General features: G+C 54.3%; 55 protein-coding genes and 1 other annotated feature (2 of these 56 cut by a window edge). Of the genes, 33 read left to right on the top strand and 22 right to left on the bottom strand.

From position 1 onward, the window contains the following. Positions 1-1,252 carry the 5' portion of an anthranilate synthase component 1 gene (locus KGP25_RS13150; RefSeq protein ID WP_223539073.1) on the bottom strand. The gene continues 311 nt to the left of window position 1, outside the view, so only the first 1,252 of its 1,563 coding nucleotides appear in the window; its start codon is at positions 1,250-1,252; the stop codon falls past the left edge of the window. Positions 1,253-1,277: 25 nt separating this feature from the next. Next, positions 1,278-1,371 (bottom strand) — a sequence feature (Trp leader region). 160 nt (positions 1,372-1,531) lie between these two features. Here KGP25_RS13150 and rnm point away from each other — a divergent pair. The 3 genes from rnm to rluB all read left to right on the top strand — a co-directional run bounded on the left by rnm (position 1,532) and on the right by rluB (position 4,002). After that, positions 1,532-2,413, top strand: a complete 882-nt coding sequence (rnm, locus tag KGP25_RS13140; RefSeq protein ID WP_045908893.1) for an RNase AM — start codon at positions 1,532-1,534, stop codon at positions 2,411-2,413. Beyond that, the gene (locus KGP25_RS13135) at positions 2,410-3,030 is read left to right on the top strand and encodes an L-threonylcarbamoyladenylate synthase (RefSeq protein ID WP_003856793.1); all 621 of its coding nucleotides are present in this window, start codon (positions 2,410-2,412) and stop codon (positions 3,028-3,030) included. Before rnm ends, KGP25_RS13135 begins: the two co-directional genes overlap by 4 nt. Positions 3,031-3,126: 96 nt before the next feature. After that, a complete protein-coding gene (gene rluB, locus KGP25_RS13130; RefSeq protein WP_008502809.1) occupies positions 3,127-4,002 on the top strand; it encodes a 23S rRNA pseudouridine(2605) synthase RluB in 876 nt (291 codons plus the stop codon). A 35-nt stretch (positions 4,003-4,037) separates the two neighbouring features. On the opposite strand, the gene cobO is transcribed toward rluB, so the two are convergent. Next, positions 4,038-4,628, bottom strand: coding sequence for a cob(I)yrinic acid a,c-diamide adenosyltransferase (cobO, locus tag KGP25_RS13125; protein WP_223539072.1), 591 nt, complete (start codon positions 4,626-4,628; stop codon positions 4,038-4,040). Next, positions 4,625-5,386, bottom strand: coding sequence for a YciK family oxidoreductase (locus KGP25_RS13120; protein WP_008502811.1), 762 nt, complete (start codon positions 5,384-5,386; stop codon positions 4,625-4,627). Before KGP25_RS13120 ends, cobO begins: the two co-directional genes overlap by 4 nt. 251 nt (positions 5,387-5,637) lie before the next feature. Between KGP25_RS13120 and sohB the strand changes: the two genes are divergently transcribed. Further along, entirely contained in the window at positions 5,638-6,684 is a 1,047-nt protein-coding gene (gene sohB, locus KGP25_RS13115; protein WP_048223616.1) for a protease SohB, read from the top strand. A 34-nt stretch (positions 6,685-6,718) separates the two neighbouring features. Here the strand turns inward: sohB and KGP25_RS13110 are convergent, their stop codons facing one another. After that, positions 6,719-6,970 (bottom strand): YciN family protein, encoded by a 252-nt coding sequence (locus KGP25_RS13110; RefSeq protein ID WP_003856804.1) that lies wholly within the window; start codon positions 6,968-6,970, stop codon positions 6,719-6,721. Between the two features lie 399 nt (positions 6,971-7,369). Between KGP25_RS13110 and topA the strand changes: the two genes are divergently transcribed. From topA to acnA, 5 genes are all read left to right on the top strand, one after another. Continuing rightward, the gene (gene topA, locus KGP25_RS13105) at positions 7,370-9,967 is read left to right on the top strand and encodes a type I DNA topoisomerase (RefSeq protein ID WP_059365098.1); all 2,598 of its coding nucleotides are present in this window, start codon (positions 7,370-7,372) and stop codon (positions 9,965-9,967) included. Positions 9,968-10,154: 187 nt separating this feature from the next. After that, positions 10,155-11,129: an HTH-type transcriptional regulator CysB gene (gene cysB / locus KGP25_RS13100; RefSeq protein WP_008502814.1), complete on the top strand. Its 975-nt coding sequence runs from the start codon at positions 10,155-10,157 to the stop codon at positions 11,127-11,129. A 338-nt stretch (positions 11,130-11,467) separates the two neighbouring features. Further along, a complete protein-coding gene (locus KGP25_RS13095) occupies positions 11,468-11,608 on the top strand; it encodes a YmiA family putative membrane protein (RefSeq protein WP_213327741.1) in 141 nt (46 codons plus the stop codon). A 310-nt stretch (positions 11,609-11,918) separates the two neighbouring features. Next, positions 11,919-12,017, top strand: a complete 99-nt coding sequence (gene ymiC / locus KGP25_RS13090) for a small membrane protein YmiC (RefSeq protein WP_032623144.1) — start codon at positions 11,919-11,921, stop codon at positions 12,015-12,017. 161 nt (positions 12,018-12,178) lie between these two features. Further along, a complete protein-coding gene (gene acnA / locus KGP25_RS13085) occupies positions 12,179-14,854 on the top strand; it encodes an aconitate hydratase AcnA (protein WP_223539071.1) in 2,676 nt (891 codons plus the stop codon). Between the two features lie 36 nt (positions 14,855-14,890). Here acnA and ribA read toward each other — a convergent pair whose 3' ends face one another. Further along, the gene (gene ribA, locus KGP25_RS13080; RefSeq protein ID WP_008501210.1) at positions 14,891-15,481 is read right to left on the bottom strand and encodes a GTP cyclohydrolase II; all 591 of its coding nucleotides are present in this window, start codon (positions 15,479-15,481) and stop codon (positions 14,891-14,893) included. A 197-nt stretch (positions 15,482-15,678) separates the two neighbouring features. Here ribA and pgpB point away from each other — a divergent pair, with 197 nt between their 5' ends. From pgpB to yciH, 5 genes are all read left to right on the top strand, one after another. After that, the gene (gene pgpB, locus KGP25_RS13075) at positions 15,679-16,446 is read left to right on the top strand and encodes a phosphatidylglycerophosphatase B (protein WP_048223612.1); all 768 of its coding nucleotides are present in this window, start codon (positions 15,679-15,681) and stop codon (positions 16,444-16,446) included. 148 nt (positions 16,447-16,594) lie between these two features. Continuing rightward, positions 16,595-16,903, top strand: a complete 309-nt coding sequence (locus KGP25_RS13070; protein WP_008501212.1) for a LapA family protein — start codon at positions 16,595-16,597, stop codon at positions 16,901-16,903. 6 nt (positions 16,904-16,909) lie between these two features. Then, positions 16,910-18,079, top strand: a complete 1,170-nt coding sequence (lapB, locus tag KGP25_RS13065; RefSeq protein ID WP_063621868.1) for a lipopolysaccharide assembly protein LapB — start codon at positions 16,910-16,912, stop codon at positions 18,077-18,079. Positions 18,080-18,264: 185 nt separating this feature from the next. Then, complete coding sequence (gene pyrF / locus KGP25_RS13060) at positions 18,265-19,002, top strand: orotidine-5'-phosphate decarboxylase (RefSeq protein ID WP_223539070.1); 738 nt, start codon at positions 18,265-18,267, stop codon at positions 19,000-19,002. Further along, on the top strand, positions 19,002-19,328 hold the full coding sequence (gene yciH / locus KGP25_RS13055) for a stress response translation initiation inhibitor YciH (RefSeq protein ID WP_063145056.1): 327 nt from the start codon (positions 19,002-19,004) through the stop codon (positions 19,326-19,328). Before pyrF ends, yciH begins: the two co-directional genes overlap by 1 nt. A gap of 105 nt (positions 19,329-19,433) precedes the next feature. On the opposite strand, the gene osmB is transcribed toward yciH, so the two are convergent. The 3 genes from osmB to KGP25_RS13040 all read right to left on the bottom strand — a co-directional run bounded on the left by osmB (position 19,434) and on the right by KGP25_RS13040 (position 20,892). Next, positions 19,434-19,652 (bottom strand): osmotically-inducible lipoprotein OsmB, encoded by a 219-nt coding sequence (gene osmB, locus KGP25_RS13050; RefSeq protein ID WP_008501216.1) that lies wholly within the window; start codon positions 19,650-19,652, stop codon positions 19,434-19,436. A 260-nt stretch (positions 19,653-19,912) separates the two neighbouring features. Further along, positions 19,913-20,665 (bottom strand): DNA-binding transcriptional regulator YciT, encoded by a 753-nt coding sequence (locus KGP25_RS13045; RefSeq protein WP_223539069.1) that lies wholly within the window; start codon positions 20,663-20,665, stop codon positions 19,913-19,915. 44 nt (positions 20,666-20,709) lie between these two features. Then, positions 20,710-20,892: a hypothetical protein gene (locus KGP25_RS13040; RefSeq protein WP_045908883.1), complete on the bottom strand. Its 183-nt coding sequence runs from the start codon at positions 20,890-20,892 to the stop codon at positions 20,710-20,712. Positions 20,893-21,085: 193 nt separating this feature from the next. Here KGP25_RS13040 and KGP25_RS13035 point away from each other — a divergent pair, with 193 nt between their 5' ends. After that, entirely contained in the window at positions 21,086-21,955 is an 870-nt protein-coding gene (locus KGP25_RS13035) for a crotonase/enoyl-CoA hydratase family protein (protein ID WP_032674921.1), read from the top strand. Here KGP25_RS13035 and pdeR read toward each other — a convergent pair. From pdeR to KGP25_RS13005, 6 genes are all read right to left on the bottom strand, one after another. After that, positions 21,952-23,943 carry a cyclic di-GMP phosphodiesterase gene (gene pdeR, locus KGP25_RS13030; protein ID WP_196352916.1) on the bottom strand — a complete coding sequence of 664 codons (1,992 nt, stop codon included), beginning with the start codon at positions 23,941-23,943 and terminating at the stop codon, positions 21,952-21,954. The genes KGP25_RS13035 and pdeR overlap by 4 nt on opposite strands. A gap of 323 nt (positions 23,944-24,266) precedes the next feature. Beyond that, on the bottom strand, positions 24,267-26,201 hold the full coding sequence (locus tag KGP25_RS13025) for an exoribonuclease II (protein ID WP_032647557.1): 1,935 nt from the start codon (positions 26,199-26,201) through the stop codon (positions 24,267-24,269). Positions 26,202-26,289: 88 nt separating this feature from the next. Next, positions 26,290-27,276, bottom strand: a complete 987-nt coding sequence (locus tag KGP25_RS13020) for a CMD domain-containing protein (protein WP_008501221.1) — start codon at positions 27,274-27,276, stop codon at positions 26,290-26,292. 154 nt (positions 27,277-27,430) lie between these two features. After that, positions 27,431-28,219 carry an enoyl-ACP reductase FabI gene (gene fabI / locus KGP25_RS13015; protein WP_003856831.1) on the bottom strand — a complete coding sequence of 263 codons (789 nt, stop codon included), beginning with the start codon at positions 28,217-28,219 and terminating at the stop codon, positions 27,431-27,433. Positions 28,220-28,489: 270 nt separating this feature from the next. Next, positions 28,490-31,585, bottom strand: a complete 3,096-nt coding sequence (locus tag KGP25_RS13010; RefSeq protein WP_223539068.1) for a multidrug efflux RND transporter permease subunit — start codon at positions 31,583-31,585, stop codon at positions 28,490-28,492. 95 nt (positions 31,586-31,680) lie between these two features. Then, the gene (locus KGP25_RS13005; RefSeq protein WP_084833526.1) at positions 31,681-32,091 is read right to left on the bottom strand and encodes a transporter; all 411 of its coding nucleotides are present in this window, start codon (positions 32,089-32,091) and stop codon (positions 31,681-31,683) included. A 247-nt stretch (positions 32,092-32,338) separates the two neighbouring features. Between KGP25_RS13005 and KGP25_RS13000 the strand changes: the two genes are divergently transcribed. Next, entirely contained in the window at positions 32,339-33,043 is a 705-nt protein-coding gene (locus KGP25_RS13000) for a response regulator (protein ID WP_223539067.1), read from the top strand. Continuing rightward, complete coding sequence (locus tag KGP25_RS12995; protein WP_063621858.1) at positions 33,040-34,104, top strand: ATP-binding protein; 1,065 nt, start codon at positions 33,040-33,042, stop codon at positions 34,102-34,104. Before KGP25_RS13000 ends, KGP25_RS12995 begins: the two co-directional genes overlap by 4 nt. On the opposite strand, the gene KGP25_RS12990 is transcribed toward KGP25_RS12995, so the two are convergent. From KGP25_RS12990 to pspF, 7 genes are all read right to left on the bottom strand, one after another. Continuing rightward, positions 34,085-35,026 (bottom strand): ATP-grasp fold amidoligase family protein, encoded by a 942-nt coding sequence (locus KGP25_RS12990; protein WP_223539066.1) that lies wholly within the window; start codon positions 35,024-35,026, stop codon positions 34,085-34,087. The two genes, KGP25_RS12995 and KGP25_RS12990, sit on opposite strands and share 20 nt — an antisense overlap. A 148-nt stretch (positions 35,027-35,174) precedes the next feature. Beyond that, positions 35,175-35,981, bottom strand: coding sequence for a putrescine export ABC transporter ATP-binding protein SapF (sapF, locus tag KGP25_RS12985; protein ID WP_008501227.1), 807 nt, complete (start codon positions 35,979-35,981; stop codon positions 35,175-35,177). Between the two features lies 1 nt (position 35,982). Beyond that, entirely contained in the window at positions 35,983-36,975 is a 993-nt protein-coding gene (sapD, locus tag KGP25_RS12980; RefSeq protein ID WP_025756605.1) for a putrescine export ABC transporter ATP-binding protein SapD, read from the bottom strand. Then, positions 36,975-37,865 (bottom strand): putrescine export ABC transporter permease SapC, encoded by an 891-nt coding sequence (gene sapC / locus KGP25_RS12975; protein WP_045908876.1) that lies wholly within the window; start codon positions 37,863-37,865, stop codon positions 36,975-36,977. The genes sapD and sapC overlap by 1 nt, the downstream gene beginning before the upstream one ends. Beyond that, on the bottom strand, positions 37,852-38,817 hold the full coding sequence (gene sapB, locus KGP25_RS12970) for a putrescine export ABC transporter permease SapB (protein ID WP_023616846.1): 966 nt from the start codon (positions 38,815-38,817) through the stop codon (positions 37,852-37,854). The genes sapC and sapB overlap by 14 nt, the downstream gene beginning before the upstream one ends. Then, positions 38,814-40,454 carry an ABC transporter substrate-binding protein SapA gene (gene sapA, locus KGP25_RS12965; RefSeq protein ID WP_045908875.1) on the bottom strand — a complete coding sequence of 547 codons (1,641 nt, stop codon included), beginning with the start codon at positions 40,452-40,454 and terminating at the stop codon, positions 38,814-38,816. The genes sapB and sapA overlap by 4 nt, the downstream gene beginning before the upstream one ends. 87 nt (positions 40,455-40,541) lie before the next feature. Continuing rightward, positions 40,542-41,519 (bottom strand): phage shock protein operon transcriptional activator, encoded by a 978-nt coding sequence (gene pspF, locus KGP25_RS12960; RefSeq protein ID WP_163341628.1) that lies wholly within the window; start codon positions 41,517-41,519, stop codon positions 40,542-40,544. A gap of 166 nt (positions 41,520-41,685) precedes the next feature. On the opposite strand from pspF, the gene pspA reads away from it, so the two are divergent. The 15 genes from pspA to KGP25_RS12885 all read left to right on the top strand — a co-directional run bounded on the left by pspA (position 41,686) and on the right by KGP25_RS12885 (position 56,120). Beyond that, a complete protein-coding gene (gene pspA, locus KGP25_RS12955; protein WP_023617933.1) occupies positions 41,686-42,354 on the top strand; it encodes a phage shock protein PspA in 669 nt (222 codons plus the stop codon). Positions 42,355-42,403: 49 nt separating this feature from the next. Beyond that, positions 42,404-42,628, top strand: a complete 225-nt coding sequence (gene pspB, locus KGP25_RS12950; protein ID WP_063621850.1) for an envelope stress response membrane protein PspB — start codon at positions 42,404-42,406, stop codon at positions 42,626-42,628. Next, on the top strand, positions 42,628-42,987 hold the full coding sequence (gene pspC / locus KGP25_RS12945) for an envelope stress response membrane protein PspC (RefSeq protein WP_023617934.1): 360 nt from the start codon (positions 42,628-42,630) through the stop codon (positions 42,985-42,987). Before pspB ends, pspC begins: the two co-directional genes overlap by 1 nt. A gap of 12 nt (positions 42,988-42,999) precedes the next feature. After that, entirely contained in the window at positions 43,000-43,224 is a 225-nt protein-coding gene (pspD, locus tag KGP25_RS12940; RefSeq protein ID WP_023312043.1) for a phage shock protein PspD, read from the top strand. 196 nt (positions 43,225-43,420) lie between these two features. Continuing rightward, complete coding sequence (locus tag KGP25_RS12935; RefSeq protein ID WP_282441148.1) at positions 43,421-45,118, top strand: alpha-amylase family glycosyl hydrolase; 1,698 nt, start codon at positions 43,421-43,423, stop codon at positions 45,116-45,118. A 14-nt stretch (positions 45,119-45,132) separates the two neighbouring features. Beyond that, positions 45,133-46,425 (top strand): ABC transporter substrate-binding protein, encoded by a 1,293-nt coding sequence (locus KGP25_RS12930; RefSeq protein ID WP_063621847.1) that lies wholly within the window; start codon positions 45,133-45,135, stop codon positions 46,423-46,425. A gap of 22 nt (positions 46,426-46,447) precedes the next feature. Then, positions 46,448-47,329, top strand: a complete 882-nt coding sequence (locus KGP25_RS12925) for a sugar ABC transporter permease (protein WP_223539065.1) — start codon at positions 46,448-46,450, stop codon at positions 47,327-47,329. Further along, entirely contained in the window at positions 47,316-48,158 is an 843-nt protein-coding gene (locus tag KGP25_RS12920; RefSeq protein WP_048029782.1) for a carbohydrate ABC transporter permease, read from the top strand. Before KGP25_RS12925 ends, KGP25_RS12920 begins: the two co-directional genes overlap by 14 nt. A 28-nt stretch (positions 48,159-48,186) precedes the next feature. Next, positions 48,187-49,239: a zinc-binding alcohol dehydrogenase gene (locus KGP25_RS12915; RefSeq protein WP_111966570.1), complete on the top strand. Its 1,053-nt coding sequence runs from the start codon at positions 48,187-48,189 to the stop codon at positions 49,237-49,239. A 17-nt stretch (positions 49,240-49,256) separates the two neighbouring features. Continuing rightward, on the top strand, positions 49,257-50,045 hold the full coding sequence (locus KGP25_RS12910) for a sugar phosphate isomerase/epimerase (protein WP_045908869.1): 789 nt from the start codon (positions 49,257-49,259) through the stop codon (positions 50,043-50,045). Positions 50,046-50,056: 11 nt separating this feature from the next. Beyond that, a complete protein-coding gene (locus tag KGP25_RS12905; protein WP_126533752.1) occupies positions 50,057-51,115 on the top strand; it encodes a Gfo/Idh/MocA family oxidoreductase in 1,059 nt (352 codons plus the stop codon). Beyond that, positions 51,109-53,388 carry a glycoside hydrolase family 65 protein gene (locus KGP25_RS12900; protein ID WP_223539064.1) on the top strand — a complete coding sequence of 760 codons (2,280 nt, stop codon included), beginning with the start codon at positions 51,109-51,111 and terminating at the stop codon, positions 53,386-53,388. The genes KGP25_RS12905 and KGP25_RS12900 overlap by 7 nt, the downstream gene beginning before the upstream one ends. Continuing rightward, entirely contained in the window at positions 53,378-54,043 is a 666-nt protein-coding gene (gene pgmB, locus KGP25_RS12895) for a beta-phosphoglucomutase (protein ID WP_223539063.1), read from the top strand. Before KGP25_RS12900 ends, pgmB begins: the two co-directional genes overlap by 11 nt. Before the next feature lie 13 nt (positions 54,044-54,056). Then, positions 54,057-55,139, top strand: a complete 1,083-nt coding sequence (locus KGP25_RS12890) for an ABC transporter ATP-binding protein (protein ID WP_223539062.1) — start codon at positions 54,057-54,059, stop codon at positions 55,137-55,139. 66 nt (positions 55,140-55,205) lie between these two features. After that, entirely contained in the window at positions 55,206-56,120 is a 915-nt protein-coding gene (locus KGP25_RS12885) for an OmpG family monomeric porin (protein ID WP_223539061.1), read from the top strand. 34 nt (positions 56,121-56,154) lie between these two features. Here the strand turns inward: KGP25_RS12885 and KGP25_RS12880 are convergent, their stop codons facing one another. Next, the gene (locus tag KGP25_RS12880) at positions 56,155-57,165 is read right to left on the bottom strand and encodes a LacI family DNA-binding transcriptional regulator (RefSeq protein ID WP_032674909.1); all 1,011 of its coding nucleotides are present in this window, start codon (positions 57,163-57,165) and stop codon (positions 56,155-56,157) included. A 155-nt stretch (positions 57,166-57,320) separates the two neighbouring features. On the opposite strand from KGP25_RS12880, the gene KGP25_RS12875 reads away from it, so the two are divergent. Continuing rightward, on the top strand, positions 57,321-57,671 hold the 5' portion of the coding sequence (locus KGP25_RS12875) for a YcjX family protein (RefSeq protein WP_223539060.1). The gene runs 1,047 nt beyond the window's last position; only the first 351 of its 1,398 coding nucleotides appear in the window; it begins with the start codon at positions 57,321-57,323; the stop codon falls past the right edge of the window.

Raw genomic sequence — 57,671 nt, 5'->3', positions numbered from 1 at the left:
GGTAGGCGTGCAGCACGTCGAGGTCCTGGCGCAGCTCACCGACCACGCGAGAGACCAGGTGCATTACGAACGAATAGCGGTCGACTTTAGTCAGGTCCGCCACGTAGCGGCTGCCCGGGGTGCAAATACGTGCCAGATCGTTACGCGCCAGGTCAACCAGCATCAGGTGCTCGGAGAGCTCTTTATGGTCGGTGCGCATTTCCAGCTCGATGCGGCTGTCGAGATCGCGATCCAGCGAGCCGTCTGCGCGACGTCCACGTGGACGGGTTCCGGCGATCGGGTAGATCTCAATCTGACGGCTGGTGGCGTCATATTTCAGCGAGCTTTCCGGCGAGGCGCCGAGCAGCGTGAAGTCGTTGTCCTGCATAAAGAACATGTACGGGCTGGGGTTGCTCTTTTTCAGCACGTCGTAAGCGGCCAGCGGAGACGGGCAGGGCAGAGAGAAGCGACGGGACGGTACAACCTGGAAAATTTCCCCGGCGCGAATCGCTTTTTGCATCTGGCGAACCACGGCACCGTACTGATCGTCGGTCTGGTTCACATCGCAGGTCATTTTTTCCACGCGCTGTACCGGCAGTGCAGGTGGCGCTTCCGTCATCTGCTGCTGAAGCTGCGCGATACGGTGCTCAAGACGGTTTTTCTCAGCGGTCGAAGGCGTGAACAGGCTGGCCTGGATACGGGTGTACTGTTTCTGATGGTCGATCACCAGCAGGGTTTCGGCCAGATAGAAGCAGTAGTCCGGGCAGCGATTGCCCTGCTCGGTTTCCGGTAAATCTTCAAATCCGGCGACCAGGTCGTAGGCAAACAGCCCGCCAAAGAACATCGCTTCACGCTCATCGTGCGGAACGGTGACCAGGTTCTGCAGCAGGCGGAAGGCATCAAAGACGGAAAGGGAACACAGGCGCGCGTCTTCATCCAGCAACTGGCTAACCGGCGGGAAATGCAGAATACGCATTTCTGGATGACGTTCGTTTTCGATGCCTGAAGGCAGGGCGGCATCCAGCAGTGGCAGCAGCGAGGCGCCGTTGTCTGATAAGGCCTTGATTGTGACAGTGTCACCTAAAGCGGTAATGCGCAGCGCGCTGTCGACCAGCAGCAGGCTCTTGAGATCGTCTTTGCTGTCGATGTCTGCAGATTCCAGCAGCAGCGTTGCCGGACGTGCCCCGCACACCTGATGAAACAGTGCGGTGGGGTTGTGGCGATAGGCCGCCTCGCAGGTCAGCAATTTGAGATGAGGTTTGGCTGTTTGCATGTTGGTGTTCTCATTTATTCTGTTCAAAAAAAAGCCCGCTGGGTAGCGGGCGGGTATCTGTTTGCATTTCGCAGACGCGTGACACTGCCCGATGATCAGGAAGTACGCCACCAACCGTGCAGAGTGAAATGTGCTGTCATTTTCAGATACCTTTCTCGTGTGAACTTTCGTACTAGTTAACTAGTTCGATGGCGTGTTGTCAACCCTTGATTTCAGAATTTCGATATAAGTCGGTATCATGATGGTTTCGGATGTCTCCAACCTGTTATGGGAAGTGCTTTGAGCGATACCACCTACGCTATTATTTATGATTTACATAGCCATACTCAGGCCTCTGATGGCCTGCTGACACCCGAAGCCTTGGTTCATCGTGCCGTTGAAATGCGCGTCGGTACGCTGGCGATAACCGATCACGATACGACGGATGCCATTCCGGCGGCGCGCGCCGAAATCGCCCGCAGCGGGCTGGCGCTTAATCTGGTCTCCGGTGTCGAAATTTCGACCGTCTGGGAAAACCATGAGATTCATATCGTTGGCCTGAACATCGATATAGACCATCCGGCACTGACTGCTTTTTTGCAAGAACAAAAAACGCGCCGCAACCAGCGCGCAGAGATGATCGGTGAGCGTCTGGAAAAGGCGCATATTCCGGGCGCACTGGAAGGTGCCCAAAAGCTGGCGAACGGCGGGGCGGTCACGCGCGGTCATTTCGCCCGTTTTCTGGTAGAGGCGGGTAAGGCCACGACGATGGCGGATGTCTTTAAAAAGTATCTGGCGCGCGGGAAAACCGGATACGTTCCGCCACAGTGGTGTACAATAAAACAAGCTATTGATGTGATTCATCATTCTGGCGGTAAGGCCGTGCTGGCCCATCCGGGGCGGTATAATCTTTCTGCTAAATGGCTGAAAAGGCTGCTGGCGCACTTTGCCGAAAACGGTGGTGAGGCGATGGAAGTCGCCCAGTGTCAGCAGGCGCCCAATGAGCGCGCGCAGCTCGCGACCTATGCCCGACAGTACGGCCTGCTTGGCTCACAGGGTTCTGATTTCCATCAGCCCTGCGCCTGGATCGAACTGGGGCGCAAGCTCTGGCTGCCCGCTGGCGTTGAGCCGGTCTGGCAGCTCTGGGAACAGCCGCAGCAAATTGAAGAGAGGGAAGTATGAGTCAGTTTTTCTATATCCATCCGGACAACCCGCAGCCACGTCTGATTAACCAGGCCGTGGAGATCGTCCGTAAAGGCGGCGTGATTGTCTACCCGACCGATTCCGGCTACGCGCTGGGCTGCAAAATTGAAGATAAAGGAGCGATGGAACGCATTTGCCGCATTCGCCAGCTGCCGGACGGCCATAACTTTACCCTGATGTGCCGCGATCTCTCTGAGCTGTCCACCTATGCTTATGTGGATAACGTGGCGTTTCGCCTGATCAAGAACAACACGCCGGGGAACTACACCTTCATCCTGAAAGGGACGAAAGAGGTGCCGCGCCGCCTGCTGCAGGAAAAGCGTAAGACTATCGGCATGCGCGTGCCGTCGAACCCGATTGCGCAGGCGCTGCTGGAAACCCTCGGCGAGCCGATGCTCTCTACCTCGCTGATGCTGCCGGGCAGCGAGTTTACCGAGTCCGATCCGGAAGAGATCAAAGATCGTCTGGAGAAGGTGGTCGAGCTGATTATTCACGGCGGTTATCTCGGCCAGCAGCCGACCACCGTGGTCGACTTAACCGAAGATGCACCGGAAGTGATTCGAGAAGGCGTGGGTGACGTAAAGCCTTTCTTGTAATGGTATAAGCAGATATACTACGCGGCCATCAAAGCAGGGCTCAGCCCTCTTTTGACCTGATTCGACGCCTGTGAAGGCGACACCTGAGGAAGCTCAATGAGCGAGAAGTTACAGAAAGTGCTGGCGCGTGCCGGCCACGGTTCACGCCGTGAAATCGAAGCCATTATTGAAGCGGGCCGCGTGAGTGTGGACGGTAAAATCGCCACGCTGGGTGACCGCGTAGAAATCGTACCGGGGCTGAAGATCCGTATCGACGGTCATCTTATCTCCGTGAAAGAGTCTGCTGAACAAATCTGCCGCGTGCTGGCTTACTACAAGCCGGAAGGCGAGCTGTGTACCCGCAATGACCCGGAAGGTCGCCCGACGGTGTTTGACCGTCTGCCTAAACTGCGTGGCGCTCGCTGGATTGCCGTTGGTCGTCTGGACGTGAATACCTGCGGTCTGCTGCTGTTTACCACCGATGGTGAACTGGCAAACCGTCTGATGCACCCAAGCCGTGAAGTGGAACGTGAATACGCCGTGCGCGTGTTCGGCCAGGTTGACGAGAATAAACTGCGCGACCTGTCACGTGGCGTTCAGCTGGAAGACGGTCCTGCGGCGTTCAAAACCATCAAATTTACCGGTGGGGAAGGCATCAACCAGTGGTACAACGTGACCCTGACCGAAGGCCGCAACCGCGAGGTGCGTCGTCTCTGGGAAGCGGTAGGCGTGCAGGTTAGCCGCCTGATCCGTGTCCGTTACGGCGACATCCTGCTGCCAAAAGGCCTGCCACGTGGGGGATATACCGAACTGGATCTGACCCAGACCAACTACCTGCGCGAGCTGGTCGGTCTGACGCCGGAAACCACCTCTAAAGTGGCGGTGGAAAAAGATCGTCGCCGCATGAAGGCGAACCAGATTCGCCGTGCGGTGAAGCGTCACAGCCAGGTGAGCAGCAACCGCCGCTCTGGCAGCCGTAATAACAACGGTTAATGTAAAAGCCCGGTGAAGACACCGGGCTTTTTTCTTTAGTAATCAATCCCTATTTGCGCTTTGATGCCCGCATCAAACGCATGTTTAACCGGACGCAGCTCGCTGACGGTATCTGCCAGCTCCAGAATATCCCGATGACACCCGCGGCCCGTGATGATAACCGTCTGATGGGCGGGACGGTTTTTCAGGGCATTAAGCACGTCTTCCAGCGGCAAATAGTCGTAGGCGACCATATACGTGATCTCATCCAGCAGAACCATATTGAGTGAAGGATCGGCCAGCATTCTTTTAGCGTGCTCCCAGACGGCCAGACAGGCTGCGGTATCGGTTTCGCGGTTCTGGGTGTCCCACGTAAATCCGGTCGCCATCACCTGGAACTCAACGCCGTGGGGCTCAAGCAGATTACGCTCGCCGTTAGGCCATTCACCTTTAATAAACTGGATAACGCCGACCTTCTGTCCGTGGCCGACGGCGCGTGTCGCCGTGCCGAATGCGGCCGTGGTTTTCCCTTTGCCGTTGCCGGTAAAGACGATGACGATCCCGCGCTCATCCTGAGCGGCCGCGACGCGCGCATCAACCTGTTCCTTCAGACGCTGTTGGCGCTGCTGGTGACGTTCTTCACTCATTGCGATATTCCTGGTTTACGGCCTGGCTGGGCGTCAAAGGTCATCCCGGTTTTGCGGCGGCTGTCGTCGCCCATTAACCAGAGATAGAGCGGCATAATGTCTGCCGGCGTTTTCAGCTTCTGCGGATCTTCCGTTGGGAAGGCGCTGGCGCGCATTTTGGTGCGCGTACCGCCCGGGTTAATGCAGTTTACGCGCAGATGGCGGCTTTGGTACTCCTCTGCCAGCACCTGCATCATGCCTTCGGTCGCGAATTTTGAAACGGCATAGGCTCCCCAGTTTGCACGCCCCTCACGGCCTACGCTGGAGGAGGTGAATACCAGTGAACCCGAATCCGATTTGAGTAATAAAGGAAGCAGTGCCTGGGTCAGGAAAAACGTCCCGTTGACGTTGACCTGCATGACCTCCTGCCAGATCTCAGGATCCTGTTCATCCATCGGGCGAACTTCGCCAAGCAAGCCGGCATTGTGCAGCACGCCGTCCAGCCGCGGGTAATGGGTGCTGATGCGGTGAGCAAGCTCCTGACATGACGCGGGCGTGCAGGTGAGTAGATCGAGCGTGTACCAGCGAGCGGGAATCCCACCTGCGGCTTCAATCTCCTGCGCCACCCCTTTAAGTTTTTCTTCGTTGCGGCCGGTCAGGATGACGCTCGCGCCATACTCAGCGTAGGTCAGCGCCGCTTCACGGCCAATCCCGTCGCTGGCCCCAGTGACAAGAATGATGCGGTTCTGCAGCAGATTTTTTTGCGGTTGATAATGCAAGGTGACTCCTCGGCGCACGGTGACTCAAAGACGCCTTCTTTTGTGACTTTTCGGCTTTATGCCCGAATTCGCCTGATAATTCAATCAGTCTACAGGACGCATTGCTGTAAAATTAACAATTTGCAAATATTTAAACGCCAGACCGGGGATTCCTGAAGGCGGCTCGCAGAGGTAATGTCACGAGCGAGACGCATGGGCAGGGCTGTTGTACACTGCCGTGAAAGATTCGTGGTTAAATCAAGGTGGAACGCGTGGAATTACTTTCTCAATATGGGTTGTTTTTGGCGAAAATCGCGACGGTGGTGATTGCCATTGCGGTGGTTGCCGTTCTGATTGTCAACCTGACGCAGCGCAAGCGTCAGCGTGGGGAGTTACGCATCACCCGCCTGAGCGAGCAGTATAAAGAGATGCAGGAAGAGATGTCTCTGGCGCTGCTTGACAGTCATCAACAGAAACTGTGGCTCAAAGCGCAGAAGAAAAAGCATAAACAGGAAGCCAAAGCGGCAAAAGCAAAGGCGAAGCTCAATACGCCACAGGATAAGGTCGCGCCCCGCGTCTACGTGCTCGATTTTAAAGGCAGCATGGATGCGCATGAAGTGTCCTCTTTGCGGGAGGAAGTGACGGCCGTTCTGGCCGTGGCGACGCCGCAGGATCAGGTCGTTGTTCGTCTTGAAAGCCCGGGAGGTGTCGTGCATGGCTACGGCCTGGCCGCTTCTCAGCTACAGCGCCTGCGTGAAAAACAGATCCCGCTGACCGTAGCCGTAGATAAAGTGGCGGCGAGCGGTGGCTACATGATGGCCTGCGTGGCGGACAAAATTGTGGCCGCACCGTTTTCTATTATTGGCTCGATCGGCGTGGTCGCGCAGATCCCGAACTTTAACCGCTTCCTGAAAAATAAAGAGATTGATATCGAACTTCACACGGCGGGTCAGTACAAACGCACCCTGACGCTGCTGGGTGAAAACACGGAAGAAGGGCGCCAAAAATTCCGTGAGGATCTCAACGAAACGCATCATCTCTTTAAAGACTTTGTGCACCGTATGCGCCCGACGCTGGACATTGAGCAGGTCGCGACGGGTGAGCACTGGTACGGCGTTCAGGCGCAGGAGAAAGGGCTGGTGGATGAAGTCGGAACCAGTGACGATCTGCTGCTCAACCTGATGGAAGGCCGGGAACTGGTAGGCGTCCGCTTTGCCCAGCGCAAGCGACTCCTTGACCGCTTTACCGACAGTGCCGCAGAAAGCGCGGACCGCCTGCTGCTCCGCTGGCTACAGCGCGGACAAAAACCGCTGCTGTAAACAAAAACGCGAGGCTTATGCCTCGCGTTTTGCGTTAATCGACCAGGTGATATTTCTCGGAAAGCGTGTGCGCCAGGTATTTAAACATGTTAAACACGGCGGTGCTTTTCGGGGTCGGCAAGCCCTGTTCATCAAGGAAGTATTCGCCGCTGAAAACCAGCACGCCATTTCGCTGCTCTACGCCGGTGGCTTCAATGCCTGCCAGCGTATCTTCATGGTCACGAATAAGCTTGTTTGCTTCGATAAGCAGAGAGGCTCGGTCAATAGGTTGGGTCGTATTCTGCATAATCCACTCCTTAAACAGTGACAATAGTCTACGCCGAGGGCGCTTTGGGGGCAAATTTTCCCTGTAATGTGAGGGGATAAGCTGCAGGGGCCTGGCTGGCAGGATTTGCTTTTGCATGCTAATAAAGTTGCGTAACGAATTTTATCAGGTAGAGTGTGCGCTTTCGTCATTCTGGCAACAGAATTGCTTGACATTCAACCGGGAATTCGTCACGAATTACACGAGATGTGAGAAAAATACCCGAGAACTCAATCACCTGGGCGGCTTTTCTTTAACGCCCGGTAAGACAAAGGGGTTGATATCTCCTGACGCAGTCGCAATATCATTGGCTCGTCGTCAGCGGAAGGGAAATCAACGTGCGGCGTATTCCTGGAAGAATTAAATTAGGTAAAGGTGAATATGGGTAAAGCTCTCGTCATCGTTGAGTCCCCGGCAAAAGCCAAAACGATCAATAAGTATCTGGGTAATGACTACGTGGTTAAGTCCAGCGTGGGTCATATCCGCGATTTGCCGACCAGTGGCTCAGCCAGCAAAAAGAGCGCAGACTCTACCTCCACCAAAGGGGCTAAAAAGCCTAAAAAGGATGAACGTAGCGCGCTTGTCAACCGCATGGGTGTTAACCCATGGCATAACTGGGATGCACAATATGAAGTGCTTCCAGGGAAAGAAAAAGTCGTTAACGAGCTGAAGCAGCTGGCTGAAAAAGCAGACCACATCTATCTCGCAACCGACCTTGACCGCGAAGGGGAAGCCATTGCGTGGCACCTGCGGGAAGTGATCGGGGGTGATGACAAACGCTACAGCCGCGTAGTGTTTAACGAAATTACGAAGAATGCGATTCGTCAGGCGTTTGAGAAGCCGGGCGAGCTGAATATCGACCGCGTCAACGCCCAGCAGGCGCGTCGCTTTATGGACCGCGTCGTGGGTTACATGGTTTCTCCACTGCTGTGGAAGAAAATTGCCCGTGGCCTGTCCGCAGGTCGCGTGCAATCCGTCGCCGTGCGTCTGGTCGTTGAGCGTGAGCGCGAAATTAAAGCCTTCGTGCCGGAAGAGTTCTGGGAAGTTGATGCCAATGTGACCACGCCGGGCGGTGACGCTCTGCCGCTGCAGGTAAGCCATCAGAACGATAAGCCTTTCCGTCCGGAAAACCGCGACCAGACCATGGCCGCCGTGGCGCTGCTGGAAAAGGCACGCTATCAGGTACTGGAACGTGAAGACAAACCGACCAGCAGCAAGCCTGGTGCGCCGTTTATCACCTCCACCCTGCAACAGGCGGCAAGCACCCGTCTGGGTTACGGCGTGAAGAAGACCATGATGATGGCCCAGCGCTTGTATGAAGCGGGTTACATCACCTACATGCGTACCGACTCAACCAACCTGAGTCAGGACGCGGTCAACATGGTGCGTGGCTACATCAGCGACAACTTCGGTAAGAAATACCTGCCGGAAAGCGCTAACCAGTTTGCCAGCAAAGAGAATTCTCAGGAAGCGCACGAAGCGATTCGTCCTTCTGATGTCTCTGTACTCGCTGAATCACTGAAAGATATGGAAGCCGACGCGCAGAAGCTGTATCAGCTGATCTGGCGTCAGTTCGTGGCGTGCCAGATGACCCCGGCCCAGTACGACTCCACCACGCTGACCGTCGGCGCGGGTGATTTCCGTCTCAAGGCGCGCGGTCGTATTCTGCGTTTCGACGGCTGGACGAAAGTGATGCCTGCGCTGCGTAAAGGTGATGAAGATCGAACGCTGCCTGCGGTGAACAAAGGTGATGAACTGTCTCTGGTTGAGCTGATCCCGGCTCAGCACTTCACCAAGCCACCTGCACGCTTCAGTGAAGCATCTCTGGTAAAAGAGCTGGAAAAACGCGGTATTGGCCGTCCGTCGACCTACGCGTCAATTATCTCGACGATTCAGGATCGCGGTTACGTCCGTGTTGAAAACCGTCGTTTCTATGCGGAAAAAATGGGTGAGATCGTCACCGATCGTCTGGAAGCCAACTTCCGCGAGCTGATGAACTACGATTTCACCGCGCAAATGGAAGACAGTCTCGACCAGGTTGCCAGCCACCAGGCGGAATGGAAAAAGGTCCTCGACAGCTTCTTCAGCGATTTCACCGACCAGCTTGAAAAAGCGGAGAAAGACCCTGAAGAGGGCGGCATGCTGCCTAACCAGATGGTACTGACCAGCATCGACTGCCCAACCTGTGGCCGCAAGATGGGGATCCGTACTGCCACCACGGGTGTGTTCCTCGGCTGCTCCGGCTATGCGCTGTCGCCAAAAGAGCGCTGCAAAACCACCATCAACCTGGTGCCGGAGAATGAAGTTCTCAACGTGCTGGAAGGTGACGATGCGGAAACTAACGCTCTGCGTGCCAAGCGCCGCTGCAAAAAATGCGGTACGGCAATGGACAGCTACCTGATCGATCCAAAACGTAAGCTGCACGTGTGTGGTAATAACCCAACGTGTGACGGGTATGAGATCGAAGAGGGCGAGTTCCGCATTAAAGGCTATGACGGCCCGATTGTGGAGTGCGAGAAGTGTGGTTCTGAAATGCACCTGAAAATGGGGCGTTTCGGTAAGTACATGGCCTGCACCAACGACGAATGTAAAAACACGCGCAAAATTCTGCGTAACGGTGAAGTGGCTCCGCCGAAGGAAGATCCGGTTCCGCTACCAGAGCTGCCGTGTGAGAAATCCGACGCGTACTTCGTGCTGCGTGACGGCGCGGCAGGTGTCTTCCTGGCCGCCAACACCTTCCCGAAATCGCGTGAAACCCGTGCGCCGCTGGTGGAAGAGCTGCATCGCTTCCGCGATCGTCTGCCGGAGAAACTGCGTTATCTGGCCGATGCGCCACAGCAGGATCCGGAAGGCAACAAAACCGTGGTGCGGTTTAGCCGTAAAACTAAGCAGCAGTACGTTGCGGCAGAGAAAGAGGGTAAAGCGACCGGATGGTCAGCCTTCTTTGTCGATGGCAAATGGGTTGAAGGCAAGAAATAATCTTCCCTAACCGTAACTTACCTGTGAAAGGGCCGGATTTCCGGCCCTTTTTTATTACCTTGTTATTATTTTTTGTTCCGTACTATACAGTCAGGCTATAAATGATATAGTGGTTATAGTTAACCTGTTTCTTATTATTAAATCGTCTTAAGCGATTGACCGCATGCGCTAAATCGGATGGTCTGGCATGAAATTACAGCAGCTTCGTTATATCGTTGAGGTGGTGAATCATAACCTTAACGTCTCTTCTACCGCCGAGGGGTTGTATACCTCGCAACCGGGCATCAGCAAACAAGTTCGTATGCTGGAGGATGAGTTAGGCATTCAGATCTTCGCCCGCAGCGGTAAGCATCTCACCCAGGTGACGCCTGCGGGGCAGGAAATCATCCGCATTGCGCGGGAAGTCCTCTCCAAAGTCGATGCGATTAAGTCTGTGGCGGGGGAGCATACCTGGCCGGATAAAGGCTCGCTGTATATTGCCACCACGCATACGCAGGCGCGCTATGCGCTGCCCGGCGTGATCAAAGGCTTTATCGAGCGTTATCCTCGCGTCTCGTTGCATATGCACCAGGGCTCGCCAACGCAAATCGCTGAAGCCGTCTCCAAGGGGAATGCAGACTTTGCCATCGCCACCGAAGCGCTTCACCTCTATGACGATCTGGTCATGCTCCCGTGCTACCACTGGAACCGTTCTATTGTGGTGACCCCCGATCACCCCCTGGCGGGTAAAGGGTCGGTCACTATCGAAGAGCTGGCCCAGTATCCTCTGGTGACGTATACCTTTGGCTTTACCGGGCGTTCTGAGCTTGATACGGCCTTTAACCGGGCAGGATTAACGCCGCGCATTGTCTTTACCGCGACGGACGCCGACGTGATTAAGACCTATGTCCGGCTTGGATTGGGGGTGGGCGTCATTGCCAGCATGGCGGTGGATCCGGTGTCAGACCCTGACCTGGTGCGTCTTGATGCGCATGATGTTTTCAGCCATAGCACCACAAAAATTGGTTTCCGCCGCAGCACCTTCCTGCGCAGCTATATGTATGATTTTATTCAGCGCTTTGCCCCTCATTTAACGCGTGATGTGGTTGATACCGCCGTGGCATTACGCTCAAATGAAGATATTGAAGAGATGTTTAAAGACATCAAACTTCCCGAAAAATAATCACACCCGGTATCTTTCCCCCAGGGAAAGATACCGAAATAACCTCTCAAAGCTAAATTAGAATTATCATCATCTGCGATTCCCCTGCCATATAATGTCATTATCCATTTAATACGTAAGGTTATAATGTCGTGAATTGGCGACAAAAGTAGAAACTAATTTACGCCTTCGCAAATTTTTCTTTTCAATTATTTATTTCTGGTCAAAAGATTGAATATTTCATACCTCCCGGTGCGTAAATTCACTGGCTTTTCGGCTAAAGTTTCTTTAGGATTTATCTCAACAGATGATTAATTGTACCAATTGTTTGGTCCTAAATGATAAGCGATGTCGATTGTATGAGGTTAGCAATGCCTTCAGGAAGTGAAGAACCGCAAAGGGATCCTGCGCTCAAGCGTAAAGCCTGGCTGGCGGTCTTTCTCGTCTCTACCCTGTTTTGGGTGGTGGTTGCTCTCCTGGCCTGGAAATATTGGGGTTAAATATGTCAGTGACGGTACGTACAGCTTCGGTAAAACAGATGTGTCAGCATCGTGACAGCGGCCACAGAGGGCGTAAAGCACCTGCGACTGTTGTACCCGCGTCCTGGAAACTGACGCCGCAGCAGCAGGCTTTTATTGATGTGTTCGCAGAAGACGAACCCAAAAAACAATAATTTAGTTTATTGCGTAATGATGCAAATAGTCTGAATATCGACTCTGCGCTTTTGTACTCTTTAATAAATACACATCAGCAATATAGCACTGAGGAACGACCTCGGAATTTTTATAAATAATGCCTGGTGTCCCTATGATGAATAACATGACGTCTCACAAATACTGGTCGTGGATCGGCGTTTTTACCGTGTCGATTCTGTTCTGGAGTCAGCTCATCTGGCTGGCGCTCCACTAAATTGTAAAACCTCGCTACGGCGGGGTTTTTTGTTTCCCCGTGCTGGACCAATCCTAAATTTATCAATTTGGGTTGTTATCAAAACGTTACGACATCTTTGTGTTATCTTTAATTACGGCCCTGATGATTGTCAGGGCATCTCTGTGATTAAGGAGGAGCTTATGTCGTTAACCCTACGCGAAGCCAGTAAGGACACATTACAGGCAGAAAATAAAACCTGGCACTACTACAGCCTGCCGCTGGCTGCCAGAACGCTTGGGGACATTTCGCGTTTACCCAAGTCTTTGAAAGTTTTACTGGAAAACCTCTTGCGCTGGCAGGACGGTGATTCTGTCACGCTCGATGATATCCAGGCGCTGGCAGGGTGGCTTGAGAAGGCCCATGCCGACAGAGAAATCGCCTACCGCCCGGCAAGGGTGCTGATGCAGGACTTTACCGGTGTTCCGGCCGTGGTTGATTTGGCCGCGATGCGCGAAGCCGTTAAGCGTCTCGGCGGGGATACGGCAAAAGTTAACCCGCTTTCCCCGGTTGACCTCGTCATTGACCACTCCGTCACCGTTGACCACTTCGGTGATGATGACGCCTTTGGCGAAAACGTGCGTCTGGAAATGGAGCGCAACCACGAGCGCTACGTATTTCTGAAGTGGGGACAGCAGGCGTTCAGCCGGTTTAGCGTGGTCCCGCCAGGCACCGGCATTTGTCACCAGGTGAACCTTGAATATCTGGGTAAAGCCGTCTGGAGCGAATTGCAGGATAAAGAGTGGGTCGCTTATCCAGACACCCTGGTGGGCACGGATTCGCATACCACCATGATCAACGGTCTGGGCGTGCTGGGCTGGGGCGTCGGCGGTATTGAAGCGGAAGCCGCCATGCTCGGTCAGCCGGTATCCATGCTTATTCCGGATGTGGTGGGCTTCAAGCTGACCGGAAAGCTTTCTGAAGGCATCACTGCCACCGATCTGGTACTGACCGTCACCCAGATGCTGCGTAAGCATGGCGTGGTGGGCAAGTTTGTTGAATTCTACGGTGACGGTCTGGATTCGCTGCCGCTGGCCGACCGCGCCACCATTGCCAATATGGCGCCGGAATACGGTGCCACCTGCGGCTTTTTCCCCATTGACGACGTCACGCTGGAGTACATGCGCCTTAGCGGTCGCAGCGAAGAGCAGGTCGCGCTGGTGGAAGCGTATACCAAAGCGCAGGGCATGTGGCGCAATCCGGGCGATGAGCCTGTTTTCACCAGCACGCTTGAACTTGATATGGGAAGCGTCGAAGCGAGCCTCGCAGGGCCGAAACGTCCGCAGGATCGGGTTGCGTTGTCTGACGTGCCGAAAGCGTTTGCCGCCAGCAATGCCCTGGAAGTAAACGTGGCGCAGAAAGACCATCGTCCCGTCGACTATGTTCTGAACGGGCATCAGTATCAGCTTCCGGATGGCGCGGTTGTTATTGCCGCCATTACCTCCTGCACCAACACGTCCAACCCCAGCGTATTGATGGCAGCCGGTCTGCTGGCTAAAAAGGCGGTCGAGCTTGGGTTAAAACCTCAGCCGTGGGTTAAGGCCTCGCTGGCGCCGGGATCCAAAGTGGTGTCGGATTACCTGGCTCAGGCCAAACTGACGCCGTACCTGGACGAGCTGGGCTTTAACCTCGTGGGCTACGGCTGTACGACCTGTATTGGTAACTCCGGGCCACTGCCTGAACCCATCGAAACGGCGATCAAGCAGGGTGACCTGACGGTAGGCGCCGTTCTTTCCGGTAACCGAAACTTTGAAGGGCGCATTCACCCGCTGGTAAAAACCAACTGGCTTGCTTCGCCGCCGCTGGTGGTGGCATACGCTCTCGCAGGGAACATGAATATCAACCTGGTGACCGATCCGATTGGTCACGATCGCAAGAATGACCCTGTCTATCTGAAAGATATCTGGCCATCCTCGCGAGAAATCGCGCTGGCCGTTGAGAAGGTCTCTACCGAAATGTTCCGCAAAGAGTACGCGGAAGTCTTTGAAAGCACGCCGGAATGGAAAGCCATCAATGTTGCAGGTTCGGATACCTATGGCTGGCAGGATGACTCGACCTATATTCGTCTGTCGCCGTTCTTTGATGAGATGCAGGCCGAGCCCGCGCCGCTTAAGGATATCCATGGCGCGCGTATCCTGGCTATGCTGGGGGATTCCGTCACGACGGATCATATCTCTCCGGCGGGGAGCATCAAAGCCGATAGCCCGGCAGGCCGTTACCTGCAAAGCCGGGGTGTCGAACGCCGCGATTTTAACTCTTACGGCTCGCGCCGCGGTAACCATGAAGTCATGATGCGCGGGACCTTTGCCAACATCCGCATTCGTAACGAAATGGTGCCGGGTGTGGAAGGGGGCATGACGCGTCATCTGCCTGGAACGGAAGTTGTTTCGATCTATGATGCGGCCGTTAAATACCAACAGGAAGGGACGCCGCTGGCGGTGATTGCCGGGAAAGAGTACGGTTCCGGCTCCAGCCGCGACTGGGCGGCGAAAGGTCCGCGCCTGCTTGGCGTTCGGGTGGTCATCGCCGAATCGTTCGAACGTATTCACCGTTCGAATCTGATTGGCATGGGGATCCTGCCGCTGGAGTTCCCGCAGGGCGTGACGCGTAAAACGCTGGGCCTGACCGGGGAAGAGCAGATTGACATTAGCGGCCTGCAAAACCTGCAGCCGGGTAAAACGGTGCCGGTAACGTTAACGCGGGCAGACGGGAAAACCGAGGTGCTGGATTGCCGGTGCCGTATTGATACGGCAACCGAGCTGACCTACTACCAGAACGACGGCATTTTACATTACGTGATTCGTAAGATGCTGGATTGATGAAACGAGCCCGGCACGCGTGCCGGGCTTTTTATATCACTCTTTCAGCAGATGGCCCATTTTGGCGGCTTTGGTATCAAGGTAGTGGGCGTTTTTCGGGTTACGGCCGACAATCAGCGGTACGCGTTCAACGATGTTGATCCCGGCTTCGGTCAGGATCTCCACTTTTTTCGGGTTATTGGTCAACAGACGTACTTCGTCCACGCCCAGCAGCTTGAACATATCGGCGCACAAGGTGAAATCACGTTCGTCAGCGGCAAAACCGAGCTGATGGTTCGCTTCAACCGTATCGTAGCCCTGGTCCTGAAGCGCGTAGGCGCGAATTTTATTCAGCAAACCAATATTACGCCCTTCCTGACGGTGATAAAGCAGCACGCCGCGGCCTTCTTCAGCAATATGAGAAAGGGCTGCTTCCAGCTGGAAACCGCAATCACAGCGCAGGCTGAACAACGCATCGCCGGTGAGACACTCTGAATGGACGCGGGACAGCACCGGTGTCTGCCCTGAAATGTCGCCATACACCAGTGCGACATGATCCTGTCCGGTTGCCAGTTCTTCAAAACCCACCATCAGGAAATCGCCCCATGGGGTTGGCAGTTTGGCTTCTGCCACACGTTTAAGCTGCATGTGATTCTCCAGAGTAGGCTGACACGTTTCGTGCCTGTGCCCTGTTTTGCTTTCTGTATCAGTTTATTTTGCCACAAGCTCAGCATGTTCGCCTAATGGGCACCATGCTATATGAACGTTAAACGCACGATCCGACATCTCCACCAGGTGAATAAATTTCAGTTATGATTGTGACGCTTAGCGAAAAAGGAGAAGACATGCATTCAATCGCCAGACGTACGGCAGCAGGTGCGGCCATTTTACTGATTATGCCTTTGGCCGTATGGCTTTCCGGGTGGATGTGGCAGCCCGGGCAGAACGCCACGTGGTTGAAAACGTTATACTGGATTACGGAAACGGTCACCCAGCCCTGGGGAATTATTACCCACGTTCTCCTCTGCGCCTGGTTTCTGTGGTGCCTGCGCTTTCGTCTGCGCGCGGCGCTGATGCTCTTTGCGATCCTCGGTGGCGCTATCCTTATCGGTCAGGGCGTAAAATCCTGGGTGAAAGATCGCGTTCAGGAGCCGCGTCCTTTTGTCGTCTGGCTGGAAAAAACGCACCATGTTCCGGTGGATGAGTTCTACACTTTAAAGCGTAAAGATCGCGGCGCGCTGGTCAAAGAACAGCTTGCGGAACAGCAGGATATCCCGAAATTCTTGCGAAAACACTGGCAGAAAGAGACCGGGTTCGCGTTTCCTTCTGGCCATACCATGTTTGCCGCCAGCTGGGCGCTGCTGGGGGTTGGGCTGCTTTGGCCAAGACGCCGTACGGTCACCATCGTGATTCTGCTGGTCTGGGCGACGGCGGTCATGGGCAGCCGCTTACTGCTTGGGATGCACTGGCCACGGGATCTGGTTGTTGCCACGCTCATCTCGTGGCTGCTGGTAATGCTGGCGACCTGGCTGGCTGAACGATTCTGCGGCCCGCTAACGCCACCGCCGGAAGAGAAAGAAGAAATAGCCGAAAGGGACCAAACGGACGCCTGACGGTTGATATTCCGCATTTTGCCCATAGATCCATGACGTGCGCGTCACTTTTTCCGTTTCGCGCCCGTCACTAAAATGGTAGTTTATAAGGCTGATTGCGTTAAGTTGAACACACTTTATTCGCTTGAACCACATAACGGGAAGTAATGTGAAATATTTACTCATTTTCTTACTGGTATTGGCGATTTTTGTCATTTCAGTCACATTGGGTGCACAAAACGATCAGCAGGTGACGTTTAACTATCTGCTGGCTCAGGGTGAATACCGTGTGTCGAGCCTGCTCGCGGTCTTATTTGCTGCAGGCTTTGCCATTGGCTGGCTGGTTTGCGGTTTGTTCTGGTTAAAAGTCCGTGTTTCGCTTGCGCGCGCAGAACGTAAAATCAAACGACTCGAACATCACATTGCGCCTGCGTCCGACATGCCGGAAAGCTCTGGCGTGCCGGTCGTGAAGGAATAATCGACGATGCTGGAGTTGTTGTTTCTGCTTTTGCCTGTCGCCGCAGCCTATGGCTGGTATATGGGCCGCAGAAGTGCGCAACAAACAAAACAGGATGAGGCCAACCGACTCTCCCGCGACTACGTTGCGGGGGTAAACTTCCTCCTGAGCAATCAGCAGGACAAAGCGGTGGACCTGTTCCTCGACATGCTGAAAGAGGATACGGGGACCGTTGAAGCGCATCTTACCCTGGGTAACCTGTTCCGCTCGCGCGGCGAGGTTGACCGCGCCATTCGTATTCACCAGACCCTGATGGAAAGCGCCTCGCTGACCTACGATCAACGACTCCTGGCCGTACAGCAGCTGGGACGAGATTACATGGCCGCGGGGTTGTACGATCGCGCTGAAGATATGTTTGCTCAACTGGTGGATGAAACAGATTTCCGCATCGGCGCGTTGCAGCAGCTCCTGCAGATATATCAGGCCACCAGCGACTGGCAAAAAGCCATTGATACGGCCGAACGTCTGGTGAAGCTGGGTAAAGATAAGCAGCGCGTTGAGATAGCCCATTTCTACTGTGAACTTGCCCTTCAGCAGATGGGCAACGACGACATGGATAAAGCCATGACGTTGCTGAAGAAAGGTGCCGCCGCGGACCGCAACAGCGCCCGTATCTCTATCATGATGGGGCGCGTCTTTATGGCGAATGGCGACTACGCCAAAGCCGTTGAAAGCCTGCTGCGGGTTATCGACCAGGACAAAGAGCTGGTCAGTGAAACGCTGGAGATGCTGCAAACCTGCTATCAACAGCTGGACAAGCAGGAAGAATGGGTGGCGTTCCTGCGTCGCTGCGTGGAAGAGAATACCGGCGCAACCGCGGAACTGATGCTCGCTGACGTTGTTGAGCAGTATGAGGGGGGCGACACCGCGCAGGTCTATATCACCCGACAGCTTCAGCGTCATCCGACGATGCGGGTCTTCCATAAGCTGATGGATTACCACCTGAACGACGCGGAAGAAGGGCGCGCCAAAGAGAGCCTGATGGTGCTGCGCGACATGGTTGGTGAACAGGTACGCAGCAAGCCGCGCTACCGTTGCCAGAAGTGTGGTTTTACCGCCTATACCCTCTACTGGCATTGTCCTTCATGCCGGGCCTGGTCAACCATCAAGCCAATCCGCGGCCTTGACGGGCAGTGATTTTTTAAAAGCCTTCATTTTAGTTACAACATACTGATAGCTTTTAGCACTTACTCAACACCGTGCGGTTTGCCAGCCTGGCAGGGACATAAATGGCTTCTGTCAATTTGCGGCGGCGGCAGGTAGAATGCTGGCCGTTTATCTGTTCCGCGCCGCTGCGCGCCCATAGACGAAAAGGGCTGGTCATGACGTCTGTTACATCCTCCACTTCCCGCGTAATTACGGATTCTCCTGTTGTTGTTGCGCTTGATTACAATAAGCGTGACGCTGCACTGGCGTTTGTCGAAGGTATCGACCCTCGCGACTGCCGTCTGAAAGTTGGCAAAGAGATGTTCACGCTGTTTGGACCGCAAATCGTTCGCGATCTGCAACAGCGCGGCTTTGACGTTTTCCTCGACCTCAAATTCCATGATATTCCGAATACCACGGCCCACGCCGTTGCTGCAGCCGCAGAGCTGGGTGTATGGATGGTCAACGTCCATGCGTCGGGTGGGGCAAGAATGATGACCGCCGCCCGTGAGGCGCTCCTGCCGTTCGGTAAGGACGCGCCGTTGCTGATCGCCGTCACCGTGCTGACCAGTATGGACGAAAGTGATTTACGCGACCTCGGCGTGACGTTGTCACCTGCGGAACATGCTGAACGTCTCGCGCGTCTGACGCAGCAGTGCGGCCTGGATGGTGTTGTCTGCTCCGCGCAGGAAGCGGTACGTTTCAAATCAGCACTGGGCCAGGATTTTAAACTCGTCACGCCAGGGATTCGCCCTGCGGGCAGCGATGTGGGCGATCAGCGCCGCATTATGACGCCTGAGCAGGCGCTGGCAGCGGGCGTTGACTATATGGTTATCGGGCGTCCGGTGACGCAGTCTGCAAACCCGGCTGAGACGCTTAAGGCTATCAATGCATCGCTGAACAAGGGGGCGTAATGACCGATTCCAACAGCCGTCTGGTCTACTCAACCGATTCCGGGCGGATAGACGAACCGAAAGCCAAAGTGGAGCGTCCAAAGGGAGACGGTATCGTTCGGATTCAGCGTCAAACCAGCGGACGTAAGGGGAAAGGGGTCTGCCTTATCTCCGGCATTGATCTGGATGATGCAGAACTGACTAAGCTGGCTGCCGAGCTGAAAAAGAAATGTGGCTGCGGCGGTGCCGTAAAGGACGGGATTATTGAAATCCAGGGTGATAAACGTGATTTAATAAAATCACTGCTGGAAGCCAAAGGCATGAAAGTTAAACTGGCAGGCGGCTAAAATAAATGAGCCACGGCAAATGCCGTGGCTCGTGTTGTATACGTGCGTATGTCAGACCTGAAATGCGTTTAAATATCGCAATATCGAGGAAGGCTTAGATAATAATTATTTGCCAACCTGGTGACCGATAATACCACCGACAGCAGCGCCACCTAATGTACCCAGCGTACTACCATCCGTTAATACTGCACCACCGAGAGCACCGGCACCGGCACCAATCGCGGTGTTACGGTCACGTTTAGACCAGTTAGAGCATGCGCTCAGGGACATTGCTACAGTGATTGCCAGAACAGCGGCGGCTAATTTTTTGCTGGTTAAGGTCATAATACTTTCTCCTGAATTATCGATTCACGGAAAGATGTACACGTTAAGTATAGACGAATCGAATACTTAATTCTTTTCCCCGTGAAAGCTGGTCGCGCAGGCGTTACTTCATCACGCAGGTGATAGTCACTTCCTGTTATATCGCTAACAGTAATTTTACGACTTTAGGGCAGGTTATACAGGTAAAAACTCTTAAAGCAGGGTTAAGAATCATCTCAGAGAAAGAACATGCGCGCCCGAAATTCGGGCGCGGAGGGAAATCAGGCGCTGGTTTCAATAATATTGACGAGCAGACCGCTCTCTTCGAGTTTATTGCGATGCGCTTCGCTCAAACGGTCATCGGTAATCACGCGGCTAAAGCGTGAAGCGGGACCCATCGTGTAAGGATGAACGGCACCAAATTTAGAGCTGTCGGTGAGCACAATGGCTTCGCACTCTTTTTCCAGTACGGCATTGACCACGTCAGAGCGCATCATATCCCGGCCGGTAAAACCTGTCTCCGGCTGCCAGCCGTCAATCCCGATAAAGGCCTTACTGAAATGAACCTGCTGGACGTACTGACGGGTCAGCGGGCCAACCATGCTTTCGCTTTTTTTCTGATAAATACCGCCCAGCAGAATCACCTCGCAGCGCGTCTCTTTAAGCAGATGCGCGATATAGCTACTGACGGTGATGATGGTAACGTCTTTTTGATCGGCAAGTGTTCGCGCCAGAAGGGCATTACTGCTGCCGTTTTCAATAAAGACGGTCTCACCGTTGTTCACCAGGGAGGCAGCAAATTCCGCCAGTTCACGTTTGAGCGCGTAGTTGTTCATCATGCGCGTCTCAACGTCATCACTGTCCAGCGGGACCGCATAGCCGTGCGCGCGACGCAGGTAGCTCTGTTTTTCCAGCAGATTAAGATCCTGACGGATGGTGACTTCAGAAACGCCAGTGGTTTTCGCGAGATCGACTACGCTTACGCGTCCCTGATCGATGACCATCTGCAAAATGAGTTGTTGTCGGGAATTCATAGCATCCATTTAATAAAGCGAAACGAGGTCGGAAACGGTGGGCGTTAAACTTCCCACGGCGCTTTTGGCTGTCTGTTTTCGGGCGCAGCGTCAGCACCATGCTGAGCAAGAAGTTCAGACTTCAGGATCTCAAGATTACGGATAGCAGAGTGATAATCGCCCGCCACCAGGATATCCAGCACGGTATCAATTCGTTGTGCTACAGCTTGTGCGTCAATCGTAGACATAATCTCACCCCAGGCGCGAAAAGTTAATATTTTCAATGATGCAGAAATTGGGTTCAAAAGAGAAGGGAAAAAATGCAATAACTAAATTACATAAACGGAAGTGATAAAATTATTCCCCCTCATACAGCGGGCTTATTGAGTGGATTAGTCTAAAACTGCGCGCAACGCGCTTTTTTATAGGAGGAAGTAGACTATGACAGTTATCAATCAGCCTACCTGTACACTGTTTACCGATACTGAACGGTTCACCCAGCTGTCAGGGTATTACGAGGCGGAGCGACATACCGTCTGGATGATGTTACGGGCTCAGCCACGGCCTTGCTTCAACCATGCGTTGATAGAGGAGATCATGAATTTTTCATGGCTCGTCCGCCAGTCTGGTTTTGCGGTTGATTTTTGGGTGACCGGATCGCTGGTTCCCGAAATGTATAACGCGGGAGGTGACCTGCAGTTCTTCGTTGAGTGCATTCAACACGGTCGACGTGAAGCATTACGGGCCTATGCGCGCGCCTGCGTTGATTGCGTGCATGCGGCCTCACGGGGATTTGATACGGGGGCCATCTCACTGGCCATGGTCGAAGGCAGCGCGTTAGGAGGTGGGTTTGAGGCCGCTCTTGCGCACCATTTCGTTCTGGCTCAGCGCGATGCCCGTTTAGGTTTCCCCGAAATTGCCTTTAACCTGTTTCCGGGCATGGGGGGATATTCCCTGGTTGCACGCCGTTCAGGCATGAAGCTGGCAGAGGAGCTCATCTACAAAGGGGAATCCCATACGGCGGAATGGTACGAACAGCACGGCCTGGTGGATCTCCTGTTTGAACCCGGACAAAGCTATGTCTCCACCCGAACCTTCATCGACACGCTACGGCCAAAACTGAATGGCGTGAGGGCGATGCTGCGCGCCCGGACGCGCGTTCTGCAATTGCCGCGCAGTGAACTGATGGACATCACGGAGGACTGGGTAGACGCGGCTTTCTGCCTTGAACCGAAAGATATCGCCTATATGGAGCGTCTGGTGATGCTGCAAAACCGCCATCACGCGGCGGGCTTGCGTAAAGCCAGTTAATGCTGTTTTCGCGCCTGATAGCGTTTTAGCCATCGCTCGAATGCGGCAGCGGGCATCGGCTTAGCAAACAGAAAACCCTGCCGTTCGTTGACGCCGTTCTTGGTCAGAAAGGCGTCTTCTTTTGCATTTTCGACCCCTTCGGCAATCACCTGCAGGTTTAACGCCTGCGCCACCGCGACGATGGCGCGCACCAGTGACTGGGAGATGGACTGCTTATGAATATCCCTGACAAACGATTGATCGAGTTTTATGGCGTCAATAGGGAAGCGGGCCAGCTGCGAAAGGGAGGAGTAGCCGGTACCAAAATCGTCGAGATGAATTTGCGCCCCCAGCCTGCTGAACTGCTGGATCACGGAGAGCGCCAGCTCTTCGTTCTCGATAAGACAGCTTTCGGTTAATTCGACGTCCACCGGGCAGTATTCAAAGTTAAGATCCTTCAGCGCCTGCTTTAAGTCACTAAAGATAGTCTGGTCGGCCAGCTGACGCGCAGAGACGTTCACGGCCACGCGCAGGTTTATTCCCTTATCGCGCCATTTTGCCACCTGGCGAACCACATCGAGCATCACCCAGCGGCCCAGCGGCACGATCAACCCCGACTCCTCGGCATAAGAGATAAACTCCAGCGGTGGGATCAAACCGCGTTCGGGTGATTGCCAGCGGACCAGCGCTTCCAGGCTTCTGACCTCGCCGCGCCAGGTGATTTTTGGCTGGTAGTGGATCAGGAGCTGATCGTTATCCAGCGCTTTACGCAGGTTGGTATCCAGCCAGAGATACTCAAACACGCGTTGGTTCATCTCGGGCGAGAAGACGCAGAACTTGCCCCGGCCGTTCTCTTTGGCGGTGTACATGGCGGTATCGGCGTTACGAATGACGCTTTCCCGGTCGTTGCCATGCTGCGGGGCGAGGGCGATGCCCAGGGAACAGCCGGTGTAAATTTCAATCAGACCGATTCGGAACGGCTGGCGCAGGCGGGTTAAAATGCGCGACGCCATCGCTTCCAGAGAGCCCTGAGAGGTATTGGTGGCCATGACGATAAACTCATCACCGCCAAGTCGTGCCAGCACCTGTTGCTCATCCAGACAACTCAAAATGGCGAGCGCGACAGCCTGTAACAGCTGATCGCCAAACATATGCCCGTAAGCGTCGTTGACCTTTTTAAAGTTGTCCAGATCGAGATATACCACGCCAACCTGCGTGTCGCCGCGGTGAGTGATGGCGTCAGAAATCAGGTCATGGATTGCATTGCGGTTTGGCAAGCCAGTGATGGTATCGGTATTGGCCAGCACGCGCAGCCGTTCCTGAGCGCGGCGTTCCTCGGTAATATCGGTACCGGAACAGATAAGGAAAATTTCATTTTTACCGCTGCCGCTGTGAACGAATTTGTTTCTGAACAGAAACAGTCGTTGCCCTTTACGCGTTTTGATCCAGCGCTCGACTTCGTAGGAACTGCCGTTGCGGAAGAAACCGGAAATATTGCGCTTTGAGGCTGCCGCTTCGCTTCGGCTCATAAACAGCTTAAACACGTTCTGGCCAATCACTTCCTGCTCTTTCAGGCCGGTATATTCTTCGCTTAGTCGGTTAAAGCGCTGAATATTGCCGTTCTGATCGAGGATCACAATGACGGAGTTAGCCTCTGAAACGACCTGTTCCGCGAAAGAGAGTCCCTGAGCCAGGTCGCGCGCCACGGAGGGGGTATCATGCCAGGCGGAAGCGGTACCGGCCCACTCGTTACGCGTAATTTTCCGCCCAACAAGGTGAACCGGGAGGTCTTCCCCGAATAACGAGAGCGTCATGGAAATGCTGGAGGTAATCACAGTTAAGTGACGGATAAGGTCGGCCTGATCGTCGTCCAGCGCAATCACCTGAGTGACATCGGCATTTTCACTGGCGGCAAGGTGCAGAGCATTGCTGTCAGCTGACAAACGCCACCATGGGCTGTGAGTCCCCATGTAGCGAAACAGCAAATTCTGCTCCAGATCGTCCATCATGTTTTCTCCCGCAGCTGTTCATTAGCGCACAAATTATTCATTTGCAGTCGACTTTTCCGTTGAGAAACAGCGGTAAAACCGAAGTGAACTTATTGTTTTTCCCTGATTTCTGATAATAAAACGAGTCAGGTTAAAAAGGATACTGGGCGTATAAAAATTCACGTAACCGAATATAACAACACTCTTTTACTGTAGATAATTATGGCGAATTTGGGCGAAGGGAGACTGAAAATAGTAAGAAAAAATAATGCTTTTGTGGCGGAGGTAAAAAGAAAAATTGTCGGCCCTTCCGGAAAGGAAATGACCGACAATTGAACAGGTTATCAGGCGACAGGACGCGCGATAATACTGCGGGTTTCCATACGGACTTCAGCAATGGTGACGTCAATCACGTCGGTGACTTTGTAAACTGTTTCACCTTTAATTTGCACCGTACCGTTTTCCTGACTACAGACCATTTCATCGCGCACAGCATGCAGGAATGGCGCAGGAATAAACGCGACAGCACCGTTATCGACCAGACGGACGCGCATCCCTCCGCGGCTGATATCGATGATTTCTGCGGCGAAACGGGTATCCGTACCGGCTTTATCCTGCAGGAAGCGTGCGTACAGCCAGTCGCCAACATCACGTTCCGCCATGCGGTTCAGACGACGGCGATCGGCCATCTGCAGCGTGGTGTCCTCCTGAGGACGGGCAACGGTTTCGCCTTTGATAATCGCTTTCAGCAAACGGTGGTTAACCATATCGCCATACTTACGGATCGGTGACGTCCAGGTCGCGTAGGCTTCGAGGCCGAGACCAAAGTGCGGGCCAGGCTCGGTGCTAATTTCTGCGAAGGACTGGAAGCGACGAATGCGGCTGTCCAGGAAGCCCGATGGCTGCGCGTCCAGTTCGCGGCGAAGCTTGCAGAAGCCCGGCAGCGTGAGCACTTCTTCCGGATCGACGTGCACGTCGTGATTCTTCAGCAGGGCTGCCAGCGCTTCGGTATTCGCCGGATCAAAGCCGGTATGGACGTTGTAAATGCCAAAGCCCAGCTTGTCGCGCAGCACGCGTGCGGCACAGATGTTGGCGGAGATCATCGCCTCTTCAACGATGCGGTTCGCAATGCGTCGCGGTTCGGCCACGATATCCAGCACTTCGCCTTTCTCACCCAGAACAAAGCGATAATCCGGGCGATCTTTGAACACCAGCGCATGGGTTTGACGCCACTCGCCGCGGTTCAGACAGATGCGATGCAGCAGACGGATCTGCGCGGCAATGGCGTCTGATTCAGGTTTCCAGCTACCGGTATTTTCCAGCCAGTCGGAGACGTTATCGTAGGCCAGCTTGGCTTTCGACTCGATGGTGGCGGCAAAGAACTCGATATCGTCTTCAATCGCGCCATCCGCAGCAATGGTCATGCGGCAGGCAAGGACCGGACGCACTTCATTCGGACGCAGCGAGCAGAGATCGTCTGACAATTCGCGCGGCAGCATTGGGATGTTGAAGCCCGGCAGGTAGTTCGTGAACGCACGGATTTTCGCCGTTTCGTCAAGCTTGCTGCCTTCAACAATCCAGGCGGTGGGATCGGCAATGGCAACGGTCAGGTGCAGTTTACCGTCGGCACTCTCTTCAGCGTACAGCGCATCGTCCATATCTTCGGTGCTGGCGCTGTCGATGGTGACAAACTCCAGCGCGGTAAGATCGCGACGCGTCAGACCTTCGTCCTGCATCTCGGTTGCCACGCCGTTCGGCGCTTCTTTTTCAAGATTGTGGCGTGCCAGCGTGACCCACCATGGCACGAAATGATCGGCGCCAAAGGTAATGAACTGGGTCAGTTCCGCATAGAAACCGCGATCGCCTTTCAGAGGATGACGGCGCATTTCTGCTACGGCCCAGTCACCTTCTTTAAAATCATGCTCAACACCACGGGCGGCGCGGCAGGGAATGGCATCTTTCAGCAGAGGATGATCCGGCACGATAGAAAGGCGATCGTCTTTTCGCTGCACCTTACCTACAAAACGGGTCAGGAACGGTTCGATCAGTTCTTCCGGTTCGGCGGACTCGCGATCCTTCTCGGTATGAATGACGGCCATGACGCGATCGCCATGCATCACTTTCTTCATCTGCGGTGGCGGAATGAAGTAGCTTTTCTGCGCGTCAACTTCAAGGAAGCCAAAGCCCTTTTCCGTGGCTTTTACGACCCCTTCTGCACGCGGCGTCTGGGAATGCAGTTGCTGTTTAAGCTGCGCTAGCAGCGGGTTGTCCTGAAACATAATGTTCTATTTTCGTAGCCATTGAGCGGCTGACAGTTTTACGCGATTCTCACTGTCTCAGCAAGCGGTCTTTGGGTAATGAGTGTGGTTATTCCTCTTTACCAAACGCCACTTTCAGACGATTGAGCCAGCCATCAAACGCACTTTGGGTAAGCAGCGTGATGGCATATTCGCCCTGGAGTCCTTGATCCGTGAGCGGGGTAAACTGCGCGGCGCTGAAGCGGTCCGGAGAGCGGGTCAGCAGTTCGACCGCTGCCGAAAGTGCGGGGGAGGTCTGCGGGATCTCCGCGCGGCTGTTTAACAGGATTTCTCCGGTCAGGTCGAGCAGCGTCGGCTCATGACAAAGCACCGGCGTCAACGCCTCGAGCGCGGGTTCGGCCTGCCAGCGGGACAGGGATTCCAGCTGATGCGCATTCGCGTAGCGCAGCTCGACGACGGGTAAAAGCGGCATCCACGCATCGTGGCTCGCGGGAAGCGTGTGCGGCTGAATATGGTGCCCCGGCAACCAGCGAACAGGATGTCCCAACAGGGCCTGAAAAATCGCGACCACGCGCGCCTGAAAACCGATAAAGCCGATAATCTGGTTAATCACCACGATGTCGTACGTGGACAGGCCCACCTCATCAAGCTGGTTCCGGGCTTTATCATCAATGACATCAGGTGAGCTGGCGAGCTGGCGGGCATACTGGGTGATTTGCGCCAGGCGGCGGTTGCTTTCGCGCGAGGAGTCCGGGCCGGGAAGCGGGGCAAGGAGGGCGGCGTAGTGGTTACAGAGCCGCTGAACGCCGCAGGCCTGCGCGACCGTTAACGCGGTACTGAGCCGATCGTAAGCGCTGAGCGTATGCAGTCGGTTCACGGGAATTGAGAGTGGAAACAGCTGGTGGCATAAGGCTCTGGCAGGAGTAAGCCAGCCAGAACAGGCGGCGACAATCTCATCAGGCAGGGCTAAATCGAGCAAAAAACGATCGTCGACGTTAGCGGCTTCGGGCACCAGGGGCAGAACATCCGTCTGCGCGTGGTTTGACTGGGTTTCATGATACCAGTGGCCTTTGCCGGAAAAACGGCGTTGTTCCATGTGCGTTCCTTGATCTCAAAATGGCGATCAATATCCTGGCGTAAGGCAGATAAAGGGAAAAATATTGTTAGGTGATAACAAATAGCAGAACGGAATAACGAAGGGGGGACGCGGGGGGAAATACTCTCTTCCCGGGCGGGAAGAGAGTCACAGCTTATTTAATTTCCAGCTCGTTCATTGCAGCGATGTTGAAGCCGCCGTCAACGTGAACCACTTCGCCGGAGATACCTGCGGAAAGGTCAGAGCACAGGAATGCTGCAGAGTTACCCACATCTTCAATGGTAACAGTACGACGAATCGGGGTAACCGCTTCGCAGTGCGCCAGCATTTTACGGAAATCTTTAATACCGGAAGCGGCCAGGGTGCGGATAGGACCCGCAGAGATGGCGTTAACACGCACGCCTTCAGGACCCATTGCGTTCGCCATGTAGCGTACGTTGGCTTCCAGAGACGCTTTAGCCAGACCCATAACGTTGTAGTTAGGGATAGCACGTTCAGCGCCCAGGTAGGACAGGGTCAGCAGGGCTGCGCCCGGGTTCAGCATCGCGCGGCAGGATTTCGCCATCGCAACGAAGCTGTAGGAGCTGATGTCGTGCGCGATTTTGAAGCCATCACGGGTTACCGCGTTCACGTAGTCGCCGTCCAGCTGGTCGCCAGGAGCGAAGCCGATGGAGTGAACGAAACCGTCGAATTTCGGCCATGCTTTTGCCAGTTCAGCAAACATGCCGTCGATGCTTTCGTCTTGTGCAACGTCACATTCCAGAACAATGCTGGAACCCAGCTGCGCGGCAAACTCTTCAACACGGCCTTTCAGCTTGTCGTTCTGGTAGGTGAACGCCAGCTCAGCGCCTTCGCGATGCATTGCCTGTGCGATGCCGTATGCGATGGACAGTTTGCTGGCAACGCCAGTCACCAGAATGCGCTTACCGGAAAGAAAACCCATAGCTTTAATCCTTATATTCATTGCTTATTTTGCCTTGTAATTCATAGCGTTACAGGCAGTATTTCAAAATCATTCGAAATTAGCTCGAAATTATAGCCCACTCACAGCCCCTTGTGTCACGATATTTCTCGCACTTCTCCGAAGTCGCATGTCCCGAAGAATGCGTCGCTGACACGCGGGGGCGCGAAATTTCAGCATTCGTCCAGTATATCACCCGGCAACAGCTTCGCCTCATCCAACCAGCGAGGAGGCGCGATCCCGCAAGGGTGTTCACGCTTTCCTGATGTTGCCGATGAATCGCGCAATAACGATAAAGAAAACCGGTACGAAGAAGATCGCGAGAAGCGTACCGCTAATCATGCCGCCAAATACGCCGGTACCGATGGCATGCTGCGTACTGTCGCTTGCACCACTGGCCAGCATCAGAGGAACAACCCCTAAGGTAAAGGCTAACGACGTCATCATAATGGGGCGCAGGCGCTGACTGGCGGCATGAATGGTCGCCGCCAGCAGGGGTTGCCCTTCGCGATGCAGCTGCCTGGCAAACTCCACAATCAGAATGGCGTTCTTGGCCGACAGGCCGATAAGCGTAATCAGACCGACCTTAAAGAACACGTCATTGGTCATACCGGCAACAAACACCGCTATCACCGCGCCGATAAGGCCAAGTGGAACAACCAGCATGACCGCAAAAGGAATAGACCAGCTCTCATACAGGGCGGCGAGCACCATAAACACGACCAGTATCGACAGGGCGATCAGGCCCGGAAGCTGCGATTCCGATTTTTTCTCCTGCAACGAACTCCCGGCCCACTCACCCGCCATGCCCTGAGGCAGGCTCCTGGACAAACCCTCCATGATCTTCATTGCGGTGCCGCTGGATACGCCTGACGCCGCACTTCCGGTAATCCGTATAGCAGAATAACCCTGGTAGCGCGTCAACTGCTGCGGCGCAACGTTCCAGGAGATCGTCGCAAACGTTGATACCGGCACCATCTCACCCATCCGGTTTTTCACTGATAGTTTCAGTATCTGTTCAGGCTGCATTCGGTAGGGGGCATCGGCCTGCATAATCACCTGTTGAACGCGGCCGTTATTCGTATAGTCGTTGACGTAATTTGAGCCCAGGGTGACGGAAAGCGTCTGGTTGATTTCATCGAATGAGACGCCCATCGCTTCCGCCTTTTCCCGGTCAACCAGGAGCGCAAGGCTGGTTCCTTCCGGCAGACCGTCTATATAGACATCACTGAGTTCAGGGCGTTGATTAGCCTGAAGAACCAGCGCGTCGGCGGCCCTCTTTAGAGCCTCATAGCCCGCTCCCGCTCTGTCCTGAACGTACCAGGTGAAGCCCGAGGAGGTGCCCATATCCGAAATGGCCGGCGGGAGCAGGCTCATTGTGACGGCATCAGTGACGTTCGTCATGCTGGCCTGTATGTGGTCGGCTTCATCCTGAGCCGTCGAGCCCTGCCGATTTTTCCAGTCCTTCAGCGTGGTGAAGGCCATGGCCGAATTCGGTCCTGAACCTGAAAAGCCAAACCCCAGGATCGTAATGTTGCTTTCTATGTCCGGCCGGGCCGCAATTTCCGCTTCAAATTTTTTAACCACGTTGAGGGTGCGCTGCATCGTGGCATCAGAAGGCAGCTGAATAGAGGACATAAAGTAGCCCTGATCTTCATCCGGCAGAAAGGACGACGGTAGCGAAGACAATCCAACAAACAGCGCCGTGCAAAGCGCAACGTACAGGAGCAGCATACGTCCGCTTCGCTTCAGAACGGCACTCAGCCCGGCTTCGTAACAGACGGTGAGCAAACGGAAGCGCGCGTTAAACCTGGCCGCGAACCTTCCACTTCCGCTCTTTCCTGCCTTGTGCGGCTTGAGCAACGTTGCGCACAGGGCAGGCGTTAGCGTCAGGGCCAGAAACGCGGACAGCAGTATGGAGACCGCCATAGAAATACAAAATTGTCGATAGATAATCCCGACCGAACCCTCAGCAAACCCCATGGGGATAAAGACGGCAGTGAGCACCAGCGTGATCCCGATAATCGCCGGGGTGATCTCCTGCATGGCCTGCCGGGTAGCGTCCCGTGGCGAGAGGCTTTTTTCCGCCATCAGTCGTTCGACGTTCTCCACAACCACAATGGCATCATCAACGATAATCCCTATCGCCAGCACCATGCCGAACATCGTCAGAATATTGATGGAGTATCCGCTCAATAACATCACCGTGAAGGTGCCAAGAAGTGCGACGGGAGCAACAATCGCCGGGATAAGCGTACAGCGTATCTTATGCAGAAACAGAAACATCACCAGGAAGACCAGGACCATCGCTTCTACAAAGGTCTGAACCACCTTCATGATAGACAGTTTCACAAACGGCGCGGTATCGAAGGGAACCGTAAACGCCATTCCTTCCGGTAATACCCGGGAAAGCTCGTCGATGCGCGCGCGTACGCCTGAAGCCGTACTCATTGCGTTGGCACCCGGCGAGAGCTGGATTGCCGCAGCCGTTGCGGGCACGCCATTTTCGCGGATACCGAAAGCGTAACTTTGCAGGCCGGACTCAACGCGCGCGACGTCGGACAGTTTCAGCCTCGCGCCCGATGCATCTGATTTCAGGGTAATGTTTCTGAACGCCTCTACCGAAGTGAGTTGCCCCTTCACGGTGATGGGATATGTTACGCCTTGTCCCGCAGATGCTGGCTCATCTCCCGTTTTGCCGGGCGAAACCAGGGCATTTTGCTGGCCAACAGCAGTAAGCACATCGCTCACCGAAAGGCCGTAGCTGTGGAGCTTCATCGGATCCAGCCAGATACGCAGCGCTTTTTCGCCGCCAAACAGCTGAACTTTCCCTACGCCGGGCACGCGACGAAGCTCGTCACTGACGTTTCGGGCAAAATAGTCGCTTAAGTCGGCTTCCTCGAATTGACCGCTGGTGGACTTCAGCCCCACCATCATTAAAAATCCAGAGTTAGCGGCCTCGACGTTAATGCCGTTTTGTCTTACCGCCTGAGGAAGACGAGGCTCGACGATCTTTATCTGGTTCTGCAGATCCATCTGTGCCAGCTTGATGTCCGTGCCGGGTTTAAACGTGACGGTAATCGATGCCGAACCGGTTGTGTCGCTGGATGATTCGAAATAGAGCAAATTATCTACGCCAGAGATTTCGCGCTCGATTAACGAAATCACCGACGTATTCATGATATCGGGGCTGGCCCCCGGGTAACTGACGGAAATAATGATGCCTGGCGGAGCCACCGCCGGATACTGCGCAACCGGCAAACGAGGAATAGACAGGAGACCCGTCAGGACGATAAACAGCGCCACAACCCAGGCGAAAATGGGACGTTCGATAAAAAAATGAGGCATTGGGTTATTATTGTGCAAAAGAGTGAGGCAGAGACTCTACCGCGCACCTGTTTAGCGGAAGTGGGCGGTTTATGGAGGCCGTGTGGAGCAATGGCTCAGATCATTCTCATAATGAGGTACAGCGGTGCTCCACCAAAAAAAATGATCAAATAACATTCATAGTAAAAGATCAGATCCTCAATATCGGGTATCGCGTTTAACAGCACGGTGAACGTAATAATGAGATAAACAAAAATCACCATCAGCCAGAAGGCGATGATAAGTAGCTCAATGAACGCGCCGGCTTTATTTTGTATGACCAGAAAAATCACTGACAATGCGATGCAGCCATAGATAAGGGGTGAAGAGAGCAGCGTCGAGGCGACTTTCTCATCCATTCTGTGTACCAGCACCAGCCAGGTATAAAGTAATCCCCATGACAGCAGCAGAAACAGGGAATATATACCCAGTTTTTTAGGAGAAAAATATTTAGAAAGTTCCATGTTCATTATTTCAGCCAACTTCATAAAATCTTTAAGAAACAGTGGTAATTTGCAGCGCGCAATGCACAACGCGTTATGCCTCATTAGCGATTTTGAACGGACATTGTCGAGTCTTTATTGACTGAATGTGTAGGCTGTGTGGAGAAATAACCGGGCATTTAAATCAACCGGGAAATTTTCGTGACTACGGCACTTTTTCCCGGAGGCTGTGTCTTATTGTGCTCAAGATATCTGATAGCGTGCTTAAAGGGATTTCACCCGCGGAGATAATATGAACAAAAATACGCTGATCCTTGTTGTTGAAGATGAAGACGAAATCGCCGATATACTGATGAGCTACTTAGAGCGTTCGGGAATGAAAACGCTCAGGGCCAGGCAGGGCGAGCAGGCGATAACGCTCAATCGCCTCCATAAACCGGATCTCATCTTGCTGGACATTCACCTGCCCGTGTGTGACGGCTGGAGCGTGCTTACCACGCTTCGCCATGAAAGTGCTGTCCCCGTCATTATGGTTTCCGCTCTCGATCAGGACGTCGATAAACTTATGGGTCTGAGGCTCGGCGCGGATGATTACGTCATCAAACCCTTCAACCCTTCGGAAGTTGTCGCACGGGTTGAGGCGGTGCTACGTAGAACAAAGCCTGCGCTTCAGCAGGCGGGGGCTCTGCCGCTCAGAACGCCATTCATTACGGTCTATCCGGATGATTTCTACGTGGAGGTTACTGCGGGGCCCGAGGTTATCTCCCCGGTCTTAACGACGACCGAATTTAAATTGCTTTCTTACCTGGTGCGGTATCCGCGCAAGGTCTGTTCCCGTGAAGAGTTGCTCAACGCGTGTTTGCCGGAAGGCGATACGCTCGACAGAACCGTCGACAGCCATATGAGCAAGCTGCGAAAAAAACTGGAACAGGCCGGTCTTTATGGCGTTCCCGAGAGCATCAGGGGCATGGGTTACCGGCTTGGGGAAAAAAAATGAATAAAGAGTCTGTCCTGAGTCGTCAGATCTTAACGTATATGCTGTTGCTGACGTTTACGATAATTGCCATCGCCATACTGGGCTCCTGGTTTTTTTACTCCTTTATTCTGGATCATCTTCCCGGCGGCCCTGCTGCGGGTGATGACGAGCAGATGACGATGTGGGACTGGGTATGGATTGGGACCGCGACAACGATCAGCCTGATCATTGCCGTATTCTTTACGGTCAAACTTTCATCGCGAATACTCACCCCGCTAAACGCGGTCGCGTCCAGCCTGAAAAAAATTTCTCAGGGCGATCTGGACGCCAGGGCATTCTGTGCCAGTTCCAGGCTGGGAGAGATCAATCACCTGGTTACGGATTTCAATGAAATGGCAGAAAAGCTGCAAACGCTGGATATCCAGCGGAAATCCTGGAATGCTGCGATTGCACATGAACTCAGAACCCCGGTCACCATTTTACGCGGAAGGCTTCAGGGGCTGGTTGACGGGGTGTTTACCCCGGACCCGGTGCTGTTTAGTAACCTCCTCAAACAGACGGAAGGATTAACCCGTCTGATTGAAGATCTCCGGGTTATCAGTTCGGATGGCGGGGCAGGATACACGTTATACCAGGCCAGAACGGATCTGAAAGGGACAATACAGGACGCGCTCGATACCTTCATGCCCGAGTTCAACCGTAAGGCATTTACCGTCCATACTGAACTGAGGGAGCAGCAGTGCGTATTCGATCCCTTACGCATCAATCAGTGTCTGACCGTTTTATTTGACAATGCCTTACACTATTCCACTTCACGCAAGCTCACGGTAAAAAATGGTGTTTCGGATAAAGGCAATTTTATCCTGATTCAGGATGGGGGACCGGGTATTCCCAGGGAGTTTCATGACTTCCTGTTTCAGCCCTTTCAGCGCGATAACGGTGCCAGACAGTTGAACCCGGAAGGCTGTGGTTTGGGCTTGTCGGTGGTAAAAGCCATCATGCTGGCGCATGGTGGCGATGTTACCTATACCTTATCAACGCAAAACCACTCGATATTTAAACTCACCTGGCCCGACTCGTGAGCGTCAGCGGCAGGTCAAATGTGCCTGCCGGCGGTAAATGCCATATTTTTCCTAGCTTAGCATCCCATTCCTGTGGGGTAATCGACAGTTTACCGCGTCTCGGGCTTAAGGTTATTTCACTGAAATAGATTTCATCTTTTTTTAGCATGAGGTCAACGCGGCAGTAGTCAATGCCATCCGCCAACTCCTGGGATGCCAGCAACGCTTGTCGGAACAAGGCCGGTTCGCCTGGCGCCAACGGTGTATTCGGATATTCCATTTGAAAGGGTTGTAAGTTCCAGTACCTGTCGTAAACGTTGATGAAACCTTTGCCGCTGTCATCGGTAAAATCCGCTTCAACATAGTGGGCAACGCCATGAAAGCAATGGATCCTCAGCATTTCGGGCGCTGTGTTCCTGTCTGCATCATCGAAGAGATCGACAAACGGTTCGCAAAGTATTTTTGGCGTAATGTTTTTGTATTGCCATTCGCGCGTGGTGTAGTACATATTTTTCTTTAACGCGAGACTGAGTTTTTTACACGCTTCCCTGACGTTAAATTGCGCTTTGTTCGTACATATTATTGTGCTGCCACTGTCATGGTTGCACTTAAGGACGAATTTTTCAGGGAGCGTCGAAAAATCAATCTGGGACACCTTACTGTAGACGCCGAGTAATGGCACCGTTTTGACTCGCGTTGTTCTGGAGATTACGTATTCCCGAACGGCGAGTTTATCGGCAAGCAGGGTATAGACGTTATTGTGGTCATAAACCAGACGATGACATATTTTTTCACTCAATGTCGTGGGGGATTTAATGTCAGGGTGCTTCCCCGATTTTTTCTTGAGCCTCACAGTATGAAAGTACAGGTCTGTCATTAAAAATGAACGACATTTTCTGATGAGATACTCGGTATATTTGAGAATGTAAGTGGCGTTGTTCATTCCTTCTCCTCCGTAATGTCCGGATATTCTGGAGAAGAACTGTTGATGTATTTTGCTGAAAATATGGAGCAGCTGTGGAGATGAAAAAGTTAAGGATTAAACAGCGTATTAAGGCTATTTAATCCTTATTAAGCGGTGCAACGTTTGTTTACCGGTCTTTGCGCCACGCATCGGCTGTCAGTGCTTCACCAAAATGACCGGCTATCAGCCGTTTTGTCAGCTCGTGAAGCGGGGAGGCCATCACATCCGCCGTGCTGCCGCGCTCGACCACTTCACCCTGGTGCATAACCATCACCTGATCGCTGATGTGTTTCATCATCCCCAGATGCTGGGTGACGTAGATATACGAGATGCCCTGTTTTTCCTGCAGCTCCAGCATAAGGTTAATCAGCTGCGAACGCATCGACATATCCAGCGAGGCAAGCGCTTCGTCAGCAATAATCACTTTCGGGCGCAAAATCAACGCACGCGCCAGACCCAGACGCTGTTTCTGGCCGGGGGCCAGCATGTGTGGGTAGTAGCTTTCGTGATCCGGTAACAGCCCAACCATGCGCAGGGTTTCGAAGATACGCTTGCGGCGCGCCTCGGGTTCCAGGTCGGTGTTCAGACGCAGCGGAAAATCGAGGATCTGCGAAATGCGCTGGCGCGGATTGAGTGAGGTCGATGGATCCTGGAAGATCATACGAATGCGCTGGCTGCGGAAAGAGTAATCCCCGAACGTCAGAGGATGATCGTCAATCAATACTTCGCCAGCCGTAGGTTCAACCATGCCGGCAAGCATTTTCGCCAGGGTCGATTTCCCGGAACCGTTCTCGCCGATGATCGCCAGGGTCTGTTTTTCACGCAGGGTAAAGCTGAGCGGTTTTACCGCGTCGACAGTTTGACGATGAAACAGCCCCGTGCGGTAGCGAAAGGTCTTACTCAGGTTGCGGACTTCAAGCAAGGTTTCGACCATTTCACTCTCTCTCCATGTTCAGCGGGAAATGACAGGCGTAAAGATGATTTTTGGCCCCGGTCAGGCGTGGCGTCTCGATACATTTACGCTGAGCATACGGGCAACGCGGCCCCAGACGACAGCCTATCGGCAACGATTCCAGCAGCGGAATCGCCCCGGGCAGGGTATTCAGGCGGCTCTTATGCGGCATGGCGCTGCCAAAATCGGGAATTGCGCGGATTAGCGCCTGCGTATACGGGTGGTGCGGTGCGGTGATCAGGTCTTCACTCGGCGCGGTTTCGACCGTTTGTCCGCAGTACATCACGTCAATTTTATCCGCCCATTTGCTGAGCATTTGCAGGTCATGGCTGATCAGCAAAATGGTGGTGTTGTTGTTCTGGTTGAGACGCGACAGCAGGCGGAAGATTTGCGCCTGCGTGGTGGGTTCCATCGCGTTCGTCGGTTCATCAGCAATCAGCAAACGCGGCTGATTAGCCAGCGCGATGGCAATCATCACTTTCTGACATTCACCGTCGGTCAGCTCATACGGGAAGCTGCGCATCGCATCTTTGTGATCTTTGATCCCGACGCGGTGTAAAAGCTCAATGGCACGACGCTTGCGCCAGCCAATGCGCTGCCACCAGCGGCCTTTATAGGTCCAGCCGGGGATGTTCTGCATCAACTGTTTGCCCACGCGTTCGGACGGGTCGAGACAGGACTGCGGCTCCTGGAAAATCATCGAGACGTTATGCCCGACCAGCTTACGCCGCTCGCGGGGAGAGAGGCGCAGCAGGTCGATGTCATCAAACCGCATACGGTCGGCGGTCACGCGCCAGTTATCTTTCGCCACGCCGCAGATGGCTTTGGCGATCAGGCTTTTGCCTGAGCCGGATTCCCCCACCAGCCCGCGGATTTCACCTTCCGCGAGGGTGATACTGATGCGATCGACGGCTTTAACCCAGCCTTCACCGGTTTTGAATTCAATGGTGAGGTTGCGAATATCAAGAAGCGGCATTATTGCACCCCCGCGTTAATTGCACGGCGAATACCGTCGCCCAGCAGGTTGATCAGCAGCACGCTCACCATAATGGCCGCACCCGGCAGCATAACCGTCCACGGCGCCACGTAAATTAACTCCAGCGCGTCACCGAGCATCGCACCCCATTCAGGCGACGGCAGCTGCGCGCCGAGGTCGAGAAAGCCGAGCGCCGCGATGTCCAGAATCGCCATCGACAGGGCGCGGGTGATCTCGGTGACCAGCCCGGACGCGATGTTAGGCAGCACGGCAAACCACAGGATGTTGAAGGTGGTCGCGCCGTCCAGACGCGCAGCGACGACATACTCTTTTTCCAGCTCGTCATGCACCATGCTGTAAACCGAGCGCACGATGCGGGGCAGGATAGCCAGCCAGACGGCGAACATGGCATGCGACAGGTGCGGACCGGCAAAGGCAACCACAATGATCGCCAGCAGCAGAGACGGAATCGACAGCAGGGTATCCAGAATGTGGTTAAGCACCGCTGAACGCAGGCCATGCGTGGATCCCGCAAAAATACCCAGCGCCAGCCCGCAGATCGTGGCCGCGAGCGTCACCACAAACGCGCCGCCCACCGTCGGGGCCGCACCGCTCAGCAGGCGGCTCAACACGTCACGTCCAAGGTCGTCCGTTCCCAGGAAGAAGGAGACTTCCCCGTAGCGGGACCAGGACGGCGGCAGCAGCTGATAGCCAAGGAACTGCTGGTCAATGCCATACGGCGCAAACCAGGAGCCAAAGACGCACAGCAACACCAGACCGGCACAGCCATAAAGGCCGATCATTGCCGTGGTATCGCCATAGAATTTACGCCACACGGTACGCAGCACACCGGGCGTGCGCTTTTCACTGTATACGCTATCGTAAGGCATACCATTCCTTATGCTTCAATGGGTTGGCCATGGCACCCAGAATATCGGACAACACGTTGACAATAATCACCAGCGAACCAATCACCATCACGCCTGCGGAAATCGCGGCGTAGTCCTGCTGGCGGATAGCGTTAATCAGCCACCGCCCCAGGCCAGGCCAGCTAAAGACCATCTCGGTGATCATGGCCAGCGTGAGCATGGTGGAAAACTGTAATCCCAGACGCGGAATAACCGGCGGCAGCGCGTTATGCAGGACGTTGCGGCGCAGGATGGTCAGGCGCGACAGTCCGCGCGTGGCGGCGGCTTTGACATAGTTCTGGTCAAACACCTCGATGGTGCTCAGGCGCATCAGGCGGATCACTTCGGTTGTTGGCGCAACCGCCAGCGTCAGCACCGGCAATACCATATGGCGCAGGGCGCTGACGATCATCTCGTGACGCCACACCGAATCAGACAGCCACGCATCGATGATGGCAAAGCCCGTCACCGATTTAACCGTGTAGAGCAGGTCAAAACGGCCAGAAACCGGTAGCCAGCCCATTGTCAGCGAGAAGAAAAGCGTCAGCAGTAGCGCCAGCCAGAAGACCGGGATGGAGAAGCCGAGCAGGGCGAGGGCGCTGATAAACTTATCCTGCCATTTGTTGCGATATATCCCGGCCAGCATGCCCACGGGGATCCCGACCATCAGGGCAAAACCGAAGGCCAGAATGCACAGTTCCATCGTGGCCGGGAAAACCTCTTTCAACTGATCGGAAATAAGCTGCCCGTTAATGCTGGATACGCCGAAATCCCAGTGCAGCAGCCCGTTAAACCAGAATAGCCAGGCATCCCACAGCGACGATCCCTGGAGCGGGGCGTGGGGCGTGAAATAGCTCAGACTAAAGCCGACAAAGTTCAGGAAAAAGAGCGTCACCAGCAGCAAAAGGAGCCGACGCAAGGTAAAAATAATCATGGTTTTTTCACCTCTTGTTCTTTTTCACGCGACACGCCGGCGAACGAGGCGTTGCCAAACGGGCTCAGCACCAGGCCTTTAATATCATAGCGATATGCCTGAAGGCGCAGGGAAGAGGCCAGCGGCAGCACCGGCAGTTCCTGAGCAAGGATCTTCTGCGCTTCATCATAGGCGTCGATGCGCGAGGCCAGCTGTTGGGAAGCCAGCGCTTTTTGCAGCACGGCGTCAAACTCCCGGTTACACCAGTGGGCGTAGTTGGTCTGCGAGTTTATCGCCGCACAGCTCAGCAGAGGCCGGAAGAAGCTGTCCGGGTCGTTGCTGTCGGTGGCCCAGCCGGTGAGGGTTAAATCATGATTCATATCCATCAGGCGCGCCTCCTGGAAACGGCCCTCTACCGGTACGATGATCACTTTAACGCCTACCTGCGCCATATCCGCCTGCAGCAGTTCGGCGGTCTTGAGCGGGCTGGGGTTCCACGCCTGGGAGCTGGTGGGCACCCAAAGCTGCAGCGTGAGGTTTTCTGCCCCCAGCGCTTTCAGCTGTTCACGCGCTTTTGCTGGATTGTATTCCGTAATTTTAGCCTCACCGTCGTAGGCCCACGAGGCGCGCGGTAAAATTGAGGCGGCGGTTTCCGCCGTGCCGTAATAGATCGACTGCATCAGGCGCTGGTTGTTAATGGCCAGCGCCAGAGCGTGCCGAACAGCAGGGTTATTCAACGGCGGCTTATCCGTGTTAAAGGCCAGATACGCGATGTTCATCCCCGGGCGTAGCGTCAGACGCAGACGCGGATCGTCGCGCAAAATCGTGAGCTGGCTGGCTGCGGGCCAGGCAAGCACGTCACATTCCCCGGTGAGCAGTTTCGAGAGCCGCCCCGTTCCGCCAGAGCCGAGATCGACCACCACCTGCGGCATCAGCGGCGTACCGCGCCAGAAGTGTTCATGGCGCTGCAGACGAATATATTGACCGGCGCGATATTCGGCCAGCTGGAACGGACCGGTGCCAACCGGCTGGCGATCGAGCAGTTCCTGACGATCTTTTTTCGTCAGCTGAGCCGCGTATTCGGCTGACATGACGGATGCATAGTGCGTTGCCAGGTGCCAGAGGAAGGAGGCATCCGGGCGCGTCAGCGTGAATTCAACCGTGCGGTTGTCGAGCTTACGTACGCTTTTCACGGTGTCGGCAAACTGCAGACTGTCGAAATAGGGGAAATTGCTGCCGTTAACGTTATGCCACGGATGGTTGCGGTTGAAGATACGCTGGAAGGTGAAGACCACGTCATCCGCGTTCAGCTTGCGCGAGGGGGTAAACCACGGCGTACGCTGAAACGCGACATCATCGCGCAGGTGAAAACGGTAGGTTGCGCCGTTATCCAGCACTTCCCAGCTTTCTGCAAGCTCGGGCACGAGACGGTAGGTGTACGGGTCAACATCAAGCAGACGATCGTAAAGCTGCGCGGCAAGGGTATCCACAATCAGGCCGCTACCCGCTTTTTGCGGGTTGAAGGTATCCACCTGGCCGCTTACGCAATAGACGAAGCCGCTGTCACGAATGTCAGGCTGCGGCGTTTGCCCGGGCGCGGCAAAGGCCTGGCTGCTAAACAGACCAAGTGCAAAAAAGGACGATAAAACCAGACGCATAATTTTTAAGGTTTTTAGGTTCGATCTGCAAAGTGTATCGCACTTACGCCTGCTTCGTAAAAATGTCTATGGTAAGTGCTGATATTGTCAGCGCATTTGATGCTTTTTAAGCAATGCCCTTAACTGATGGTAGGTCAGACCCAGCAGTTCAGCCGCCCGTTTCTGGTTGTATTTCGCCATCTTCAGGCTTTGCTCCAGCAGCTGTTTCTCCTGGTCGTGCTGGAACTGGCGCAAATCAAGGGGAAGAGCAGGGGCGTCGCCTGGAGATGCTGGTGCGGGCAAGGGCGGGGCGCTGCGCTGAAAAGGATCGATAATGATGTTGTCCAGCTCCGTCTCGCTGCTGCCGTGGCGATAGACGGAACGCTCCACGACGTTTTTCAGCTCGCGGATATTGCCCGGCCAGTGGTACGCGAGCAGCGTCTCCCGTGCATAATCGCTGAAGCCGGGGAACAGCGGCAGTCCGAGCTCGCGGCACATCTGAATCGCAAACTGGTCTGCCAGCAGCATAATGTCGCTTCTTCGCTCGCGCAGCGGAGGAAGCTGCACGACGTCAAAGGCCAGGCGGTCGAGCAGATCGGCACGGAATTTTTCCTCTGTCACCCTCTCCGGCAGGTTGGCGTTTGTGGCGCACACCAGGCGCACGTTCACCTGCAGCGGCTGGCTACCGCCGACGCGCTCCAGTTCGCCGTATTCAATCACGCGTAGCAGTTTCTCCTGCACCAGCATGGGCGCGGTGGCCAGCTCATCAAGAAACAGCGTTCCGCCGTCGGCGCGCTCAAAGCGTCCGGGATGGCGTTTCTGGGCGCCGGTAAACGCGCCCGCCTCATGGCCGAAGAGTTCGGTGTCGAGCAGGTTTTCATTCAGCGCCGCGCAGTTAAGGGAAATGAAGGGGCCGTCCCAGCGCCCGGATAAATAGTGCAGACGGTTGGCGATGAGTTCCTTACCCGTACCGCGCTCGCCGATAATCAGCACCGGTTTATTGAGCGGCGCCAGGCGAGAAACCTGTTCCAGCACTTCCAGAAAGCTGTTTGCTTCGCCGAGTAAATTGTCTTTGTATCCAGGCATGATGAAATTAACCACTCCTTAGCGATATTCACCAGGCAAGAATAGTTCTTCACTGCATGAAAATCAACCATGGCCTGTTAAATCAATAAGATAAAAAGTTGGCATGAGATTTGTATTATCTGTACAGCAGGGCATCGCCCGATAACATAACTATGAGGAGTCAATTATGGGTATTTTTTCTCGTTTTGCCGACATCGTGAACGCCAACATCAACTCACTGCTGGAGAAAGCGGAAGATCCGCAGAAGCTGGTGCGTCTGATGATTCAGGAAATGGAAGACACGCTGGTTGAAGTCCGCTCTACCTCCGCCCGCGCGCTGGCGGAGAAAAAACAGCTTACGCGTCGTATTGAACAGGCCACCGCTCAGCTGAACGAATGGCAGGAAAAAGCAGAACTCGCGCTGCGCAAAGACAAAGAGGATCTGGCCCGTGCGGCGCTGATCGAAAAACAGAAGCTGGCAGACATGGTCGCGACGCTCGAGCATGAAGTGACGCTGGTGGATGACACGCTCACCCGCATGAAGAAAGAGATTGGCGAGCTGGAAAACAAACTGAGCGAAACCCGCGCGCGTCAGCAGGCGCTGACCCTGCGTCACCAGGCGGCAAGCTCTTCCCGCGACGTGCGTCGCCAGCTCGACAGCGGTAAGCTGGATGAAGCGATGGCCCGTTTTGAGTCGTTTGAGCGTCGTATCGACCAGATGGAAGCGGAAGCCGAAAGTCACGGTATCGGTAAGCAGAAGTCGCTGGATCAGCAGTTTGCTGACCTCAAGGCCGATGATGAAATCAGCGAGCAGCTGGCGGCACTGAAAGCCAAAATGAAGCAAGATAACCAATAATAATTCGTGCGGCACCTGAACGTGCCGCATCGTAAGACAAGGAGTACACATGAGCGCGCTTTTTCTGGCTATTCCCCTGACTATTTTCGTGCTGTTCGTTTTGCCGATTTGGCTATGGCTGCACTACAGCAACCGTTCCACACGGGGCGAACTCTCCCAGAGTGAACAACAGCGTCTGGTACAGCTCTCCGATGAGGCGAACAAAATGCGTGAACGCATTCAGGCGCTGGAAGCCATCCTGGATGCTGAACATCCAAACTGGAGGGACCGTTAATGTCTGGACTGAATCTGAACAAAAAGCTGTGGCGAATTCCACAGCAGGGCATGGTACGCGGCGTCTGTGCCGGGCTGGCTCATTATCTTGACGTCCCGGTTAAGCTGGTACGCGTGGTGACGGTGCTGTCGATCTTCTTTGGTCTGGCATTTATAACCCTGGTCGCTTACATCGTGCTGTCGTTTGTTCTTGACCCGATGCCGGAAGGAGAACTGGCGGCGGAAGGCGCACCCACCAGCAGCGATCTCCTTAATGCTGTTGATGAACAACTAGCTGCCGGGGAGAAGCGGTTACGGGAAATGGAACGCTATGTCACGTCGGATACCTTTACGCTGAGAAGTCGTTTTCGTCAGCTTTAAGAGAGTGAAGAGATGAAACAACACTGGCAACAGGCCGGTCAGAAGGTTAAACCCGGCCTCAAAATCGCAGGTAAACTGGTCCTGCTGACCGCGTTACGTTTCGGCCCAGCAGGCGTGGCGGGGTGGGCGATAAAATCCGTTGCCCGCAAGCCGGTCAGAATGGTTCTGGCCGTGGCGCTCGAACCGCTGTTGCAAAAAGTGGCAAAACGGCTGTCGCGCCGCTACTTGTCCCAGTAATTCCCTCACGCGTTAGCCCTTACTCTTCCTGGAGGGGGGCTGGCGATGATTAACCTCACTTCCTCGTTAACCCTGCTTTCTTTGCGGCAGCTCACAATATTGTGCTGAGCTGCTTTGCAATCGTGTTTTTCTCCTGCCCGGTCCGTTGACAGATATTTTTCATGGGAGTAGATTGCCACTCCGTGGGACCGCTACCATGGAAAATAAAGTGAACGAAAAAATTAAAGCACTCATTGATCTTGTTTATGGAAAAACGTTTTCTGAAGCACATCTTCATGTGTTGCTGGAAAATATTGAAAAGGCCGCCTCTGTTATTACAGAAAAGCGTAAAATGGGCTGGGATGAAAAAGATGTCGTTCTGATAACCTATGCCGACCAGTTTTCAGCGAAAGGGGAGAAAGCACTCCCTGTTTTTACACGTTTTTATAACAAATGGCTTTCGCGTTCTTTTTCTCATGTCCATCTTTTGCCTTTTTATCCGTGGTCCTCGGACGACGGCTTTTCTGTCATTGATTATCATGAAGTTGCGCCTGAAACCGGAACATGGCGAGATGTTGCTGAATTAAAACAGTCAGCCAGCCTGATGTTTGATTTCGTCTGCAATCATATGTCGGCCAAAAGTGCCTGGTTTGCTAATTACCTGAAGCAAATGCCAGGGTATGATGATTTCTTTATTTCTGTCGATCCTGAAACAGATTTATCCGCGGTGACGCGTCCGCGTGCCTTACCGCTTCTTACCCCTTTCACGCTTCATGATGGCAGCGTACGACACCTGTGGACCACCTTCAGTGAGGACCAGGTTGATCTCAACTTCGCCTCTCCGCAGGTGCTGATTGCGATGGTCGACGTGCTGCTGCATTACCTTATTGAAGGGGCGCGATATATTCGACTGGATGCCGTTGGGTTCATGTGGAAAATACCGGGAACGAGCTGCATTCACCTTGAGCAAACTCACCAGCTCATCCAGCTTTTCCGCGCCATTACCGAGGCGGTTGCCCCCGGCACGGCGATAATCACCGAGACGAACGTTCCGCATAAAGATAACGTCTCTTACTTCGGTAACGGCGAAAATGAAGCGCAGATGGTTTATCAGTTCTCGTTGCCCCCGCTGGTGCTGCATGCGGTGCATTGTCAGGATGTGCGCACGCTGAGTCAGTGGGCGGCGTCGCTTACGTTGCCTTCTACCAAAACCACCTGGTTCAACTTCCTGGCCTCGCATGATGGCATTGGTCTTAACCCATTACGCGGAATATTACCTGAGTCGGAGATCCTCTCGCTTGTAGAGAAGCTTCAGTCCGAAGGCGCGTTGGTTAACTGGAAAAATAACCCGGATGGCACGCGAAGCCCTTATGAAATTAATGTGACCTATCTGGATGCATTAAGTACGCGAGAAAGTCATGATAGCGATCGCATTGCCCGGTTTATTCTGGCCCATGCCGTCCTGTTAAGCTTCCCCGGTGTGCCTGCGATTTATATCCAGAGTATTCTCGGCTCCCGTAATGATTATGACGGGGTAGAGCGTCTGGGATATAACCGTGCGATAAATCGCGAAAAATATACCGCAGGACAAATTGATAGCACGCTTGAAGATAAAAATAGTCTGCGTTATCAGGTCTATTGTGCGTTAAGCCAGTTAATCGTACTGCGTCGTGCGGAAAAAGCATTTCACCCTGACAGTCAGGCTTATTTTAGCACGTCAGGTGAGCATGTTTTAAAAATTGTTCGCGTGGCGGATTGTGGTGAAAAAATAACAGCGCTATTTAATTTCAGTGATGCTCCTCAAACGGTTGAATCTGACATTCACGCCGGAAGGGAATTGATTAGCGGAGAAGATATTACCGATACGACTCTGACCCTAAATCCATGGCAGGTTTTGTGGATTAAAGAAAACTAAAAAGGACCTTAAACATGAAAACACCCAGAATTGTGCTGATATCAGCACTGGTTTCGTGCGCCCTGTTATCAGGCTGTAAGGATGACAAAGCGTCCTCTGTCACCATTGAGTTTATGCACTCGTCGGTAGAGCAGGAGCGTCAGGCCGTTATTACGAAACTGATCGAAAAATTCGAGAAAGAGAACCCTGACATCACGGTAAAACAGGTACCGGTGGAAGAGGATGCCTACAACACCAAGGTGATTACGCTGGCAAGAACCGGCGCGCTGCCTGAAGTGATTGAGGTCAGCCATGACTACGCAAAAGTAATGGATAAAGAACAGCTTCTGGATCGTGACGCTATCGCTGAAGCCGTTAAAGCGGTGGGGGAAAACACCTTCTATGACGGAATCTTACGCGTAGTCCGTACGGAAGATGGCGCAGCCTGGACGGGCGTGCCGGTCAGCGCCTGGCTTTCCGGCGTCTGGTATCACAAAGATGTGCTGGCCGCGGCGGGCATTGAGGAGCCGCATAACTGGGAACAGCTTCTGCAAGCCAGCCAGCGTCTGAACGACCCGGCTAAAAAGCATTACGGCATCGCGCTGCCGACGGCGGAAAGCGTGATGACCGAGCAGTCATTCTCTCAGTTTGCCCTTTCCGGTGGCGCGAACGTGTTTGATGCAAAAGGCAATGTCGATATCGATACCCCGGAAATGGCAAAAGCGCTGGCGTTTTATAAAGCGCTGGCTGCGACCACCATGCCGGGTTCGAACGATGTCATGGAGATCAAAGACGCCTTCATGAACGGGTCTGCGCCGATGGCGGTTTACTCCACCTACATCCTGCCTGCTGTCTACAAGGATGGAAACCCTTCTAATTTGGGCTTCGTTGTCCCGACTGAAACGTCATCGGCGGTGTACGGCATGATCACCTCGCTCACGATCACCACCGGACAAACCGAAGCGGAGACCAAAGCGGCCGAGAAGTTTGTTACCTGGATGGAACAGGCTCAAAACGCGACGGACTGGGTCATGATGTCGCCGGGCGCGGCGCTGCCGGTAAACAAACTGGTGGTGGGCACGGAGACCTGGAAAAACAACGACGTGATTAAAGCGTTTGGGCAGTTGCCTTATGAGCTGATTGCGCAGTTCCCGAACGTGCAGGTGTTTGGCGCCGTGGGGGATAAAAACTTCACCCGCATGGGCGACGTGACGGGCTCCGGCATTATCAGTTCCATGGTGCATAACGTCACGGTGGGGCAGAAGGACCTTAACACAACGTTAAGCAGCAGCCAGAAGCGACTGACTGATCTCATTACACAACGATAGGAGCGCTCTGCGGAAGGAAATTATGAAGACGTTGTTTTCTGGTCGTTCAGATATGCCTTTCGCCATGCTGCTGTTGGCCCCCAGCCTGATACTGCTGGGGGGCCTGGTGGCCTGGCCAATGATTTCCAATATTGAAATCAGTTTTTTACGCTTGCCGCTCAATCCGCGCATTAGCGCCGTGTTTGTCGGACTGGACAATTACATTCGCATTCTCAGCGATGCCGCTTTCTGGAACTCGCTGTGGATGACCTTCTGGTACACGGCGCTGGTCGTAATTGGCAGCACGGTGCTGGGTCTCGCCGTCGCCATCTTCTTCAATCGCGAGTTTCGCCTGCGCAAAACGGCACGTTCACTGGTGATTTTGTCCTACGTCACGCCGTCTATTTCGCTGGTGTTTGCCTGGAAATACATGTTCAACAACGGCTACGGCATCGTGAACTATCTGGGCGTAGACCTGTTGCATCTGTATGACCAGGCGCCGCTGTGGTTTGACAACCCGAACAGCAGCTTCGTACTGGTGGTGCTGTTCGCGATCTGGCGTTACTTCCCGTACGCGTTTATCTCATTCCTGGCGATTTTACAGACCATTGATAAATCCCTGTATGAAGCGGCGGAAATGGACGGCGCAAATGCCTGGCAGCGTTTTCGTATCGTCACGCTGCCCGCGATTATGCCGGTGCTGGCCACGGTGGTCACGCTTCGCACCATCTGGATGTTCTACATGTTTGCTGACGTCTACCTGCTGACCACGAAGGTCGATATTTTGGGCGTCTATCTCTACAAAACCGCATTCGCTTTCAACGACTTGGGCAAAGCAGCGGCGATCTCTGTGGTGCTGTTCGTGATCATCTTCGCTGTGATTCTGCTGACCAGAAAAAGGGTGAACCTCAATGGCAATAAATAAACGCGTACTGAGCCGTATTGGTTTTTATCTGGGGCTGGCGGTATTTCTGATCATCACGCTTTTCCCGTTCTTCGTGATGCTGATGACGTCATTCAAGAGCGCCAAAGAGGCGATCTCGCTCCATCCGACCATTCTGCCGCAGGCGTGGACGCTGCAACATTACATCGACATCTTTAACCCGCTGATCTTCCCGTTTGTGGATTACTTCAGAAACAGCATGGTGGTGTCGCTGACCTCATCGGTGATTGCCGTGTTTCTCGGTACGCTGGGCGCTTACGCCTTGTCCAAGCTGCGTTTTAAGGGCCGCACGACGATCAATGCGAGTTTTTACACCGTCTACATGTTCTCCGGCATCTTGCTGGTGGTGCCGTTGTTCAAAATCATCACCGCGCTGGGGATCTACGACACCGAGCTGGCGCTGATTATCACCATGGTGACGCAGACGTTACCGACGGCGGTGTTCATGCTGCGCAGCTACTTCGACACCATTCCGGACGAAATAGAAGAAGCCGCAATGATGGACGGCCTTAACCGCCTGCAAATCATCTTCCGTATTACCGTGCCGCTGGCGATATCCGGGCTCGTATCGGTGTTTGTCTACTGCTTCATGGTGGCGTGGAACGACTATCTGTTTGCGTCCATTTTCCTGTCCAGCGCCAGCAACTTCACCTTGCCGGTCGGGCTGAACACGCTCTTTAGCACACCTGATTATATCTGGGGTCGCATGATGGCGGCATCGCTGGTGACGGCACTTCCGGTGGTCATCATGTACGCCCTGTCTGAACGTTTTATTAAAAGTGGTTTGACCGCCGGTGGCGTGAAGGGCTGAGGCGGCCAATTTTAACAAGGAGTCAATCATGAAAAAATTAGTTGCGACAGCGCCACGCGTGGCGGCGCTCGTAGAGTATGAAGATCGCCCGGTTGCGGGACATGAAGTGAAAATTCGTGCCTGCTTTGGCGCACCGAAACACGGTACCGAAGTGGTGGATTTCCGCGCGGCAAGTCCGTTTATCGATGAAGAGTTCAATGCGGAGTGGCAGATGTTTACCCCGCGCGAAGAGGGGGCGGCCCGCGGGATAGAATTCGGTAAGTTCCAGCTGGGCAATATGATTGTTGGCGACATTATCGAATGCGGCGCTGACGTCACGGAATACCAGACGGGCGATCGCGTCTGCTGTTACGGGCCGCTCCAGGAGACGGTCATCGTGAATGCCGTCAACAACTACAAGCTGCGCAAAATGCCGCAGGGTGCCTCCTGGAAGAACGCCGTCTGCTACGATCCGGCACAGTTTGCCATGAGCGGCGTGCGTGATGCCAACGTGCGGGTCGGGGACTTTGTCGTGGTGGTAGGCCTCGGCGCGATTGGGCAGATTGCGATCCAACTGGCGAAAAAAGCCGGCGCGTCAGTCGTCATCGGCGTGGATCCTATCGAACACCGTTGCGACATTGCCCGCCGTCATGGCGCGGACCATTGCCTGAACCCAATCGGCACAGATGTCGGTCTGGAAATTAAAAAGCTGACCGGAAAGCAGGGCGCAGATGTGATCATCGAGACCAGCGGCTTTGCCGATGCGCTGCAGTCCGCACTGCGCGGCCTCGCCTACGGCGGCACCATTTCCTACGTTGCGTTCGCTAAACCGTTCGCTGCAGGCTTCAATCTGGGGCGTGAAGCGCACTTCAACAACGCGAAGATTGTCTTCTCCCGCGCCTGCAGTGAGCCAAACCCGGACTACCCGCGCTGGAGCCGCAAGCGTATTGAAGAGACCTGCTGGGAACTGCTGATGAACGGTTATCTGAATTGTGAAGATCTGATCGATCCGGTTGTGACCTTCACCAGCAGCGCTGAAAGCTACATGAAATATGTGGATCAGCATCCGGAACTGAGCATCAAAATGGGCGTCACTTTTTAAGCTAAGGAAAGCAACTCATGAAAATCGCAACACAAAATCAGGCCTTTTTCCCGGGCAATATCCTGGAGAAATTCGAGTACATCAAAGCGATGGGTTTTGATGGCTATGAAATTGACGGCAAGCTGCTGGTGGAAAACCTCGCCGAGGTGAAAGCGGCGATTAAGGCCACCGGCCTGCCGGTCACGACCGCCTGCGGCGGATACGATGGCTGGATTGGTGACTTTATCGAAGAGCGTCGCCTGAACGGCTTAGCCCAGATTGAACGCATTCTGGAAGCGCTGGCCGAAGTGGGCGGCAAGGGCATTATCGTGCCTGCAGCCTGGGGCATGTTCACCTTCCGTTTACCGCCAATGACCTCACCACGCAGCCTCGAAGGCGACCGCAAAGCGGTAAGTGCTTCGCTGCGCTGGCTGGATGAGGTGGCAGCGCGCACCGGAACCACCGTCTATCTGGAGCCGCTGAACCGCTACCAGGATCACATGATCAACACCCTGGCTGACGCACGACGCTATATCGAAGAGAACGCCCTCAAGCACGTGCAGATCATCGGTGATTTCTATCATATGAACATTGAAGAAGATTCGCTGACGGAGGCGCTGCATCAGCATCGCGATCTGCTGGGCCATGTGCATATCGCTGATAACCATCGTTACCAGCCGGGAAGCGGTAGCCTCGATTTTGCCAGCCTGTTCGATCAGCTGCGTGCGGATAATTACCAGGGCTATGTGGTTTACGAGTGCCGCGTACGTGCTGAAGATCCCGCTCAGGCTTATCGGGATTCCCTCACTTATTTACGTGAATGCTAAGGATGACGAGCGTGATGAGTGCTTCAACAACGTCGCCACTGCGCGTCGCCATCATTGGCGCCGGGCAGGTTGCGGACAAAGTGCATGCCTCGTATTACGCCACGCGCAGTGATGTTCAGATGGTGGCTGTCATGGACAGCCGCCTCGAACAGGCACAGGCTTTTGCGGAGCGTCATGCCATACCGTCGGCGTGGCAGGACGCGTGCGCCATGCTGGAGGCGGTTAAGCCGGATGTGGTGAGCGTTTGTTCGCCAAACCGATTTCATTTTGAGCATGTGATGGCGGCGCTGGAGGCTGGCTGTCATGTGATGTGCGAAAAACCGCCCGCCATGACGCCGCAAGAGGCCGATGAGATGCGGATGGCTGCACGCAAGGCGGGGAAGGTGCTGGCATATGATTTTCATCACCGTTTCGCGCTCGACACGCAGCTGCTGCGCGAGGCCGTGATGAACGGAACGCTGGGCGAAATCTACTTCACCTCGGCGCAGGCGCTACGGCGCTGTGGCGTGCCGGGCTGGGGCGTCTTCACTAACAAAGCGCTGCAGGGCGGTGGGCCGCTGATTGACATTGGCATTCACATGCTGGATGCCGCGATGTACGTACTGGGTTTCCCGGCGGTCAAAAGAGTCACGGCGCACGGCTTCCAGAGGCTGGGAACCCAAAAAAGCAGCGGCCAGTTCGGCGCGTGGGATCCCGCACAGTTTACGGTGGAAGATGCCCTGTTTGGCACTATCGAATTCTGCAACGGCGGCATTTTGCGTCTGGACACCTCGTTCGCGCTGAATATCCGCGAGCAGTCGATCATGAATGTCGCCTTTTGCGGTGAAAAGGCGGGGGCGACGCTTTTCCCGGCCCACGTTTATCAGGATGACGCCGGGGCGTTACAAACCCTGGTTCAGCGTGAAGAGGCTGACGACCAGCGCCATTTACGCAGCATGGAGGCCTTTGTCCGCCACGTGCAGGGAGAGCCCGTAATGATTGCAGATGCTGAACAGGGGCTGGTGATTCAGCAGCTTGTCGCGGCGCTTTATCAATCGGCAGAAACAGGGGAAAGCGTAACATTATGCTGAGCGTGTCTGTATTAACCGATCCGGGCTTTTGTCCGCACAGTCTGAATAAGTACGCATCCATTATGGCATGCGGTAACGGCTACATGGGCATTCGCGCTGCGCATGAAGAAGATTACACCCAGCAAACCCGAGGAATGTATCTTGCGGGCCTCTATCATCAGGCGGGACGTAACGAGACCACTGAGCTGATCAATTTGCCCGATATCACCGGTATCGAGGTTGAGCTGGACGGGGTGAATTACACCCTTCTGGCCGGGGAGATTCTTGAGTGGCAGCGCGAGCTGGCGTTTGCCAACGGCGAACTGCATCGCCGCGTCGTCTGGCGTTCGCCCAATGGAAAGCGCTATCGCCTGGAGAGTCGTCGTTTTGTCTCTCTGGATCAGCTGCCGCTTGTGGCCATGCAGCTTGCGATCACCCCGCTGGATGATGCCTCGCAGGTGGTGATGAAAACCGGCATTGATGCGACACAAACCAATACGGGCCGGCAACATCTGGATGAAATTTCCGTCAGGGTGTTCGACCAGCACTATATGCAGGGTGTGTATGAAACGCAGGACCGGGCCGCTGATGTTGTCATCTCAGCCTTTTGTCAGCTATCAGCCGACAGCGAAAGCTGCTTTACCGCTAAAAATCGTCGGCTCTCTGCTCACTATTCCCTGACGATACCGAAGGGTGACACTGTCACGCTGGATAAGTTTGTCTGGGTGGTCCATCGCAGCGATAAAGCCCTGTCACAGGAATCTTTCGCGCGCGGCGCGCTGGCGGATCTCAAGGTTTGTGCAGCAAGGGGTTATGCCTCGCTGCTGGAAAGTTCAGCCTGCGCATGGGAAGACGTATGGCGTGACGCCAGGGTGGAAGTGGCTTCTGCATCTCCTGACGATCAGATGGCGCCGGACTATGCCGTCTGGCATCTGACCACCATGACGCCAGCCCATGATGAGCGGAGCAGCATTGCCGCTAAGGGATTGACCGGCGAGGGGTATAAAGGCCATGTCTTCTGGGACACCGAAATATTCCTGCTGCCTTTCCATCTTTTCACTCGTCCGCAGGTGGCCCGCAGTCTGCTGCGCTATCGCTGGCTGAACCTGGCCGGGGCCCGGGAAAAAGCCCGCCGCAACGGCTGGCCGGGCGCGCTGTTCCCGTGGGAGAGTGCCGCGAGCGGCAAAGAGGAGACGCCGGAGTTTGCGGCTATCAACATCCGTACGGGCATGCGGCAGAAAGTGGCCTCCGCCCTGGCCGAACACCACATCGTGGCGGACATTGCCTGGGCCGTTGTGGCCTACTGGCAGGCCACGCGCGATGACGCGTTTATGCGTAATGAAGGGCTGACCCTGCTGGTGGAGACGGCAACGTTCTGGATGGGCCGCGCCACGGAGGTCAACGGGCGCCTGGAAATTCATGATGTGATTGGGCCGGACGAATACACCGAGCATGTGAATAACAACGCCTACACCAACTATCTGGCCTGGCACAACGTGGCCAGCGCATGCCGGTTTATGTCGATGTTTGAGCGTGAAGAGGCCTGCTTCATGGAGAAGGCGACCACCTTCCTGGCCCGCTTGTGGCTGCCGGAAGCCGACGCCGGGGGAGTGATCCCGCAGGACGATTCGTTCATGGCGAAACCCGCCATCGATTTAAGCCGCTATAAAGCCAAAGCGGGTAAGCAGACCATCCTGCTGGATTACTCTCGCGCGGAAGTTAACGAGATGCAAATCCTCAAGCAGGCTGATGTGGTGATGCTTAACTACCTGTTGCCGGAGAAATTTACCCCAGCCCAGTGCGCGGCCAACCTGGCGTTTTACGAGCCGCGGACGATCCATGACTCTTCACTGAGCAAGGCTATTCACGGCATTGTGGCCGCCCGCTGTGGCGATACGGAAGGGGCTTACGCCTTCTGGCGCGCTGGCGTGGCTATCGATCTGGGCGACGATCCGCACAGCAGCGATGACGGCATTCATGCTGCGGCCACGGGTGCCATCTGGTCCGGCGTCATTCAGGGGTTTGCTGGCATGCAGATTGTTGAGGGCGAGCTGCACCTTGCGCCGAAGCTACCCGCTCACTGGCGAAAACTTGCCTTCCCGCTGCGCTGGCAGAACGCACGCCTGCGCTTCACGTTTGAAAATAACGTTTTAACCATCGATACCTCCGCGCCCGTCACGTTAACGCTGTGGGGAAAAACGGTTTGCGTATCGGAGCGGCAGGCATTCTCCCGTAGGGAATTTCTTACATCTTTTAATGGGACCGCTACCACGGAGGCCAGCGATGAAGCCTGAAGCCGTTGTATTCGATCTTGATGGGGTTATCACCGATACCGCACATCTGCACTTTCTCGCCTGGCGTTCGGTCGCGCAGGAGATCGGCATCACTATCGATGAGGTGTTTAACGAGGAGCTGAAGGGAATTAGCCGCATGGAATCCCTGCAGCGGATCCTGCGACACGGTGGAAAAGAGGAGGCGTTTGACGATAAACAGTGCCTGGCGCTGGCGCGGAAGAAAAATGCGCTCTACGTCGCATCGCTGTCGTCATTGACCGAGGCGTCGCTGCTGCCGGGTATCCGGGAGGTGCTGGCGGACATTCGGGCGGCAGAGGTCAAAATTGGGCTCGCCTCCGTTTCCCTCAATGCACCTGGAATACTGCATGCCCTGGGTATTCATGACGCCTTTGATTTTTGCGCTGATGCCTCCCGCATTGTCTGTTCAAAACCGGATCCGGAGATCTTCCTCGCCGCCTGTGCTGGCCTGAACGTCCGCCCTGGTGCGGCCATCGGGGTCGAAGATGCGCCCGCAGGCGTGGCGGCGATCAACGCGGCGGGCATGCTGTCGGTCGGGATTGGCTCAGGCCTGACCCATGCGGGATTACAGCTTCATTCAACGCAGGAACTGACCTGGAAATGCCTGACCGATTTCTGGGCCTCCCGGGCGTATTGATAAGGAATTAAAAATGGCACAACTGTCACTGAAACATATTCAGAAAATTTACGATAACCAGGTCCACGTGGTGAAGGATTTTAATCTCGAAATCGAGGACAAGGAGTTTATCGTTTTTGTCGGTCCGTCTGGCTGCGGTAAATCGACAACGCTGCGCATGATTGCCGGGCTGGAGGAAATCTCCGCCGGCGAACTGGTCATCGACGGCGTTTGCATGAACGACGTGCCCGCCAAGTCACGCGACATCGCCATGGTGTTCCAGAACTATGCGCTTTACCCGCATATGACGGTCTACGACAACATGGCGTTTGGCCTGAAGATGCAGAAAATCGCCCCGGCGGTTATCGAAGAGCGCGTTAACTGGGCGGCACAGATCCTCGGCTTACGGGAGTACCTCAAGCGTAAACCCGGCGCGCTGTCCGGTGGCCAGCGTCAGCGCGTGGCGTTGGGCAGGGCGATAGTTCGGGAAGCGGGCGTCTTCCTGATGGATGAACCGCTCTCCAACCTCGATGCCAAGCTTCGCGTGCAAATGCGGGCTGAAATCAGCAAGCTCCATCAGAAGCTCAATACCACGATGATTTACGTGACCCACGATCAGACGGAAGCCATGACGATGGCGACCCGGATTGTGATCTTAAAAGACGGCATTATTCAGCAGGTTGGTGCACCGAAGCTGGTATACAATGAGCCGGCAAACATGTTTGTTGCGGGGTTCATTGGCTCGCCAGCCATGAACTTTGTTCGTGGCGCCATCGACGACCGCTATTTCGTCACGGAAACGCTGCGTCTCGAGATCCCCGAAGACAAACTCGCGTCACTGCATGCCGCAGGGTACCAGCGTAAAGCCGTGGTCTTTGGGATCCGCCCGGAAGATATTCTCACCCAGCAGAGTAGCGGTGAAAACATCGCGGCAAAAGTCAGCGTGGCCGAACTGACCGGTGCAGAGTTCATGCTCTACGCCACCGTTGGCGGCCATGAACTGGTTGTTCGCGCGGGAGCCGCGAATGATTATGCCGCTGGGGATAATATCGGCATCCAGTTCGACATGAATAAGTGCCATTTCTTCGACGCTGAAACCGAAGCGGCTATTAGATAAGAAAGGTGTTCGCCGGAAATATCCATTTCCGGTTTTTTTGTTTGTTACTTATAAAGGGAATATTTGATGAGTACTCTACTAAAAAGTGCTTCGCTCGTGCTGTGCGCAGGGGTTAGCTGTGCACATGCAACAGAAACGGCTAAACAGTGGGAATTTAATATTGGCGCGATGTATGAAATAGAAAACGTCGAAGGCCAGGGGGAGGATAAAGACGGATTATATGAACCTTCCGTGTGGTTTAATGCAACCTGGGATGCCTGGACTATTTCGCTGGCAATGTATCAGGAAGGGCCGGTTGATTATAGCAGCATGACCCGCGGCACCTATTTTGATCGCCCGGAATTTGAATTACGCTATCGCTTTATCGGAACCGATGATTTTACGTTCGGTCTGACCGGCGGCTTCCGTAATTATGGTTATCACTTTAAGGATGAACACGGCGCCAGAGACGGCAGCGCAAATATGCAGCGCTACAAAATTCAGCCTGACTGGGATATAAAATTAACCGACGACTGGCGTTTTGGCGGCTGGTTTGCCATGTATCAATTTGCCAACGATCTGGAAAAAACCGGCTATTCAGACAGCCGTGTCGAAACCGAAACGGGCTTTACCTGGACCATTAACGAAACCTTTGCCGCTAAAGTAAATTACTATTTAGAGCGCGGTTTCAATATGGACGGTTCACGTAATAACGGCGAGTTCTCCACCCAGGAAATTCGCGCCTATCTCCCTATTTCGTTGGGCCAGACGACCTTAACGCCTTATACGCGACTGGGGCTCGATCGTTGGTCGAACTGGGACTGGCAGGACGATCCTGAGCGTGAAGGGCATAATTTCAACCGCCTGGGTATGCAGTACGCCTATGACTTCAACAACGGTTTATCCATGACGCTTGAATACGCCTATGAATGGGAAAACCATGACGAGGGTGACAACGACCGCTTCCACTATGCGGGCGTTGGGGTAAATTACGCGTTCTGACCGAGGGGCTTCCAGGGGCTACAAGCCCCTGGTTTTAGCGCAGCGAGGCCGCCAGTAAAAAATGCGTATCGACAAGCACTTTTTGCGGGGCGGGATGGCCCGCGATACGCCTGAAGAGAAGATCGCAGCTCTCTTCCCCCAGTTTTCGGGTGGGGATATCAAAGCCGCCAGGTGCGGGCGTTAAAATGAGAGACAGCATCGGGTCGCTGTATCCGGCTATCACCACCTGTTCCGGAATCATCAGATTCAACTCATCCGCCGCGCGATAAAGGCCGAGTAATTTCATGCTGTCGGTAGCAAATACGGCATCAGGCGGCGTGGGTGATGAGAGCAATTCCAGAGCCGCTTTAAGCGCACTCTCATGGGTATAACCGCCGTCCATGATCCAGTCCGGGTTCATCGCAATATGGTGCTTTTCCAGACTGGCTTTATAACCCGCCAGGCGATCGATCGAAACGTGATAATCAAGCGGCGCATGCAGACAGGCAATTTTCTTGCGTCCGTTTTTAATAAAGGTTTCCGTCAGCGTAGCGCTGTCATGAAAATTATCCGTGTCGACGGAGTAAATATTCTGATACTCACCTTCCACTTTACCGATAACCACTACCGGTACGCCATACGCATCCAGCGTGGTGAAAAAGGATTCATTTGCGGGCGAACTCAGCATGATGATCCCTTTGATCATCTTCTGTTTTATTTTACTCACGCATTTCAGCAGATCGTCTTCACTGCTTTTTGAGGTTTGTAAAATAACATCGAATCCTTCTTCTTCCGCTTTTGCCGTAATGGCATGAAGGACATCGGAGAAAAAAGGGTTGCCGGCAGTGGTTTTGGTTGAACGGGTCGAAATAACCATAATGGCATCGAATCCTGAAGAGGTCAGGGCGCGAGCCAGTTTGTTGGGCTGATAATTTAATTCATCAATCGCCTTCAGCACTTTGTCACGTGCTTCGGGAGAAATATTCGTTTGTTTATTCAGAACGCGGGAAACGGTTGATTTCGATACGCCCGCAACCCGTGCGATATCATAAATGGTGGGTGACATACACCTTACTCACTCAGAACTGACAGCAATGTCGTTCATCTTACTGGAGAAAAAACGGCAATAGCAATAAATAAGAATTGATAATCAACGATCTGCCCCCATTTATTGTATTCTGAAGCCATGCATTCAAGGCTTCCAGGCAACGAAGGACGGCGATGAAGCGACTTAAAAACGAAATCAATTCACTGGTAAACCGCGGCGTTGACCGTCATCTGCGACTGGCGGTGACAGGATTGAGCCGCAGCGGTAAGACGGCGTTTATTACCGCGATGGTGAACCAGCTCCTGAACCTGCACGCAGGGGCGCGTCTGCCGTTGCTTGGCGCGGTGCGGGAAGAGCGTTTGCTGGGCGTTAAGCGCGTCCCTCAGCGCGATTTTGGTATTCCCCGTTTTACCTATGACGAAGGGCTGGCGCAGCTGTATGGCGATCCGCCCGCGTGGCCGACGCCGACGCGAGGGGTCAGTGAAATACGTCTTGCGTTGCGTTTCCGCTCGAATGAATCCCTG

It is taken from the genome of Enterobacter sp. JBIWA003 (assembly GCF_019968825.1).
Taxonomy (GTDB): domain Bacteria; phylum Pseudomonadota; class Gammaproteobacteria; order Enterobacterales; family Enterobacteriaceae; genus Enterobacter; species Enterobacter quasiroggenkampii.
Note: the sequence above shows the minus strand (reverse complement) of the source record. Positions and strands in the feature narration are given on the sequence as shown.

Bases quoted from the DNA above. Each gene is read 5' to 3' on its own strand.
- KGP25_RS13135 (WP_003856793.1), top strand. From the start codon at position 2,410: ATGAGTCAGTTTTTCTATATCCATCCGGACAACCCGCAGCCACGTCTG.
- rluB (WP_008502809.1), top strand. From the start codon at position 3,127: ATGAGCGAGAAGTTACAGAAAGTGCTGGCGCGTGCCGGCCACGGTTCA.
- cobO (WP_223539072.1), bottom strand. From the start codon at position 4,628: ATGAGTGAAGAACGTCACCAGCAGCGCCAACAGCGTCTGAAGGAACAG.
- KGP25_RS13110 (WP_003856804.1), bottom strand. From the start codon at position 6,970: ATGCAGAATACGACCCAACCTATTGACCGAGCCTCTCTGCTTATCGAA.
- topA (WP_059365098.1), top strand. From the start codon at position 7,370: ATGGGTAAAGCTCTCGTCATCGTTGAGTCCCCGGCAAAAGCCAAAACG.
- cysB (WP_008502814.1), top strand. From the start codon at position 10,155: ATGAAATTACAGCAGCTTCGTTATATCGTTGAGGTGGTGAATCATAAC.
- KGP25_RS13095 (WP_213327741.1), top strand. From the start codon at position 11,468: ATGAGGTTAGCAATGCCTTCAGGAAGTGAAGAACCGCAAAGGGATCCT.
- ymiC (WP_032623144.1), top strand. From the start codon at position 11,919: ATGAATAACATGACGTCTCACAAATACTGGTCGTGGATCGGCGTTTTT.
- acnA (WP_223539071.1), top strand. From the start codon at position 12,179: ATGTCGTTAACCCTACGCGAAGCCAGTAAGGACACATTACAGGCAGAA.
- ribA (WP_008501210.1), bottom strand. From the start codon at position 15,481: ATGCAGCTTAAACGTGTGGCAGAAGCCAAACTGCCAACCCCATGGGGC.
- pgpB (WP_048223612.1), top strand. From the start codon at position 15,679: ATGCATTCAATCGCCAGACGTACGGCAGCAGGTGCGGCCATTTTACTG.
- lapB (WP_063621868.1), top strand. From the start codon at position 16,910: ATGCTGGAGTTGTTGTTTCTGCTTTTGCCTGTCGCCGCAGCCTATGGC.
- pyrF (WP_223539070.1), top strand. From the start codon at position 18,265: ATGACGTCTGTTACATCCTCCACTTCCCGCGTAATTACGGATTCTCCT.
- yciH (WP_063145056.1), top strand. From the start codon at position 19,002: ATGACCGATTCCAACAGCCGTCTGGTCTACTCAACCGATTCCGGGCGG.
- osmB (WP_008501216.1), bottom strand. From the start codon at position 19,652: ATGACCTTAACCAGCAAAAAATTAGCCGCCGCTGTTCTGGCAATCACT.
- KGP25_RS13045 (WP_223539069.1), bottom strand. From the start codon at position 20,665: ATGAATTCCCGACAACAACTCATTTTGCAGATGGTCATCGATCAGGGA.
- KGP25_RS13040 (WP_045908883.1), bottom strand. From the start codon at position 20,892: ATGTCTACGATTGACGCACAAGCTGTAGCACAACGAATTGATACCGTG.
- KGP25_RS13035 (WP_032674921.1), top strand. From the start codon at position 21,086: ATGACAGTTATCAATCAGCCTACCTGTACACTGTTTACCGATACTGAA.
- pdeR (WP_196352916.1), bottom strand. From the start codon at position 23,943: ATGATGGACGATCTGGAGCAGAATTTGCTGTTTCGCTACATGGGGACT.
- KGP25_RS13025 (WP_032647557.1), bottom strand. From the start codon at position 26,201: ATGTTTCAGGACAACCCGCTGCTAGCGCAGCTTAAACAGCAACTGCAT.
- KGP25_RS13020 (WP_008501221.1), bottom strand. From the start codon at position 27,276: ATGGAACAACGCCGTTTTTCCGGCAAAGGCCACTGGTATCATGAAACC.
- fabI (WP_003856831.1), bottom strand. From the start codon at position 28,219: ATGGGTTTTCTTTCCGGTAAGCGCATTCTGGTGACTGGCGTTGCCAGC.
- KGP25_RS13010 (WP_223539068.1), bottom strand. From the start codon at position 31,585: ATGCCTCATTTTTTTATCGAACGTCCCATTTTCGCCTGGGTTGTGGCG.
- KGP25_RS13005 (WP_084833526.1), bottom strand. From the start codon at position 32,091: ATGAAGTTGGCTGAAATAATGAACATGGAACTTTCTAAATATTTTTCT.
- KGP25_RS13000 (WP_223539067.1), top strand. From the start codon at position 32,339: ATGAACAAAAATACGCTGATCCTTGTTGTTGAAGATGAAGACGAAATC.
- KGP25_RS12995 (WP_063621858.1), top strand. From the start codon at position 33,040: ATGAATAAAGAGTCTGTCCTGAGTCGTCAGATCTTAACGTATATGCTG.
- KGP25_RS12990 (WP_223539066.1), bottom strand. From the start codon at position 35,026: ATGAACAACGCCACTTACATTCTCAAATATACCGAGTATCTCATCAGA.
- sapF (WP_008501227.1), bottom strand. From the start codon at position 35,981: ATGGTCGAAACCTTGCTTGAAGTCCGCAACCTGAGTAAGACCTTTCGC.
- sapD (WP_025756605.1), bottom strand. From the start codon at position 36,975: ATGCCGCTTCTTGATATTCGCAACCTCACCATTGAATTCAAAACCGGT.
- sapC (WP_045908876.1), bottom strand. From the start codon at position 37,865: ATGCCTTACGATAGCGTATACAGTGAAAAGCGCACGCCCGGTGTGCTG.
- sapB (WP_023616846.1), bottom strand. From the start codon at position 38,817: ATGATTATTTTTACCTTGCGTCGGCTCCTTTTGCTGCTGGTGACGCTC.
- sapA (WP_045908875.1), bottom strand. From the start codon at position 40,454: ATGCGTCTGGTTTTATCGTCCTTTTTTGCACTTGGTCTGTTTAGCAGC.
- pspF (WP_163341628.1), bottom strand. From the start codon at position 41,519: ATGCCTGGATACAAAGACAATTTACTCGGCGAAGCAAACAGCTTTCTG.
- pspA (WP_023617933.1), top strand. From the start codon at position 41,686: ATGGGTATTTTTTCTCGTTTTGCCGACATCGTGAACGCCAACATCAAC.
- pspB (WP_063621850.1), top strand. From the start codon at position 42,404: ATGAGCGCGCTTTTTCTGGCTATTCCCCTGACTATTTTCGTGCTGTTC.
- pspC (WP_023617934.1), top strand. From the start codon at position 42,628: ATGTCTGGACTGAATCTGAACAAAAAGCTGTGGCGAATTCCACAGCAG.
- pspD (WP_023312043.1), top strand. From the start codon at position 43,000: ATGAAACAACACTGGCAACAGGCCGGTCAGAAGGTTAAACCCGGCCTC.
- KGP25_RS12935 (WP_282441148.1), top strand. From the start codon at position 43,421: ATGGAAAATAAAGTGAACGAAAAAATTAAAGCACTCATTGATCTTGTT.
- KGP25_RS12930 (WP_063621847.1), top strand. From the start codon at position 45,133: ATGAAAACACCCAGAATTGTGCTGATATCAGCACTGGTTTCGTGCGCC.
- KGP25_RS12925 (WP_223539065.1), top strand. From the start codon at position 46,448: ATGAAGACGTTGTTTTCTGGTCGTTCAGATATGCCTTTCGCCATGCTG.
- KGP25_RS12920 (WP_048029782.1), top strand. From the start codon at position 47,316: ATGGCAATAAATAAACGCGTACTGAGCCGTATTGGTTTTTATCTGGGG.
- KGP25_RS12915 (WP_111966570.1), top strand. From the start codon at position 48,187: ATGAAAAAATTAGTTGCGACAGCGCCACGCGTGGCGGCGCTCGTAGAG.
- KGP25_RS12910 (WP_045908869.1), top strand. From the start codon at position 49,257: ATGAAAATCGCAACACAAAATCAGGCCTTTTTCCCGGGCAATATCCTG.
- KGP25_RS12900 (WP_223539064.1), top strand. From the start codon at position 51,109: ATGCTGAGCGTGTCTGTATTAACCGATCCGGGCTTTTGTCCGCACAGT.
- pgmB (WP_223539063.1), top strand. From the start codon at position 53,378: ATGAAGCCTGAAGCCGTTGTATTCGATCTTGATGGGGTTATCACCGAT.
- KGP25_RS12890 (WP_223539062.1), top strand. From the start codon at position 54,057: ATGGCACAACTGTCACTGAAACATATTCAGAAAATTTACGATAACCAG.
- KGP25_RS12885 (WP_223539061.1), top strand. From the start codon at position 55,206: ATGAGTACTCTACTAAAAAGTGCTTCGCTCGTGCTGTGCGCAGGGGTT.
- KGP25_RS12880 (WP_032674909.1), bottom strand. From the start codon at position 57,165: ATGTCACCCACCATTTATGATATCGCACGGGTTGCGGGCGTATCGAAA.